At 71.6% G+C, this 55418-nt stretch carries 62 protein-coding genes, 3 pseudogenes and 1 riboswitch (1 of these 66 running past the window's edge); of the genes and pseudogenes, 31 read left to right on the top strand and 34 right to left on the bottom strand.

Going from position 1 to position 55418, the window contains the following annotated elements; genetic code table 11:
* From AB0M56_RS03725 to AB0M56_RS03735, 3 genes are all read right to left on the bottom strand, one after another.
* A partial coding sequence (locus tag AB0M56_RS03725) for a WXG100 family type VII secretion target (RefSeq protein ID WP_364170763.1) occupies window positions 1–988 on the bottom strand: 988 nt, incomplete at its 3' end.
* Entirely contained in the window at window positions 989–1411 is a 423-nt protein-coding gene (locus AB0M56_RS03730; protein ID WP_364170765.1) for a DUF3558 family protein, read from the bottom strand.
* A 196-nt stretch (window positions 1412–1607) separates the two neighbouring features.
* On the bottom strand, window positions 1608–1997 hold the full coding sequence (locus AB0M56_RS03735; RefSeq protein ID WP_364170767.1) for a hypothetical protein: 390 nt from the start codon (window positions 1995–1997) through the stop codon (window positions 1608–1610).
* A gap of 184 nt (window positions 1998–2181) precedes the next feature.
* Here AB0M56_RS03735 and AB0M56_RS03740 point away from each other — a divergent pair, with 184 nt between their 5' ends.
* From AB0M56_RS03740 to AB0M56_RS03765, 6 genes are all read left to right on the top strand, one after another.
* Complete coding sequence (locus AB0M56_RS03740; RefSeq protein ID WP_364170769.1) at window positions 2182–2769, top strand: helix-turn-helix domain-containing protein; 588 nt, start codon at window positions 2182–2184, stop codon at window positions 2767–2769.
* Window positions 2770–2797: 28 nt separating this feature from the next.
* Complete coding sequence (locus AB0M56_RS03745) at window positions 2798–3379, top strand: TIGR03086 family metal-binding protein (protein WP_364170771.1); 582 nt, start codon at window positions 2798–2800, stop codon at window positions 3377–3379.
* A gap of 208 nt (window positions 3380–3587) precedes the next feature.
* Entirely contained in the window at window positions 3588–4991 is a 1404-nt protein-coding gene (locus tag AB0M56_RS03750) for a hemolysin family protein (protein WP_364170772.1), read from the top strand.
* Window positions 4988–6031, top strand: coding sequence for a hemolysin family protein (locus AB0M56_RS03755; protein WP_364170774.1), 1044 nt, complete (start codon window positions 4988–4990; stop codon window positions 6029–6031). Before AB0M56_RS03750 ends, AB0M56_RS03755 begins: the two co-directional genes overlap by 4 nt.
* Window positions 6028–6909 (top strand): 3-methyladenine DNA glycosylase, encoded by an 882-nt coding sequence (locus tag AB0M56_RS03760; RefSeq protein ID WP_364170775.1) that lies wholly within the window; start codon window positions 6028–6030, stop codon window positions 6907–6909. Before AB0M56_RS03755 ends, AB0M56_RS03760 begins: the two co-directional genes overlap by 4 nt.
* 118 nt (window positions 6910–7027) lie before the next feature.
* Complete coding sequence (locus AB0M56_RS03765) at window positions 7028–7729, top strand: hypothetical protein (RefSeq protein ID WP_364170777.1); 702 nt, start codon at window positions 7028–7030, stop codon at window positions 7727–7729.
* An 80-nt stretch (window positions 7730–7809) separates the two neighbouring features.
* On the opposite strand, the gene AB0M56_RS03770 is transcribed toward AB0M56_RS03765, so the two are convergent.
* The gene (locus tag AB0M56_RS03770; RefSeq protein WP_364170779.1) at window positions 7810–8634 is read right to left on the bottom strand and encodes an aldo/keto reductase; all 825 of its coding nucleotides are present in this window, start codon (window positions 8632–8634) and stop codon (window positions 7810–7812) included.
* A gap of 102 nt (window positions 8635–8736) precedes the next feature.
* A complete protein-coding gene (locus AB0M56_RS03775) occupies window positions 8737–9546 on the bottom strand; it encodes a helix-turn-helix transcriptional regulator (RefSeq protein ID WP_364170781.1) in 810 nt (269 codons plus the stop codon).
* A 180-nt stretch (window positions 9547–9726) separates the two neighbouring features.
* Between AB0M56_RS03775 and AB0M56_RS03780 the strand changes: the two genes are divergently transcribed.
* On the top strand, window positions 9727–10089 hold the full coding sequence (locus AB0M56_RS03780) for a nuclear transport factor 2 family protein (RefSeq protein ID WP_220240878.1): 363 nt from the start codon (window positions 9727–9729) through the stop codon (window positions 10087–10089).
* Window positions 10090–10434: 345 nt separating this feature from the next.
* Window positions 10435–10535: riboswitch (glycine riboswitch) on the bottom strand.
* Between the two features lie 41 nt (window positions 10536–10576).
* On the opposite strand, the gene AB0M56_RS03785 is transcribed toward AB0M56_RS03780, so the two are convergent.
* Window positions 10577–11158, bottom strand: a complete 582-nt coding sequence (locus AB0M56_RS03785; RefSeq protein WP_364170783.1) for a MerR family transcriptional regulator — start codon at window positions 11156–11158, stop codon at window positions 10577–10579.
* A 257-nt stretch (window positions 11159–11415) separates the two neighbouring features.
* On the opposite strand from AB0M56_RS03785, the gene AB0M56_RS03790 reads away from it, so the two are divergent.
* Entirely contained in the window at window positions 11416–12051 is a 636-nt protein-coding gene (locus tag AB0M56_RS03790; protein WP_364170784.1) for a TetR/AcrR family transcriptional regulator, read from the top strand.
* 61 nt (window positions 12052–12112) lie between these two features.
* Here the strand turns inward: AB0M56_RS03790 and AB0M56_RS03795 are convergent, their stop codons facing one another.
* The 6 genes from AB0M56_RS03795 to AB0M56_RS03820 all read right to left on the bottom strand — a co-directional run bounded on the left by AB0M56_RS03795 (window position 12113) and on the right by AB0M56_RS03820 (window position 15627).
* Entirely contained in the window at window positions 12113–12586 is a 474-nt protein-coding gene (locus AB0M56_RS03795) for a bifunctional nuclease family protein (RefSeq protein ID WP_009078856.1), read from the bottom strand.
* 216 nt (window positions 12587–12802) lie between these two features.
* Window positions 12803–13561 carry a MerR family transcriptional regulator gene (locus AB0M56_RS03800; RefSeq protein ID WP_364170786.1) on the bottom strand — a complete coding sequence of 253 codons (759 nt, stop codon included), beginning with the start codon at window positions 13559–13561 and terminating at the stop codon, window positions 12803–12805.
* The gene (garA, locus tag AB0M56_RS03805; protein WP_033287853.1) at window positions 13558–14025 is read right to left on the bottom strand and encodes a glycogen accumulation regulator GarA; all 468 of its coding nucleotides are present in this window, start codon (window positions 14023–14025) and stop codon (window positions 13558–13560) included. The genes AB0M56_RS03800 and garA overlap by 4 nt, the downstream gene beginning before the upstream one ends.
* A gap of 133 nt (window positions 14026–14158) precedes the next feature.
* Window positions 14159–14542 (bottom strand): glycine cleavage system protein GcvH, encoded by a 384-nt coding sequence (gcvH, locus tag AB0M56_RS03810; protein ID WP_364170788.1) that lies wholly within the window; start codon window positions 14540–14542, stop codon window positions 14159–14161.
* 46 nt (window positions 14543–14588) lie between these two features.
* Window positions 14589–15182 (bottom strand): CDP-alcohol phosphatidyltransferase family protein, encoded by a 594-nt coding sequence (locus AB0M56_RS03815; protein ID WP_364170790.1) that lies wholly within the window; start codon window positions 15180–15182, stop codon window positions 14589–14591.
* 193 nt (window positions 15183–15375) lie between these two features.
* Window positions 15376–15627, bottom strand: coding sequence for a hypothetical protein (locus AB0M56_RS03820; protein ID WP_220240887.1), 252 nt, complete (start codon window positions 15625–15627; stop codon window positions 15376–15378).
* A 323-nt stretch (window positions 15628–15950) separates the two neighbouring features.
* Here AB0M56_RS03820 and AB0M56_RS03825 point away from each other — a divergent pair, with 323 nt between their 5' ends.
* The gene (locus AB0M56_RS03825; protein ID WP_364170792.1) at window positions 15951–16457 is read left to right on the top strand and encodes a hypothetical protein; all 507 of its coding nucleotides are present in this window, start codon (window positions 15951–15953) and stop codon (window positions 16455–16457) included.
* 27 nt (window positions 16458–16484) lie between these two features.
* On the opposite strand, the gene AB0M56_RS03830 is transcribed toward AB0M56_RS03825, so the two are convergent.
* Window positions 16485–18203, bottom strand: coding sequence for an AMP-binding protein (locus AB0M56_RS03830; protein WP_364170794.1), 1719 nt, complete (start codon window positions 18201–18203; stop codon window positions 16485–16487).
* 34 nt (window positions 18204–18237) lie between these two features.
* Window positions 18238–19080 (bottom strand): crotonase/enoyl-CoA hydratase family protein, encoded by an 843-nt coding sequence (locus tag AB0M56_RS03835; RefSeq protein ID WP_364170796.1) that lies wholly within the window; start codon window positions 19078–19080, stop codon window positions 18238–18240.
* A gap of 113 nt (window positions 19081–19193) precedes the next feature.
* Here AB0M56_RS03835 and AB0M56_RS03840 point away from each other — a divergent pair, with 113 nt between their 5' ends.
* Window positions 19194–20069, top strand: coding sequence for an alpha/beta fold hydrolase (locus tag AB0M56_RS03840; RefSeq protein WP_364170799.1), 876 nt, complete (start codon window positions 19194–19196; stop codon window positions 20067–20069).
* Between the two features lie 10 nt (window positions 20070–20079).
* On the opposite strand, the gene cobA is transcribed toward AB0M56_RS03840, so the two are convergent.
* From cobA to rpmB, 6 genes and pseudogenes are all read right to left on the bottom strand, one after another.
* Window positions 20080–21306 (bottom strand): uroporphyrinogen-III C-methyltransferase, encoded by a 1227-nt coding sequence (gene cobA, locus AB0M56_RS03845; RefSeq protein ID WP_364170801.1) that lies wholly within the window; start codon window positions 21304–21306, stop codon window positions 20080–20082.
* Window positions 21307–21334: 28 nt separating this feature from the next.
* Window positions 21335–21726 (bottom strand): annotated as a pseudogene (locus AB0M56_RS03850) (ankyrin repeat domain-containing protein).
* A 40-nt stretch (window positions 21727–21766) separates the two neighbouring features.
* Entirely contained in the window at window positions 21767–22003 is a 237-nt protein-coding gene (rpsR, locus tag AB0M56_RS03855; RefSeq protein WP_364170803.1) for a 30S ribosomal protein S18, read from the bottom strand.
* A 5-nt stretch (window positions 22004–22008) separates the two neighbouring features.
* Window positions 22009–22314 (bottom strand): 30S ribosomal protein S14, encoded by a 306-nt coding sequence (gene rpsN / locus AB0M56_RS03860; protein ID WP_364170805.1) that lies wholly within the window; start codon window positions 22312–22314, stop codon window positions 22009–22011.
* Entirely contained in the window at window positions 22314–22481 is a 168-nt protein-coding gene (gene rpmG, locus AB0M56_RS03865; RefSeq protein WP_220240903.1) for a 50S ribosomal protein L33, read from the bottom strand. Before rpmG ends, rpsN begins: the two co-directional genes overlap by 1 nt.
* Window positions 22482–22718 carry a 50S ribosomal protein L28 gene (rpmB, locus tag AB0M56_RS03870; protein ID WP_364170808.1) on the bottom strand — a complete coding sequence of 79 codons (237 nt, stop codon included), beginning with the start codon at window positions 22716–22718 and terminating at the stop codon, window positions 22482–22484. It abuts the gene before it with no gap.
* Window positions 22719–22796: 78 nt separating this feature from the next.
* On the opposite strand from rpmB, the gene AB0M56_RS03875 reads away from it, so the two are divergent.
* From AB0M56_RS03875 to AB0M56_RS03915, 9 genes are all read left to right on the top strand, one after another.
* Window positions 22797–24056, top strand: coding sequence for a GTP-binding protein (locus AB0M56_RS03875; protein WP_364170810.1), 1260 nt, complete (start codon window positions 22797–22799; stop codon window positions 24054–24056).
* Window positions 24053–24316 carry a type B 50S ribosomal protein L31 gene (locus AB0M56_RS03880; RefSeq protein WP_364170812.1) on the top strand — a complete coding sequence of 88 codons (264 nt, stop codon included), beginning with the start codon at window positions 24053–24055 and terminating at the stop codon, window positions 24314–24316. The genes AB0M56_RS03875 and AB0M56_RS03880 overlap by 4 nt, the downstream gene beginning before the upstream one ends.
* The gene (gene rpmF, locus AB0M56_RS03885) at window positions 24316–24474 is read left to right on the top strand and encodes a 50S ribosomal protein L32 (protein ID WP_364170814.1); all 159 of its coding nucleotides are present in this window, start codon (window positions 24316–24318) and stop codon (window positions 24472–24474) included. The genes AB0M56_RS03880 and rpmF overlap by 1 nt, the downstream gene beginning before the upstream one ends.
* The gene (locus tag AB0M56_RS03890) at window positions 24471–25565 is read left to right on the top strand and encodes a GTP-binding protein (RefSeq protein ID WP_364170816.1); all 1095 of its coding nucleotides are present in this window, start codon (window positions 24471–24473) and stop codon (window positions 25563–25565) included. The genes rpmF and AB0M56_RS03890 overlap by 4 nt, the downstream gene beginning before the upstream one ends.
* A 214-nt stretch (window positions 25566–25779) precedes the next feature.
* Window positions 25780–25971 (top strand): hypothetical protein, encoded by a 192-nt coding sequence (locus tag AB0M56_RS03895; protein ID WP_364170818.1) that lies wholly within the window; start codon window positions 25780–25782, stop codon window positions 25969–25971.
* Window positions 25968–26222, top strand: a complete 255-nt coding sequence (locus AB0M56_RS03900) for a MarR family winged helix-turn-helix transcriptional regulator (protein ID WP_364170820.1) — start codon at window positions 25968–25970, stop codon at window positions 26220–26222. The genes AB0M56_RS03895 and AB0M56_RS03900 overlap by 4 nt, the downstream gene beginning before the upstream one ends.
* Window positions 26219–27946 carry an MFS transporter gene (locus tag AB0M56_RS03905; protein ID WP_364170822.1) on the top strand — a complete coding sequence of 576 codons (1728 nt, stop codon included), beginning with the start codon at window positions 26219–26221 and terminating at the stop codon, window positions 27944–27946. Before AB0M56_RS03900 ends, AB0M56_RS03905 begins: the two co-directional genes overlap by 4 nt.
* On the top strand, window positions 27943–28686 hold the full coding sequence (locus AB0M56_RS03910; RefSeq protein WP_364170824.1) for a dienelactone hydrolase family protein: 744 nt from the start codon (window positions 27943–27945) through the stop codon (window positions 28684–28686). Before AB0M56_RS03905 ends, AB0M56_RS03910 begins: the two co-directional genes overlap by 4 nt.
* Window positions 28687–28713: 27 nt before the next feature.
* Window positions 28714–28986: a DUF6295 family protein gene (locus AB0M56_RS03915; RefSeq protein WP_220240918.1), complete on the top strand. Its 273-nt coding sequence runs from the start codon at window positions 28714–28716 to the stop codon at window positions 28984–28986.
* Window positions 28987–29026: 40 nt separating this feature from the next.
* On the opposite strand, the gene AB0M56_RS03920 is transcribed toward AB0M56_RS03915, so the two are convergent.
* From AB0M56_RS03920 to AB0M56_RS03935, 4 genes are all read right to left on the bottom strand, one after another.
* Window positions 29027–30445 carry an aspartate aminotransferase family protein gene (locus AB0M56_RS03920; RefSeq protein ID WP_364170826.1) on the bottom strand — a complete coding sequence of 473 codons (1419 nt, stop codon included), beginning with the start codon at window positions 30443–30445 and terminating at the stop codon, window positions 29027–29029.
* Window positions 30442–31761, bottom strand: a complete 1320-nt coding sequence (locus AB0M56_RS03925) for an MFS transporter (protein WP_364170828.1) — start codon at window positions 31759–31761, stop codon at window positions 30442–30444. The genes AB0M56_RS03920 and AB0M56_RS03925 overlap by 4 nt, the downstream gene beginning before the upstream one ends.
* 134 nt (window positions 31762–31895) lie before the next feature.
* A complete protein-coding gene (locus AB0M56_RS03930) occupies window positions 31896–32921 on the bottom strand; it encodes an LLM class F420-dependent oxidoreductase (protein ID WP_364170830.1) in 1026 nt (341 codons plus the stop codon).
* Between the two features lie 15 nt (window positions 32922–32936).
* Window positions 32937–33863, bottom strand: a complete 927-nt coding sequence (locus AB0M56_RS03935) for an oxygenase MpaB family protein (protein ID WP_364171366.1) — start codon at window positions 33861–33863, stop codon at window positions 32937–32939.
* A 91-nt stretch (window positions 33864–33954) separates the two neighbouring features.
* Here AB0M56_RS03935 and AB0M56_RS03940 point away from each other — a divergent pair, with 91 nt between their 5' ends.
* Window positions 33955–34551, top strand: a complete 597-nt coding sequence (locus AB0M56_RS03940) for a TetR family transcriptional regulator (RefSeq protein WP_364170831.1) — start codon at window positions 33955–33957, stop codon at window positions 34549–34551.
* A 2-nt stretch (window positions 34552–34553) separates the two neighbouring features.
* Here AB0M56_RS03940 and dmpG read toward each other — a convergent pair.
* A pseudogene (gene dmpG / locus AB0M56_RS03945) lies at window positions 34554–35523 on the bottom strand (4-hydroxy-2-oxovalerate aldolase).
* A gap of 79 nt (window positions 35524–35602) precedes the next feature.
* A pseudogene (locus AB0M56_RS03950) lies at window positions 35603–36376 on the bottom strand (acetylating acetaldehyde dehydrogenase).
* A 41-nt stretch (window positions 36377–36417) separates the two neighbouring features.
* Between AB0M56_RS03950 and AB0M56_RS03955 the strand changes: the two are divergent.
* The 4 genes from AB0M56_RS03955 (at window position 36418) to AB0M56_RS03970 (ending at window position 40622) form a co-directional block, all read left to right on the top strand.
* The gene (locus AB0M56_RS03955; protein ID WP_364170833.1) at window positions 36418–37176 is read left to right on the top strand and encodes an IclR family transcriptional regulator; all 759 of its coding nucleotides are present in this window, start codon (window positions 36418–36420) and stop codon (window positions 37174–37176) included.
* A gap of 111 nt (window positions 37177–37287) precedes the next feature.
* Window positions 37288–39132 (top strand): phospholipid carrier-dependent glycosyltransferase, encoded by a 1845-nt coding sequence (locus AB0M56_RS03960; protein ID WP_364170835.1) that lies wholly within the window; start codon window positions 37288–37290, stop codon window positions 39130–39132.
* A 22-nt stretch (window positions 39133–39154) separates the two neighbouring features.
* Window positions 39155–40021 (top strand): DUF4397 domain-containing protein, encoded by an 867-nt coding sequence (locus tag AB0M56_RS03965; RefSeq protein WP_364170837.1) that lies wholly within the window; start codon window positions 39155–39157, stop codon window positions 40019–40021.
* Window positions 40011–40622, top strand: a complete 612-nt coding sequence (locus AB0M56_RS03970) for a class F sortase (protein ID WP_364170839.1) — start codon at window positions 40011–40013, stop codon at window positions 40620–40622. Before AB0M56_RS03965 ends, AB0M56_RS03970 begins: the two co-directional genes overlap by 11 nt.
* A gap of 1 nt (window position 40623) precedes the next feature.
* Here AB0M56_RS03970 and AB0M56_RS03975 read toward each other — a convergent pair whose 3' ends face one another.
* From AB0M56_RS03975 to AB0M56_RS04000, 6 genes are all read right to left on the bottom strand, one after another.
* Complete coding sequence (locus tag AB0M56_RS03975; RefSeq protein WP_364170841.1) at window positions 40624–41784, bottom strand: LLM class flavin-dependent oxidoreductase; 1161 nt, start codon at window positions 41782–41784, stop codon at window positions 40624–40626.
* Window positions 41781–42809, bottom strand: a complete 1029-nt coding sequence (locus AB0M56_RS03980) for an ABC transporter substrate-binding protein (protein ID WP_364171367.1) — start codon at window positions 42807–42809, stop codon at window positions 41781–41783. Before AB0M56_RS03980 ends, AB0M56_RS03975 begins: the two co-directional genes overlap by 4 nt.
* Complete coding sequence (locus AB0M56_RS03985; RefSeq protein WP_364170843.1) at window positions 42802–43530, bottom strand: ABC transporter ATP-binding protein; 729 nt, start codon at window positions 43528–43530, stop codon at window positions 42802–42804. The genes AB0M56_RS03980 and AB0M56_RS03985 overlap by 8 nt, the downstream gene beginning before the upstream one ends.
* Window positions 43515–44348, bottom strand: a complete 834-nt coding sequence (locus AB0M56_RS03990) for an ABC transporter permease (protein ID WP_364170845.1) — start codon at window positions 44346–44348, stop codon at window positions 43515–43517. Before AB0M56_RS03990 ends, AB0M56_RS03985 begins: the two co-directional genes overlap by 16 nt.
* A gap of 261 nt (window positions 44349–44609) precedes the next feature.
* The gene (locus AB0M56_RS03995) at window positions 44610–45320 is read right to left on the bottom strand and encodes an MBL fold metallo-hydrolase (protein ID WP_364170847.1); all 711 of its coding nucleotides are present in this window, start codon (window positions 45318–45320) and stop codon (window positions 44610–44612) included.
* A gap of 17 nt (window positions 45321–45337) precedes the next feature.
* The gene (locus AB0M56_RS04000; protein WP_364171369.1) at window positions 45338–45838 is read right to left on the bottom strand and encodes a DUF664 domain-containing protein; all 501 of its coding nucleotides are present in this window, start codon (window positions 45836–45838) and stop codon (window positions 45338–45340) included.
* A gap of 191 nt (window positions 45839–46029) precedes the next feature.
* Here AB0M56_RS04000 and AB0M56_RS04005 point away from each other — a divergent pair, with 191 nt between their 5' ends.
* The 4 genes from AB0M56_RS04005 (at window position 46030) to AB0M56_RS04020 (ending at window position 49566) form a co-directional block, all read left to right on the top strand.
* Window positions 46030–46401: a hypothetical protein gene (locus tag AB0M56_RS04005; protein ID WP_364170849.1), complete on the top strand. Its 372-nt coding sequence runs from the start codon at window positions 46030–46032 to the stop codon at window positions 46399–46401.
* 516 nt (window positions 46402–46917) lie between these two features.
* Window positions 46918–48093, top strand: coding sequence for a serine hydrolase domain-containing protein (locus tag AB0M56_RS04010; protein ID WP_364170851.1), 1176 nt, complete (start codon window positions 46918–46920; stop codon window positions 48091–48093).
* Between the two features lie 269 nt (window positions 48094–48362).
* On the top strand, window positions 48363–48644 hold the full coding sequence (locus tag AB0M56_RS04015) for a barnase inhibitor (RefSeq protein ID WP_364170852.1): 282 nt from the start codon (window positions 48363–48365) through the stop codon (window positions 48642–48644).
* An 82-nt stretch (window positions 48645–48726) separates the two neighbouring features.
* A complete protein-coding gene (locus AB0M56_RS04020) occupies window positions 48727–49566 on the top strand; it encodes a DMT family transporter (RefSeq protein ID WP_364170854.1) in 840 nt (279 codons plus the stop codon).
* Between the two features lie 3 nt (window positions 49567–49569).
* Here the strand turns inward: AB0M56_RS04020 and AB0M56_RS04025 are convergent, their stop codons facing one another.
* Window positions 49570–50610 (bottom strand): iron chelate uptake ABC transporter family permease subunit, encoded by a 1041-nt coding sequence (locus AB0M56_RS04025; RefSeq protein ID WP_364170856.1) that lies wholly within the window; start codon window positions 50608–50610, stop codon window positions 49570–49572.
* Window positions 50607–51659 (bottom strand): iron chelate uptake ABC transporter family permease subunit, encoded by a 1053-nt coding sequence (locus tag AB0M56_RS04030; protein ID WP_364170858.1) that lies wholly within the window; start codon window positions 51657–51659, stop codon window positions 50607–50609. Before AB0M56_RS04030 ends, AB0M56_RS04025 begins: the two co-directional genes overlap by 4 nt.
* A gap of 114 nt (window positions 51660–51773) precedes the next feature.
* On the opposite strand from AB0M56_RS04030, the gene AB0M56_RS04035 reads away from it, so the two are divergent.
* The 3 genes from AB0M56_RS04035 to AB0M56_RS04045 form a co-directional block, all read left to right on the top strand.
* Window positions 51774–53465, top strand: a complete 1692-nt coding sequence (locus AB0M56_RS04035) for an ABC transporter ATP-binding protein (protein ID WP_364170860.1) — start codon at window positions 51774–51776, stop codon at window positions 53463–53465.
* Entirely contained in the window at window positions 53462–55237 is a 1776-nt protein-coding gene (locus tag AB0M56_RS04040) for an ABC transporter ATP-binding protein (protein ID WP_364170861.1), read from the top strand. The genes AB0M56_RS04035 and AB0M56_RS04040 overlap by 4 nt, the downstream gene beginning before the upstream one ends.
* Before the next feature lie 82 nt (window positions 55238–55319).
* Window positions 55320–55418 carry the 5' end (the start) of an iron-siderophore ABC transporter substrate-binding protein gene (locus AB0M56_RS04045; RefSeq protein WP_364170863.1) on the top strand. Its footprint extends 978 nt past the window's final position, so the window shows 99 of its 1077 coding nt (coding positions 1–99); its start codon is at window positions 55320–55322; its stop codon lies beyond the right edge, outside the window.

The following is a 55418-nucleotide window of genomic DNA, read 5'->3' on the forward strand; positions in this document are numbered from 1 at the left end:
GCACAGCCCTGGGGCCGCACGTGCAGTTGTTGCGGCCGGATCCGAACCAGATCGACTCGTGGTTCCTCGCCGGGTTTCTCAGGCCGGCCGTCGGGGTCTGGCCGGGGTAGTCCGGGACGAACGCCGTGCCGCCCCGGCTCGAGGTCGGGTCCGGCAAGGTCGACGTGGCCGGCGGGACCGCCGTGTTCGTGCCGCCCGTGCTGCTCTGCGTGGTGGTCGTGTCCGTCGGGTGGTGCGTACCACCCGTCCCGCCGGTCCCCCCGGTGCCGCCCGTCCCGCCGGTGTGGCCGGTGCCGGTGTGGCCGCCCGTGATCACCTGCTCGCCGGTGCCGTGGAACCCGGTGGCCGGGGTCTGCCCGGCCGTCCCGGTCCCCGTCGTCCCGCCCGGCGTGGTGCTCCCGAGCGACCCCGGAATGCTCACGTGCCCCGGCGGCGGCGGCGTGGACAGCCGGATCGCCGCGCCGTCGGACTCCAGCGTGCCGTACTGCGTCGGCAGCACCGACTTCGTGCTCGTGGTGACTCCGTTGTATTGGTCCATCACGCGCACGTTGGTGTCGTTGGCGGCGTTGTACTTGTTCAGCTTGTCCTGGTACGAGTTCTGGTCGTGGGCCGCCATGAACGGCCCCGCGATCGGGATCGCCGCCTTCAGCCCCGTCGTCCACGGGCTCGGCTTGTCCGGCTTCGGCGGCACCTCGACCACGGCGTGGCTCGAGTCCTCGAAACTGCTCGCCTGCATCTCCACCGACGCGTTGGTCATGTCGAGCGGGTCGGCCGTGTCCGCGAACGCCTTCTCCAGCGGCCCCGCTCCCGCGTTGGCGGCGTCGGCGCCGTTGCCCGTCCACGACTTCGCCATGCGGTCCTGCAGGTCCTTGATGCTCTGCGCCCGCTCCAGGTATGCCGACGACAGCTCCTGCACCTGCGTGGCCGCGGTCCGCAGCCCCGAGGTGTTGCCGTTTCTGAAGTTCTCGTAGATCTGCTTGCCGTCCACCTAAGCCCCCTTGAGTGTGCCGACGACGGCGCCGGCCACGGTTTCCGCGACCTGGCACGAATCCTGCTCGCCCTGATAGCCCTGGGCCGCCGTGGCGAAGGCGAGGTCGTCCGAGAGACCCACCCAGAGGTTGCAGTTGCCGCGAGCCCTGCGGTCGCTGAGATCGCTGAACACCGCGGGGTGACCGGCCACCGAGGGAGCGGGGTCCACGAAGCCCAGTTGCCCCGCGTCCTTCGCGCGGTAGATACCGGCGAGGCCGCCCATCCCCTGGTCGCGGTTCCCCGTGCCGATGATGATCTGGACGCTGAGCCCTTCGGCACCGATCTGCCAGCCACAGCCCGGCCCCGCCTCGGCGAACGGCCCGCTCACCGTTGCTTCGCCTTGCGCCGGATAGCGCAGCGGGGCCAGCACGCTCTCCGGCACGAGCGCGCAAGGTTTGCCCGGTACGCAGCCGGATCGAGGGGATCGGTCACCTTCGGCGCACGGGAATCGGGGGCGGTGCCGGAGGCACTGTTCGGAGCCGGTCTTGCGACGCCCGCGGTGGGTGCCGAACACCCGCCCGCCACCAGGGCGGCCACGACCACGAGGGCGGCGCACCCCGCCCTCGCGCTGGTTCCGCTCATCGTGCCCGGCCGAGCTCGGCGTTCGCCTGGTCGGTCGCCACGGTCTTGTCCTTCGCCGCCTTCAGCTTCGCGACGTAGCCCTGCACGTACTGGCGCATCGAGTCGTTCTGCTCCTGCAGCGCGCGCAACGAGTCGCCACCGGTCGTGGCGTAACCACTGCTGGCGGGGTCCGTCCCGGGAGCTTTCAACGCCGTGACGATGTCCACGATCTTGCGGCCGTCCGCGGTGATCTTCGTCAGCTGGTCTTCCCACAGGCCGATCACGGCGTCGAGCTCCGCGGGCTCCATCTCGAAAGTGCCACCGCCCCCACCGCCGTACACGGGGCCACGGCCGGAGACGTCGCCGAAGACGGATTGGGCCGCGCGGCCCGCTTCGCCGATGATCAAGGCGTGTTCCTCTCCCCAGTCTCACTCACCGTGTTGGCGCACAGCGTAGTCATCGCCCACGTCCGTGTCAGCATTACGTGGCGGCGGTGAGACGAAGAAGGAAGCGGGCCGGTTCCGGCGACTCGCGGTCACAGTACGTACGTACGGATTGCGAGAACCCCGTCCCAGCTGTCAGGATTCCAGGATGCCACGGGTCAGCCAGGATCACCTCGACGCACGCCGGCGCCAGATCCTCGACGGTTCGCGCGTGTGCTTCGCCCGGTACGGATACGAGGGTGCCACAGTCCGCCGCCTCGAGGAGGCCACGGGTCTGTCCCGCGGGGCCATCTTCCACCATTTCCGCGACAAGGAATCGCTGTTTCTCGCACTCGCCGAGGACGACGCGGTGCGGATGGCCGACGTTGTCGCCGAACAAGGCCTCGTGCAGGTCATGCGCGAGCTGCTCTCCGGCGACAGCGAGCACCCCGCCGACTGGCTGGGCACGCGGCTCGAGGTGTCGCGGCGGCTGCGCACCGACCCGGAGTTCCGCGGCCGCTGGGCCGAGCGCTCCGAGCAGCTGACCACCGCGACGCGCGAACGGCTCATGCGCCAGCGCGAGGCCGGCAACCTGCGCGACGACGTGGACGTGGACGTGCTCACCGCGTTCCTCGAGCTGGTGCTCGAAGGGCTGGTCTCCCACCTCGCGATGGGACTACCCGGCGACGACCTCGGCCCCGTGCTCGACCTGGTCGAGGAGACCGTCCGGCGCCACCGGCCCGGGACCATCCGCTAGGTGTTCACACTGCGGCGCGGTCACTTTCGTGTTGAATGTGCCCGTGGAGTTCCTCGACGCGCACGGACAGTCCCTCGCCCTCTTCGACCGGGCCGTGCACGAGATCGGACCCGGTGACTGGGGCCGCGACACCCCGTGCGCCGACTGGTCCGTGCGCGACCTCGTGAACCACCTCGTCGTCGAACAGCTGTGGGTCCCACCGCTGCTCGACGGCGCCACCCTCGACGACGTCGGCGACCGCTTCGACGGCGACCGGCTCGGCGACGATCCCGTCGCCGCCTGGGAGACCTCGGCGGCCACGGCGCGCGAGGCGTGGCTGGTGCCGGGCGTGCCGCAGCGCACCGTCCACGTCTCCTTCGGGCTGATCCCGGCCGAGGAGTACGGCTGGCAGATGTCCATCGACTTCGCCGTGCACGCCTGGGACCTCGCGATGGCACTGGGCAAGCCGAACCCCATCCCGGCGGACCTGGCCGCCCGCCTGCTCGAGGTCGTGCGTCCATGGGTCGACGACTGGCAGGGCATCGGCCTGTTCGAGCCGCCGGTCGCGGTCGGTCGCTCCGCGGACGACGCGACGCGGCTCGTGGCGCTCCTGGGCCGGCAGCCGCGCTGAGCCACACCGCTTCACCCGGCTGTCACCCGTCCGGCGTTCGGAGCACGTTAAGATTGTCGGCATCGTCGCAGTACAAGCCGATTCCCTTGCTAGGAGTGACTCCACACGTGCGCGCCGCGCAATCGCCCGGTGACAGTACCGGGCCGGGTCGACAACCCGGCTGCCCGCTAGCCTCCACCGCTCCCTCTCGCGTCCCGGACGGTGCGGCATGACCCACGTCCTGCTCTCCGTGGCCGGTGTGCTGGTCTTCATCCTCCTCACGATCGGCACCGGCCTCGCCGTCGCCGCCGAGTTCTCGCTGACCGCCCTCGAGCGCAGCACCGTCGACGCCGACGTGCGCCAGGTGGGCGACCGCCGCTCGCTCGCGGTGCAGAAGGCGCACCGCACGTTGAGCTTCCAGCTCTCGGGTGCCCAGGTCGCGATCACCCTCACCACGCTGATCACCGGTTATCTCGCCGAGCCGCTCATCGGCGAGCTCGTCCGGCCGGTCTTCGACGCGTTCGGCCTGTCCGAGGCCGTCGCGACCGGCGCTTCGATCGCCGTCGCGCTGGTGCTGGCCACGTTCCTGTCGATGATCCTCGGCGAGATGGTGCCGAAGAACATCGCGATCGCGCGCCCGCTGCGGACCGCCCGCGCGGTGAGCGGCTACCACTCGCGGTTCTCCGCGCTGTTCCGCTGGCTCATCACGCTCATGAACAACAGCGCCAACTTCGTGGTGCGCAAGTTCGGCGTCGAGCCGCAGGAAGAGCTGCGGTCCGCGCGCTCGCCGCAGGAGCTCGGCTCGATCGTGCGCTCCAGCGCCGAGAGCGGGAAGCTCGACACGTCCACGGCCGAGCTGCTGGACCGTTCGCTGCGCTTCGGCGAGCGCACCGCCGACGAGCTCATGACCCCGCGCGTGCAGGTCGAGTCGCTGACCGTGGACGACACGATCAACGACCTCATCGAGATCTCGCGCCGCACCGGCTTCTCGCGGTTTCCCGTCTACCGCGAAGACCTCGACGACGTGCAGGGCGCTGTGCACGTGAAGCAGGCCTTCGCCGTGCCCGGCGACGAGCGCGCCACCGTGCGCATCGGCTCGGTCATGCGCCCGGTGCCGACGTTGCCCGAGTCGCTCTCGGGCGACGATCTGCTCAACCGCCTGCGCGACTCCCGCTACCAGCTCGCCATCGTCGTCGACGAGTACGGCGGCACGGCCGGGCTGGTGACGCTGGAGGACGTGGTCGAGGAGATCATCGGCGACGTCCGCGACGAGCACGACGACCGCGAAGCCCCGGCGTCGCAGCAGGTCGGCTCGGACAGCTGGCTCGTGTCGGGCCAGCTGCGCTCCGACGAGGTCAGCGAGGTCACCGGCTTCCGCATGCCCGACGGTGACTACGAGACGATCGCCGGCCTGATCCTCGAACGCCTCGGCCGCATCCCCGCCGAGGGCGACGCCGCCGTCGTCGACGGCTGGCGCCTCACCGTCACGAGCATGGACCGCCACCGCATCGCCGAGGTCGAGGTGCGGCCCGTGGAACCCGGGCCGGGCCGGAACACCGACCAGGACCCGGCCGCCGCACCGAAGCCCAACGCCGCGCCGCAGCCGGTCACCGAACGCGAGGTGGTCGCGTGAACGACTGGCTGAACATCGCCCTGGTCGTGGTGCTGCTGCTCGCCAACGCGTTTTTCGTCGGCGCCGAGTTCACCCTGATCTCCTCGCGGCGCGACCGCCTGGAAGCGTTGCTGGAGCAGGGAAAGACGCGCGCGCAGATCGTGATCAACGCGAGCAGGCACGTCTCGCGGATGCTCGCGGGCGCGCAGCTGGGCATCACCATCTGCTCGCTGCTGCTCGGCCGGCTGGGCGAACCCGCTGTGGCGCACCGGCTTTCGGGGTTCTTCGACCTGCTCAACCTGCCCGAACAGCTGCTGCACCCGATCTCGTTCGCGATCGCGCTGGCGTTCATCACGATGCTCCACGTGCTGATCGGCGAGATGGTGCCGAAGAACCTCGCCATCGCCGAGCCCGAACGGCTGGCGCTGTGGCTGGTGCCCGCGCACGTGGCGTGGGTGAAGCTCGCGAACCCCGTGATCTGGTTCCTCAACCTCGTGGCGAACTCGTTCCTGCGCGTGGTGAAGGTGGAGCCGAAGGACGAGCTGGAAACGGCCTACACCTCCGACGAGCTGGCAGAGCTGCTCAGTGAGTCGCGGCGCGAGGGACTGCTCGAACAGTCGGAGCACCAACGGCTTTCGCAGACGTTGTCGTCGGTCGCGAAGACCGTGTCCGACGTGCTCGTGCCCACCGCGCAGCTGACCACCCTCCCTTGTGGACCGACGCTCGGTGACGTGGAACGCGCGGTGTCCTCGACCGGGTTCTCGCGGTTCCCGGTCTGCACCGACGACGGCACGCTCACCGGCTACATCCACGTGAAGGACGTGCTCGACCTCGTCGGCCAGAGCCCGGACACCAGCGTGCCGGACTCGAAGACCCGGCCGCTCACGGAGCTGCGCGCCGACGCACGCCTCGACGTCGCGCTTTCGGCCATGCGCAAGGAAGGCAGCCACCTCGCACGGGCGCTCGACGCCGCCGGCAAGGCCGTGGGTGTCGTCGCGCTGGAGGACCTCGTCGAGGAGTACGTGGGCACTGTGCGCGACGGCACGCACGTGACGGCATGACCGGGCCGCTCGTCCTCGCGGAACCGGAATGGCAGGCACGTCAGGCCCGGCACGTCGAGCGCATGCGCGCGTGGACCGTGCCGCACCAGGAACGCCGGGCGCGGGATGAGAAGCACCCCGTGCTCGACTTCCTGTTCACGTACTACTCGTACCGGCCCGGGCACCTCGAACGCTGGCAGCCGGGCCCGGGCGTGGTGCTCGCCGGACCGGCCGCGCGGCGCTTCCTCGACCGGCCGGCCTTCGTCGAGACGGCCGCCGGCGTGGCGCTCGACCCGGCCGCCTTCACCGAACGCCGGGTCCGGACGGCGGAGTTCGTGCTGCGGCTGCTGGAAGCCACGGCGAGCCGTTCCCCGCGGTTGAGCTGCTTCGGCCTGCACGAGTGGGCCATGGTGTACCGCGAGCCGGCCGACTCCGTGCGGCACTCGCAGGTGCCGCTGCGGCTCGGCTCGGCCGGCACGGACACGGTGGTCGAATCGCTCGAGATCCGCTGCGGGCACTACGACGCGTTCCGGTTCTTCACCGACCCGGCACGGCCGCGCAACACCCTCGAGCCGGTCCGCGAGAACCAGGTCGAGCTTGAGCAGCCGGGGTGCCTGCACGCGAACATGGACCTCTTCAAATGGGCGTACAAGCTCGACCCGTTCGTCCCGGCGGAGCTGGTGGCCGACTGCTTCGAACTCGCGGCCGACGTCCGCGAGCTCGACATGCGGGCCAGCCCGTACGACCTCTTGGTCTACGGCTACTCTCCTGTGCGCATCGAGACGCCCGAAGGGCGGGCCGAGTACGCCCGCGCGCAAGGCGGCTTCGCGCGCCGGGCGGCGCCGCTGCGGGCTCGGCTCATCGCGCTCTGCCGTCACCTGCTCGGCGGCACTTGGTGAATTGTGTACAGACCGTGCAACTCTGAGTCACAATATTCACCGAGGGTCGCTAACCTGTTAGAGTGATAACGGTTTGATTGCATAGCAGCGCGTGTGCGCACATCTCGAAAGGACAACGATGGGGCGACACACACTGGCCGAAGAGCCGGTGCCGCACCCTCTCGATCCGCCGAAGCGCCAGCAAGGCCACAGCGAGACGACGGGCTCACACCGGATCGTCGCCGCGAAGGCCCCGCGCCGCCGGATCGCCAAGTGGCCCATCGCGTGTGCCGGGCTCGTCGTCCTGGTCGCACTCGGCGTCTTCGGCTGGAACTGGGCCGACAGCGTGCTCAACAACCGCGCCGAGGCCCAGGCCGCCAGCTGCGGCGGGAACCGGACCACCATCAAGCTCGTCGTCACCCCGCAGATCGCGAAGCCCGTCGAGGCCGCCGCGAGCCGCTGGGACGCCGATCTGACCCCGGTGCACGGCGCCTGCTTCCAGGTCAACGTCACGACCAAGTCGTCGTCGCAGGTGCTCGACGCGCTGACGGGCAAAACCGACCTCTCGACCATCGGCGGCCTGCCCGACGGCTGGGTCCCCGAGTCGTCGTACTGGGTCACGCAGCTGACCGACGCCAAGCCCGAGCTCATCGGCTCGCCGGCGATGCCGATCGGCTCGGGTCCGCCGGCCGATTATCCGTTCGTGGGCCTCGCGGGGTCGTCCGTCGGCGGCACCACCACCGACGAGAACCAGCAGCGCGCCACGCAGAGCTTCCGCGCGTACCTCAAGGAGCCCGCCCAGCTGGCCGACTTCGCGGCCGCCGCCATCCGGGCGTCCTGAGCCGCGTCAGCCGAAAGCGCCGAAACGGCCGGTCCCGGAACTCCGGGGGCCGACCGTTTCCGTTCGCCGGGCGGCGTGACTCAGCCGAAGGTGTCGGGGTCGGCGCCCGTACGGGTGCCGTTGTCGAGCTCGGCCAGGGCCGCGAGGTCGTCGTCGGCGAGCTCGAAGTCGAACACGGCGAAGTTCTCCCGGATCCGCGCCGTCGTCGCCGACTTCGGGATGGCGATCGTGCCCATCTGGAGGTGCCAGCGCAGCACGAGCTGGGCGGGCGTCTTGCCGTACTTGGCCGCGAGCGCCGTGACCACGCGGTCGCCCAGCAGCCGGCCCCGCGCGAGCGGGCTCCAGGCCTCCGTGGCGATGCCGTGCTCGGCGTGGAACGTGCGCAGCGGCAGCTGCTGCAGCCACGGGTGCAGCTCGACTTGATTCACGGCCGGGACCACGTCGGTCTCGTCGAGCAGCCGGCGCAGATGCGTGATGCCGAAGTTCGACACACCGATCGCTCGCACCCGCCCGCCCTGGTAGAGCTGCTCCAGCGCCCGCCAGGTCTCCACGTAGCGGTCGCGGCGCGGCTGCGGCCAATGGATGAGGAACAGGTCGATCTGCTCCAGTCCGAGCGCGGCGGCGCTGTGGTCGAAGGCGCGCAACGCGTTGTCGTACCCGTGCTGGTCGTTCCACAGCTTCGTGGTCACGAAGAATTCGTCCCGGGGCAGGCCCGAAGCGCGGATCGCTTCGCCGACCTCGGTTTCGTTGCCGTACATCGCGGCGGTGTCGATGCTGCGGTAACCCGCTTCGATCGCGGCGCCGATCACCTTCCCGGCCTGCGCGGCGCGGACCTGGTAGACGCCGAAGCCGAGCTGCGGGATGGTGACGGAGTTGTTCAGGGTGAGCAGGGGCGGCTTGGCCATGAAGGCGGATCCTCACTGCGGTGTCCTGGGGTGACCTCTTCGATCCTTCCACTCCCCCGGCTCAAGGGCTCGTCACCCCGCCCCACGATCGAGCGGGTCAGCTCAGGCGCTCGCCTGGGCGCGCAGGTACTCGGCCGTCTCCGGGTTCGCCGGGTAGAAGGACTCGATGACCAGCTCGGCGACCGTCACGTCGAGCGGGGTGCCGAAGGTCGCGACCGTGCTGAAGAACGTGAGCTCCGTGCCGCGGTGGCGATAGCGCAGCGGGACGAAGATGTCGCCCGGCCCAGGGACCTCGACCTCGGGTACCGGCTGGTCGCACGGATACGCCCGCAGCTCCGCCAGCAGCTCGGCGAGCCCCGCGTCGGCCGTCTGCTCGACCTGGCGGCGCAGGCGGCCCAGCAGGTGGGCCCGCCACTCCCCCAGGTTCAGTACGTTCGGGGCCATGCCGTCGGGGTGCAGGGTCGCGCGCAGGACGTTCACCGGCGGTGCCAGCAGCTGTGGCGCCACGCCCTCGATGAGCACGCCGAGGCTCGTGTTGGCGTCGACGAGGTTCCAGCCGCGGTCGACCACGGCCGCGGGATACGGTTCGTGGCCGGTGAGCAGCAGCCGGACGGCGTCGCGCACAGCCGTCAGCTCCGGCGCACCCAGCTCGGTCTCGCCGTACGCGGGGGCGTAGCCGGCGGCCAGCAGCAGGCGGTTGCGTTCGCGCAGCGGCACTTCGAGGTGCTCGCCGAGGTGCAGCACCATCTCCCGGCTCGGCTTAGAGCGGCCGGTCTCGACGAAGCTCAGGTGCCGCGTGGAGATGTCCGCGGCGATCGCGAGGTCGAGCTGGCTGATGCGGCGCCGGTCGCGCCACTCCCGCAGGAGCTCGCCGACCGCGCGTCGTGCGGGGGCCTTCACCGAAGTCGTCACGCCCAAGACGCTACGGGTCCGCCCACGCTCAGGCCATTACCTCGCGGGTAATCGCCGGGGGCACGCGTGAACGGGTGCGGCCGTTACCTCCGGCGTAATCGACGAACCGCGCCGGGCCCAGCAGTGTTGGTGGCATCAGGACGGCGAACCCGTTGTCCGCCAAGCAAAGGGAGTTTCCCCGTGTCCGACGTGACGAGCACTGTCGAGCAGTACATCGCGATCTGGAACGAGACCGACGCCGAGCGCCGGCGTGCTCTCGTCGCCGAGGTTTTCACCCCCGACGCGTCCATGACCGATCCCCTGGGCTCGGTGACCGGCCACGACGGCATCGACGGGTTCATCGGCGGCGCGCAGGCGCAGTTCGCCGGGCTGACCTTCAGCCTTCCGAAGGCCCCCGACGCCCACCACGACCTCGCGCGGTTCCAGTGGTACCTCACGGCGCCGGGTGCCGACGAGCCGATCGCCATCGGGTTCGACGTCGTCGAGCTGGCCGACGGCCGGATCGCCAAGGTGCATGGGTTTCTGGACAAGATCCCGGGCTGAGGTCGTGGGGCACGAGCGCGGCGGACTCGCGATCGGGCGGGTCCGCCGTTGCTCCACAGTGGACGGCCGATGAAACGTTTACACAAGACCGCGTGCCGGCGGCGCGAAATCCGGCGGCCACACGAGGCTCGGACCCCAGCGAAGCCCTGCCCGGCAATGGTGTGGAGGTCTGAACCATCCGGCCCGGACCCGATGAACACCGGGGATGAACACCGGGTCCGAGGCCCTCCCCACTCTGTCCGTACCCCGTGGGGCGCCTGAGAGTTTCACCCGCGTGGATACCCGGGCTTGCACCGTCGGCGGAACTGGCTGGTGGTGTCCAGCGGGCCCACTTTCCAGAGGCGTCTCGTCCGCGCGGTCCAGGGTGCCTGAGAGGTTCCGGGGAGGACTTGCTCCTTCGGCGCCGAGCTCGTGGATGCCGGCTCGGTCTCTCCCGCGCGGGTTCGTCGACCGCGCCCTCAGTTTACCTTGCCCTCGCGGGCAATGATCACCCGGTGCGGCGGGAGTTGCGGCGCTGGGTGAGTTCGTCCGGGACGACCGATTCGATCACGCCGCCGTCGGCACGTTCGGCGGGGAACTCGTGGATCGTGCCGCTGATCTCCTGCATCGCGCCGCTCACGGCGATACCGAACACGCCCTGCCCGCCCTGGAGCAGATCCACGATCTCTTCGGGCGAGGTGCACTCGTACACCGTGGTGCCGTCGGAGAACAGGGTGACCTTCGCGAGGTCGCGCACGCCGCGCACGCGCAGGTGCTCCACCGCGACCCGGATGTTCTGCAGCGAGACCCCGGTGTCCAGCAGCCGCTTCACGACCTTCAGGACGAGGATGTCCTTGAACGAGTACAGCCGCTGCGAGCCCGAACCGTGCGCGGTGCGGATGCTCGGCGCGACCAGCTTCGTCCGTGCCCAATAGTCGAGTTGGCGGTACGTGATCCCCGCGATCTGGCACGCGGCGGGACCGCGGTACCCCACGAGCTCGTCCGGAAGGGAGGAGTCGGGGAACAGCTCACCCTGCTCGCCATCGGCGGCACGAACGGGCGGCCTCTCCGGACTACCAGCCTCGACCACGCAAGCCTCCCCTCGCCCGACCTGGCGGCCGGCGAATGACAGCCGGTCGAGCCCAGGAGCGGGATCGGCCGGGGAGAACCGCCACGATCGTGCTCCGGTCGGAGAATCACATCGTGGCGATTTACCGCCTTCGACGGTAAGGCCGCGCCGCGGGCCGGTCAACGCGACGCGCGGCGCACCTCAAGCTCGTCTTGAGCCTTTGGTCCGTTCGTCGTACGGGTTTGACACTTATTACTCAGTTGAGTAACTTATTACTCATGCGAGTAAACTTCGACACGCAAGCAGAGCTCGGGCTGAGCGTCACGGAGGCGACGACCCGGGCGCAGATCATCGCGGCGACCATCGCCACGATCGCCGACCACGGCTACGCGCGCACCACCTTCGCCAAGATCAAGGAACGCGCGGGGCTGAGCAGCACGCGCATGATCTCCTACCACTTCACGAACAAGGCCGGGCTCATGCAGGCCGTGCTGAGCACGGTGTCCGAGACGAAGGCGATGTTCCTGCAGGAGCGCAGCAAGGACCTCGACCCCGGCGACCGGCCGGGCAACCTGCGGGCCCACATCGAGACGTCGGTGGCGTTCCTGCGCGACTACCCGGAATGCGTCCGGGTGCTCGCGGAGCTCTCGGCGAACGCCGACGACGCGGACGGCTGGGCGATGACCTCGGTGCTCGTGGGCCAGCTGCGGGTGGGCGGCGTGCAGCGCCAGCTCAAGCAGGGTCAGGACGAGGGGGTGTTCGGAGAGTTCTCGCCGGAGGTGATGGCGATGTCGATCGCACAGGCCATCGACGGGGTGGCAACAGCCTATGCGGCCGATCCGTCGACCGACCTTGACCGCTACGGGCGGGAAATCGCCGACCTCTTCGAGCGGGCGACCGCTCCGAAGCGGTGACAGCGCCACCCGAAAGCAAGGCGGGAACGCGGTGTGCGACCGAGTTCCCGCCGCCGGCGGCTCAGGTGTCGGCGCCGCGGAAGTCTTCGGGGGACACGGAGTCGAGGAACTCGCGGAACTTCTCGACCTCGTCCTCCTGCTCGTCCGGGATGATCAGGCCCGCCTCTTCCAGCACCGCGTCCACGGCGTGGATGGGGACCCCGATCCGCAGCGCCAGCGCGACCGAGTCGCTGGGGCGCGCGGACACCCGGATGTCGCCGTCGAAGACGAGCTCGGCGAAGAAGGTGCCTTCCTTCAGGTCCGTGATCACGACCTGCTCCAGCTCGCGGCCGAGTGCCCCGATGACCTCTTTGAGGAGGTCGTGGGTCAGTGGCCGGGCGGGTCGTACTCCCTGCTGCTCCAAGGCGATGGCGGTGGCCTCGACCGAGCCGATCCAGATCGGCAGGTAGCGCTCGCCCTCGGTTTCCCGCAGCAACAAGATCGGCTGATTGGCGGGCAGCTCCACCCGCACACCGACGACGCGCATCTCGCTCATCGGGTTTCGCCTCCCTCTCGTGCACACGGGCTGCAGCGCTCGACGTACTCGCGCCGTTGGGTCCGACGCTACCCGTCATTCGGGCGCTGTGCTCGCTAGTGGCGGACATTCTCGGTTCACTGCACCGCAAACCGTCTCTCACGGTACGGCATACGGTCCCGAACATTCAGTCATTGACATGTGACGCACACCGGTGTTCGGCCCGTTACGTCCGGTTCAACCCCCGGTGACTCCCCGGATCCCCGCTTTCACGAGGAGCGTGTGGAGCGTGACGGACAGCGCGGCGAGCTCGCGGACCACCTCGTCGGCCCTCGCTTTCGCGTCCTCGTCACGGTGGCGATACACGGGGGTCACGATCTGCTCCAGCAAGCCGACTTCGCGGTCGGCCGCGGCGCGGAAGGCACGCAGATGTCTCGGCTCGATACCGAATTCGGTCATCGCCTTCACCGTGCGCGCGATCAGCACCGCGTCGGGGCCGAAGAACCCCGCCGCGCCCGGCCGCACGAGCCCGTACTGCTGCAGCTCGGTGAGCGTCGCGGCGGTGATGCCGGCTTGCGCCAGCAGCTCCTCCTGCGTCAGCCGGATCTCGGGACCGGTCTCGAAGTCGTCGGCGTCGGGCAGCCCGCCGGCGTCGGCCGGGTCGAGCGACACCAGCCTGCGGGGCAGACGCGGAGCGGCCGCGGCGGGCTCCGCTCCGGAGTCCGCCGCGTCCAGCTGTTCCTTGATGACCTTGAGCGGGAGGTAGTGGTCCCGCTGCGCGGACAGCACAAAGCGAAGCCGCTCCACGTCCGCCGGGGCGAACTGCCGGTACCCCGAGGGCGTGCGGCCCGGCCGGACCAGGCCTTCCGCCTCGAGGAACCGGATCTTGGAGATGGTGACATCGGGGAAGTCGCCGCGCAGCTGCGCCAGGACCGCCCCGATGCTCAACCCGTCGCGCCGGGCCTCCGAACGACCGGGCTGCCCGGCCGCCGTCACTGTGCCCCCTGGCCCCCGTGCCCCGGGCCCGTCAGGAAGACGAGGCGGAACTTCCCGATCTGCACCTCGTCGCCGCCCGCCAGCACGGCCTGATCGACCGGCTCGCGGTTGACGTAGGTGCCGTTCAGGCTGCCGACGTCGATCACCACGAACTCCCCGCCTTCACGCCGGAACTCGGCGTGCCGGCGGGAAACGGTGACGTCGTCGAGAAAGATGTCGCTGTCGGGGTGCCGGCCCGCGCTGGTGGTGTCGCGGTCCAGCAGGAAGCGCGACCCCGCGTTGGGGCCCCGCTTCACGACCAGGAGGGCGGAACCCGGCGGCAGGGCGTCGACGCCCTGCACCGGTGCCTCGGCGGCCGGTGCGGACTCCTGGCCTTCGACGTCGGCCAGGAAGTCGGCCCGGAAGACAGAGGTCCGCTCCGGAGACTGCTCCGGGGGAACGCCGGGCCCGTCGTTCGTGCTCACCTGAGCTCTCCTCTACACACAATGTTGCCTATGACCAAGAACGTGTAGCTGCCAACGTACCGTGCCTGATCGGTTCGGAACCCCGGGGCTCCCCCTTGGGCGGGCGGAACCCCCGGGCCAGGCCGAACCCGACTCAGCCGGTGATGAGCGCCTGGTACGCCTCGGCTTCGAGCAGGGCGTCGAGCCCCGCGGGGTCGGTGAGGCGGATCTCCACGAGCCAGCCCTCGCCGTACGGGTCGGAGTTGATCAACTCGGGCGAATCGGAGACCGCGGCGTTCACCGCGACGATCTCGCCGTCGACCGGCGCGAACAGCTCCGAGACGCTCTTGGTGGACTCCACCTCGCCGAAGACGTCGCCCGCGTCGACGTGCTTGCCGACCTCGGGCAGGTCGACGAACACCACGTCGCCGAGCTGGTCCTGGGCGTACTCCGTGATGCCCACGCGGACCAGCGCACCCTCACGCGTGGCCACCCACTCGTGTTCTTCGGTGTAACGCAGCTCTTCTGGAGTGGTCAACGCCCCTCCCCTTCCTCGAACCGACTTCGTCGCGGGCAGTCTTCCATCACCGGCTGCGAAGCGCGCGCACTGCCTGCGCGACATAGAGCGCGCCGGACCAGACGTAGAGCACCCCGCCCCAGACCATGAAGGCGTAGGCGATCGGCCGGGCCACCACGGCCACGGTCGAGCCGCCCTGCGTGAGCAGCAGGAACGGGAAGGCGTACATGAGCACGAAGGTCGCGCCCTTGCCGATGTAGGTCACCTCGGGCGGCGCGAATCCGCTGCGGCGGAGCACGAGCACGCAGACCGCGAGCACTGCCTCGCGCAGCACGAGCGGCACGACGACCCACCACGGGATGATGTCGCGGATGAGGAACGCGACGAGGGTCGCGAGGATGTAGAGCCGGTCCGCGGCGGGGTCGAGAAGCTGGCCCAGCCGCGACATCTGGTCGAGCCAGCGGGCGAGCTTGCCGTCGAGCCAGTCGGTCAGCGCCGAGAAGACGAGCAGCGCGAGCGCCCAGCCGTCCTCCTTCGGGCCGAGCAGCAGCCAGAGGAACACGGGCACGCCCGCGAGCCGCAGCAGCGACAGGAGGTTGGGGACGTTGAACGCCTGCCGCAGCAGGGAAGGCTCCGTCTTGGGCTCGGGGACCGTGGTCACTCGCTCAGCCTAGAGGTGAGGACCGGCGCCGACGCCGGTGGTCACGCGGTCGGGTCGCGGGTTCGTGGCGCGCGACCCGACCGCGGGGCTGTGGGTGGAAAAGCCGTCGGGCATCGAAGCCGTGGGCCCTCAAGCTGTCGGCTCTCCGGCAGTGGGGCTTCGAGGTGGTCGGCCGGGAAAGCCGCGGCGGTGCTCAGCCGGCGCGGCGGTGGCTCCAGCCGCGGCGCTGCAGCTCCGCGCTGCTGAGGCGCTCGGGGCGGCCGCGGTCGTCGTTGCCGACCCAGCGGGCTCGGCCGGCTCGGCCTTCGAGGACGTACGGGCGGCCGCAGCACCACACCACGCTGCAGGGCGCGGTGGGCGGAGTGGTCTCAGTGGGCCGCTCGGACGGGTCGGTGAGGGCGGACGCTGACGGGATGGCGGGCTCGCTGGCCGTTTCGGTGGTCATGCTGTGCGGTGCTCTTGTCTCTCGGGGTCGGCGGGTGATCGGGGACGGGAACGCGCCGGGGCGCTCCTCACCTATTTCGGTCCGAGAGCGCCAGACGTTAACGTCCGCGCCGGAGATTCGTCCGATCGGTGAGCGAGCGGTTCCCGGTGTCTCACTTCGTGAACGCGATGTTAACCGTCCACAATAGACAGACTTTCGCGGGAGCCCGGCGAGGCGGAAGCCCCGGTTCCGGTAACCTCCGCCCGCCGCGCCGGGTGTCGGTGCGGGTCACGGCGCCGGCGGCGGGCCAGAATGCCGGGAAGACCTCTGGCGAAAGGACCCCGGTGCCCCCGTCGAAGCCCGCGTGGCGGCCGCTGCTCGCGGCCTGGCTCGTGCTGCCGGCGCTCGCCGCCTGTTCGGGGGAACCCGAGCCCCGGGCGGCGGTACCGCCGCCACCGTCCGCGACCACGCCCCCACCGACGACCTCGTCGGCGCACTCGGTTCCTCCCCCGCCGCCTGAAACGACACAGGCGCCGCCGAGCACGCACACTCGGGCCCCGAGCACCACGCCGGCCGTCCCGGGGTCCTGCGGCACCGTGACGGCCGCGAGCGGGCTGACCCTGTACGTGTTCGACAGCCGGGCGGGCGGGGTGCCGTGCGCCGAGGCCATGGCGCTCGTGCGCGACTTCCACGCGAAGATCGCCGGCCGGCAGGACACGGGGTCCAACGACGCCGTCAACGACACCGTGTCGGGCTGGCTGTGCACCTCCGGCCCGCCGGCGGCGCAGGGCGGCACGACGTGCAGCAAGGGCGAGCAGACGGTGTTCGCGGCCGTCGTCCCCTCGGAGTGAAGCCGAGGGGAACGACGGCCGCACGGCTCAGGCCTTGAGGTCCGGGAAGTCGTCCTCGCGGTACTCGCCCTCGGGGCGGGTGTTCTCGCGCCCGCGCAGCTCGACGCGGCGGATCTTGCCGGAGATCGTCTTCGGCAGCTCGGCGAACTCCAGGCGCCGGATCCGCTTGTACGGGGCGAGGTGCTCCCGCGCGTAGGCCAGGATCGCACGCGCGGTGTCCGCGGTGGCCTCGTGGCCCGCGGCCAGCACGACGTAGGCCTTCGGCACGGCGAGCCGGATCGGGTCCGGCGCGGGCACCACGGCGGCCTCGGCGACGGCTTCGTGCTCCAGCAGCACGCTCTCCAGCTCGAACGGCGAGATCCGGTAGTCCGACGCCTTGAACACGTCGTCGGTGCGCCCGACATAGGTGATGTAGCCGCGTTCGTCGACCGAACCGACGTCACCCGTGTGGTAGTAGCCGTCGCGGAAGGCTTCCGAGGTGCGCTCGTCGTCGTCCGCGTAGCCCGTCATCAGGCCGACCGGCCGGTGCGCGAGGTCGAGGCAGATCTCGCCTTCCGCGGCGCGCTCGCCGGTGACCGGGTCGACCAGCGCGACCACGAAGCCCGGCAGCGGCCGGCCCATCGAGCCGGGAACCACATCCTGGCCGGGAGTGTTGGCGATCTGCACGCTGCTCTCGGTCTGGCCGAACCCGTCGCGGATGGTGACGCCCCAGGCCTTCTCGATCTGCTCGATCACCTCGGGGTTGAGCGGCTCGCCGGCGCCGACCACCTTCTGCGGCGGGGTTTTCAGCGCCGTGAGGTCGGCCTGGATGAGCATGCGCCACACCGTGGGCGGCGCGCAGAAGCTCGTGACCCCGCAGCGATCCATCTGCGCCATGAGCGCCGTGGCGTCGAAGCGCGTGTAGTTGTACAGGAACACCGTGGCCTCGGCGTTCCACGGCGCGAACACGTTGCTCCACGCGTGTTTCGCCCAGCCGGGCGAGGAGATGTTCAGGTGCACGTCGCCCGGTTCGAGACCGATCCAGTACATTGTGGACAGATGCCCGACCGGGTACGACACGTGCGTGTGCTGCACGAGCTTCGGCTTCGCCGTGGTGCCCGAGGTGAAGTAGAGCAGCAGCGGGTCGCCCGCGGCCGTCACGCCTTCGGGGGTGAAACCGGCCGGCTCGGCGTACGCGGTGGCATAGGCGTGCCAGCCCTCGACCGGCTCGCCGACGGCGATGCGCGTGTAGTCGCCCGCCACGTCGGCGAACTTCGGCGCGTCGGCCGAGCGCACCACCACGTGCTTGGCCTTGCCGCGCTCCACGCGGTCGACGAGGTCGGCCGGGCCGAGCAGCGTCGAGGCCGGGATGATCACGGCGCCGAGCTTGATCGCGGCGAGGATCGTCTCCCACAACTCGCCCTGGTTGCCCAGCATGAGAATCAGCCGGTCGCCGCGCGAGACGCCGAGGCGGCGCAGCCACGTGGCGACCTGGTCCGAGCGGGCGGCCATCTCCGGGTAGGTCCAGCGGTTCTCGGTACCGTCCTCCTCGACGATCCAGAGCGCGTACCGCTGCGCGTTCGCCGGGTCGCGGGCCACCACGTCGAACCAGTCGAGGGCCCAGTTGAACTCCGCGGGCTGCGGCCACGCGAACCCCCGGACGGCGGTGTCGTAGTCCTCGCGGTGGGACTGGAGGTAGTCCCGCGCCTCCCGAAAGACCTGGTGGGCCTCGCCGGCCCGCTGGTTCCCCGAAGCGCCATTGCTCACGTCGTGCTCCCTCGTGCTCGCGTACGTGCCTGTTCTACTCGCCCTTGAACTCGGGCGCGCGGCGCTCCATGAACGCCTGCACGGCCTCGGCGAGGTCCTTGCTCGGGAGGAACGCGGAGTTCCACGCCGCGACGTACCGCAGGCCCTCGGCGACCTGGCGCTCGGTGTTGGCGGCGAGCACCTGCTTGGTGCCCTGCACGACCAGCGGCGGGTTCGCCGCGATCTCGGCGGCGAGCTTGCGGGCCTCGGCCAGCAGTGTGTCGGAGTCGGGGTAGACGTCGTTGACCAGGCCGATCTTCTCGGCGCGCGCAGCGTCGACGTCCTTGCCTGTCAGGGCGAGCTCGCGCACGTGGCCCTCGCCGACGATCGTGGCCAGCCGTTGCAGGCTGCCGAGGTCGGCGACGATCGCGACCTTCACCTCGCGCACGCTGAACTTCGCGTCGGCGCTGGCCAGGCGCACGTCGGCGGCGCTGATCACGTCGACGCCGCCGCCGATGCACCAGCCGGACACGGCGGCGATCACGGGCTTGCGGCACTCGGCGATCGAGCTCACGGACTCCTGCAGGCGGCGGACCTCGCGGTGGAAGTCCGTGCGCGGGCCGGCCAGCGCGTCGCCGGCGAGCATCGGGGCCCAGCCGCCCATCATCGCAGGCAGGTCGAGGCCGTAGGAGAAGTTCGTGCCGCTGCCGGTGAGCACGATCGCGCGCACGCGCGGGTCGGCGTCGAGGGCGGCGAAGACCAGCGGCAGCTCGCGCCAGAAGTCGGGGCCCATGGCGTTGCCCTTCGCCGGGCCGAGCAGGGTGACTTCGGCGACGTGGCCGTCGAGGTCGACCTTCAGCGAGACGAGCTCGGGCAGGGAGTCGGCAGGTGCGGTCATGCCTGTCATCTTGAACCATCCGGTTGACGCTGTGCCAATTCGGTCGCGGGATGCTTTCCTGGGAGGGGCACGAGAGATCGAAGCGGCCCTCGACCACGAGAGGAAGGTGGCGCATGGCCCCGGCCCCTGTTCTTGCCGTCGACGACCTGCCGGCGGATCCCCCGCCGGCGCGCCGCTCGCGTCCGATCGAGCTGTCCGGCTCGTTCACCTGCGACGGCCACCGCCTGGCCTATACCGAGTACGGCTCGGGCGAGCGCGTGGTGGTCCTGATGCACGGCATCATGTTCACCCGCCGCATGCACGCGCCCCTGGCCCGCCGGCTCGCCCGCTCGGGCTTCCGCGTGATCACCCTCGACCTGCTGGGCCACGGCGAGTCCGACCGGCCGACCGAGTCGTGGCGCTACTCGATGCCGGCGTTCGGGGAGCAGGCCGTGGCGCTGCTCGACCACCTCGGCCTGGACGAAGCCGTGCTCGGCGGGACGTCGCTCGGCGCGAACGTGGCGCTCGAGGTGGCGGTCGCGCAGCCGTCCCGCGCCCGCGGGCTGGTCGTGGAGATGCCAGTGCTGGACAACGCGATCGTCGCCGGGCTGCTCACGTTCGCCCCGCTGCTGTTCGCCGCGCGCTTCCTGCCCGTGACCGTGCGCGGAGTCGCGCTGGCCGCCAACCTCGTGCCCCACGGCAGCCAGTGGGTCGACGTCGTCACCGACACCCTGACCCAGCAGCCCGAGCCGATGGCCGCGCTCCTGCACGGCGTGCTGTTCGGCCGCATCGCGCCGCCGAAGTCGGTGCGCCGGGCCATCACCACGCCCGCGCTGGTGATCGGCCACGAAGGCGACCCGATCCACCCCTTCGGCGACGCCGACACCCTGGCCGCCGACATGCCCGGTGCGGAGTTCGTCCAGGCGCGCAGCCCGGTCGAGCTCCGCTCCGACCCGAAGCGCCTGACCTCGGCGATCACCGACTTCGCCGAGCGCTGCTACGAAAGCTGACCCGGCCTGGTCACTTCGCGAGGCCGGCCACCGGGCCGAACACGATCACCGCCGGCGGGCGGACACCCGCGGCGGCCGCTTCGCCGGCCACCTTCCCCAGCGTGGAGCGCAGAGTGCGCTGCGTGCGCATGGTGCCGTCTTCGACGATGGCGACCGGCGTGTCGGCCGGGCGGCCGCCGTCCAGCAGCGCCGACGCGAACTGGGGCAGGCGTTCGACGCCCATCATCAGCACGATCGTGCCGCGCAGGCCGGCCAGCAGGGACCAGTCGACCAGCGAGCGCGGGTCGCCGGGGGCGACGTGGCCCGAGACGACCACGACCTCGTGGGCGACGCCGCGGTGGGTGACCGGCACGTCGGCCACGGCGGGGACCGCGAACGCACTCGTGATACCCGGGACCATGGTCACCGGCACGCCCGCCTCGGCGCAGGCCAGGACCTCCTCGAACCCGCGACCGAACAGGTAGGGGTCGCCACCCTTGAGCCGGACGACGAACTTCCCCTCCTTGGCCTTCTCGATCAGCGTGCTGTTGATCACGTCTTGGCTCGCGGCGCGGCCGTACGGGATCTTCGCCGCGTCGACGACCTCGACCTCGGGCGCGAGCTCGTCCAGCAGCTCGCGCGGCGCGAGCCGGTCGACGACCACCACGTCGGCGCGCGAGAGCAGCCGGCGGCCGCGGACGGTGATCAGGTCCGGGTCGCCCGGACCGCCGCCGACCAGGGCGACGCCCGGCAGCTCGGTATCGGTGTCTCGCGGCGCGCGGCCGCCGGCAGCATCCTTGACGGTGCCGGCGTGCAGGGCGTCGAGGATGCTGTCGCGCACGGCGGCCGAGCGCAGCGGCTCACCGCCGGACAGGACGCCGAACAGCAGCCCGCCGTGGCGGCCCGAAGCCGGGGTCACGGCGCTGCCGGACTCCCCCTCGTCGGCACGCACGCAGAACACGCGCTCGCGTTCGGCCTCGGCGCACACCGCGGCATTGACCTCGGGGTCGTCGGTGCAGGCGAGCGCGTACCAGGCGTCGGCGAGGTCGCCCTCGGCGTAGCGGCGCTCGTGCCAGACCAGCTCGCCCGCGTCGGCCATCGCGCTGACCGACGGCGTGGTGTGGGGCGAGACCAGCTCCACCCGCGCGCCCGCGCGGATGAGCCGCGGGAGGCGGCGCTGGGCGACCGAGCCGCCCCCGACCATCACGACGCGGCGGCCGGCGAGCTGGAGTCCGGAGAGGTAGTGCGGGTCGTCCATAGCCCGAAAGTCTGCCTGCCCGGCCCGCTCAGCTCTGCAGCAGGGCCAGCAGCCCGGTGTTGCCGAACATCGTCGCCGCCTCGACCGCGGACGGCGTGCCCGCCCGCGGGTCGGCACCACCCGCCACAGCGCCTTCACGACCTCGAGCTCGTCCTTGAACACGGCGCCGGCGAGCGGGCTCTGGCCCCGGTCGTTGACCCGGTTCGGATCCGCGCCGCGCGCGAGCAGCGCGGCCACCGTCTCCGCGTGCCCGTGGTAGGCGGCGAGCATCACCAGGGTGTCGCCGCGGTCGTTGGTGAGGTTCGCGGGAATGCCGGCCTCGACGTAGGCGGCGAGGCGCTCCGTGTCGCCCTCACGCGCCATGGTGAACACGCGGGCCCACAGGTCGAGCTCCTCGTCCGACGGCGTCCCGGAAGCCATGCGCCGAGTCTGGCACGCCGGCTCCCGGGACGCCGGGCGGTCAACCCCGGGCGGAGTTCGGGTAGGGCAGCAGAGCCATCTCCCGCGCGTTCTTGATGGCCGAGGCCACCTGCTTCTGCTGCTTAGGCGTCAGCCCCGTCACGCGGCGGGCGCGGATCTTGCCGCGGTCGGAGATGAAGGTCCGCAGCAGGTCGATGTCCTTCCAGTCGACGGCCGTGATCCCGCGCGCGTGCAACGGGTTCGCCCGCTTGCGCGGCACGCGTTCGTGCTTCGGCATGCGGCTCACCAGCTCGACTTCGAGACGCCGGGCAGCTCGCCGTTGTGCGCCATCTGCCGCATCCGCACGCGCGACAGGCCGAACTTGCGCAGGTACCCGCGCGGGCGGCCGTCGGCGGTGTCGCGGTTGCGGATGCGCGTGGCGCTCGCGTCGCGCGGCATGCGCTGCAACGCCACCACCGCGTCGGCCTTGTCCTGCGCCGACGAGCGCGGCGAGGCGATCACGGCCTTGAGCGCCCGGCGCTTCTCGACGTAGCGGGCGGCGATCACCTTCCGCTGCTCGTTCTTCGCGATCTTCGACTTCTTCGCCATCAGCGCTCTTCCTTGAACTCGACGTGCTTGCGCACCACCGGGTCGTACTTGCGCAGGACCATCCGGTCGGGGTCGTTGCGCCGGTTCTTCTTCGTGACGTACGTGTAGCCGGTGCCCGCGGTGGAGCGCAGCTTGATGATCGGCCGGACGTCGGTGCTCTTCGCCATCTAGATCTTCACCCCCTTCGCGGCCAGTTCCGCGACGACCGCGTCGATCCCGCGCTTGTCGATCGTCTTCATGCCCTTCGCCGACACCTTGAGCCGCACGGTCCGGCCGAGGCTCGGCACGAAGTAGCGGCGGGACTGCAGGTTCGGCTCCCAGCGCCGTGACGTGCGGCGGTGCGAGTGCGAGACCTGCTTGCCGTAGCCCGGCTTGCGGCCGGTGACCTGGCACACGGCTGACACGGACCCTCCCGAGTTGATAGTGATATTCGTTTTCAATTACGCTGGCCACCGTACCCCGTCCCGTCGACTGGAGCTTCAGTGACCCCACACCCGCGTGTCCCGCTCGTGCTCGTCAGCGGGCTCGCCGCCGAAGGCAACGACGAGCTCGCCGAACTGCTGCGCCGCGCCGGCCCCGGCGTCGCCGTGGTCCACCACGACCTGCGGCAGATCGGCAGCGGTGTCGTCCGCAGGCGGATCCGCCTCGGCCCCCGCGACCAGCTCACCGCACTGGAACTGGCCCACGGCTGTGTGAACTGCACGCTGCGCGAAGACCTCCTGCCGCTGCTGCGCCGGCTCGCCCGGTTGCCGGAGGTGGACCGGATCGTGCTGCGCCTCGACGAGGCCATGGAACCCGAGCCCGTGAGCTGGGCGATCGCCAACGTGCTGGTCGGCGACCGGCCCGTGAGCGACGACGTCGAGATCGAGGCCGTGTTCACCACCGTCGACCGCGCCGCCTGGCTCGCCGACGCCTCCGGCGACGAACTGCTCCTGGAACGCGGCCTGCTGGGCAGCCCCGAGGACGACCGGAGCGTCGCGCAGGTCGCGCTCGCGCAGGTGGAGTTCGCCGACGTGCTGGTGCTCGCGGGCGAAGTGCCCGACGCGTGGTGCGCCGCGAAGACCGCGGCCGTGCTCGACCGCGTCGCACCGTCGGTCCCGCGGGTCGTCCTGAAGGGCGCGAACGCCGGGCTGCTGTTCGCCGCCGTGCCCGCGCAATCGCGGCGCGGCGAGGTGGTCGACCTGCACGGCGCGCTCCTGCGGGGCCAGCCGCCGCTGCACGCCGACTGCGGGATCGAGGTGCTCACCTTCACCTCGCAGCGGCCGTTCCACCCCGAGCGCCTGCACGAGGCGATCGACACGCTGCTGGGCGGCGTGATCCGCACCCGCGGCCGCGCGTGGGTCGCGAGCCAGCCCGACATCGCGTTCTGGCTCGAGTCGGCGGGCGGCGGCCTCGCGATCGGGCACGCCGGGCCGTGGCTGGCCTCGCCCGACGGCCCGGACTGGGCCGAGGTCTCCCCCGAACGCCGCACGCTCGCGTCGCTGCGCTGGCACCCGGTGCACGGCGACCGCGCGCAGGAGCTCGTGGTCGTCACGGATCTGGTGCCGCCGAAGGAAATCGAGGACGCGCTGCACGCCGCGCTGCTGACCGACGCCGAGCTGGCCGAGGGGGAAGCTGCCTGGCGCAGCTACCCCGACCCGTTCGGCGAGTGGCACGAAGACCCGTGCGAGGCCACCGAAACCGACGACGAAGACGAAGAGCGGCACGTCAACGCCGCGAACCGAAAGGAAGAACCGCAGTGAAACCCGGCATCCACCCCGACTACCACCCGGTGGTGTTTCGCGACTCGTCCACGGGCGACGCGTTCCTCACCCGCTCCACCGCCACGTCCGAGCGGACGATCGAGTGGAGGGACGGCAACACTTACCCGCTCGTGGTCGTGGACATCAGCTCGTGGTCGCACCCGTTCTGGACCGGCAACCAGCGGATCGTCGACTCCGCGGGCCAGGTCGAGAAGTTCCACCGCCGTTACGGCCGTCGCGAGAAGGGCGGTGCGCGCTGATGGCCGCGCCGAAGCGGAAGAAGTCACGCAGCAACACCCGCGCCCGCCGTGCGCAATGGAAGGCCGCGGTGCCCGACCTGGTGCCGATCACGGTCGACGGCGAGCGCAAGCTCGTGCCGCGCCGCCTGATCAAGCACTTCCAGCGGCTCGACCGGTGAGCGTACCCGTCACCGTCCTGTCGGGGTTCCTCGGCGCGGGCAAGACGACGCTGCTCAACCACATCCTCGCCAACCGCGAAGGCCTGCGGGTGGCGGTGATCGTGAACGACATGAGCGAGGTCAACATCGATGCGGCCCTCGTGCGCGACAGCGTCTCCCGCACCGAGGAGCGCCTGGTCGAGCTGACCAACGGGTGCATCTGCTGCACCCTGCGCGAGGACCTGCTCGACGAGGTCACGCGCCTGACGGCGGAAGGACGGTTCGACCACCTGCTCATCGAGTCGAGCGGGATCTCCGAGCCGATGCCGGTCGCCGCCACGTTCTCCTTCCCCGGCGACGTCGGCACACCGGCGCTCTCCGGGGCCCGGCTGGACACGATGGTGACCGTGGTCGACGCCGTGAACTTCGGCCGTGAGCTGGCCGGTGGCGACTCGCTGGCCGAACGCCGCCTCGACCAGTACGAGGGCGACGAGCGCACGGTCAGCGACCTGCTCGTGGACCAGGTCGAGTTCGCCGACGTGCTGCTGCTGAACAAAACCGACCTCGTCTCCCCCGCCGAGGCCGACCGGCTGGTGGCGGCGCTGCGCCGGCTCAACCCGGGCGCCGACGTGGTGACGGCGCAGTTCGGCCGGGTGCCGCTCGGGCGGGTGGTCGGCACCGGCCGCCACGACCCGCTGCGGGCGCAGCAGGCCCCGGGCTGGGTCGCGGAGCTCAACGGCGACCACGTGCCGGAGACCGAGGAGTACGGCATCTCCAGCGTCGTGTTCCGCGCCACCCGGGCGTTCGACCCGGCGCCGCTGTGGGACTTCGTCACGACCCGCCTCGACTCGGGCGAGTTCGGCACGGTGTTGCGCTCCAAGGGGTTCTTCACGCTCGCGTCGCGACCGGGCGTGCTCGGCCTGTGGTCGCAGGCGGGCTCGGTGGCGCGGTTCGAACCGCAGGGCGTGACCGACGCGCCGCGGCAGGAGCTGGTCTTCATCGGCGTCGGGCTCGCCGGCGGCCCGCTGCTGGCCGCGCTCGAGGCGTGCCTGACCAACGAGCCGGTGACGGCTGATCCCTTCCCCGGATGGGAGCCCGTGCACGTCCACTGAGGACAGACGCACCGAAGGCCGCGCGACCTGGATCACAACGGTCGCGCGGCCTTCGTGTTCCCGGGAGTTCCTTGATCGTTCACCGCCCGCGTCATCATGCGGATCACGCTCGGTCCACGCCGGACACACCACGTCTGAACTGGGCGATTCGGTGGGGTTAGGGGTGTTTCGCGAAGGTTGATCAATCCAGGTTTATCAGTCTAGGTTGACTAATGTGCCGGATCGGATCACCAAAGATCTCGTGGAGGCCGCCGCCGACCTGAGGGTCGCGCTCGGGCGGCTGGTGCGGCGGATGCGGCAGGGCTACGTGGCGGGCGAGGCCACGCTCTCGGAAAGCTCCGTGCTCTCACGGCTCGACCGCGACGGGCCCTCGACGCCCGGCTACCTGGCGAGCAGGAGCGGGTGAAGCCGCAGGCCATGGGCGCGACCCTGGCCGGGCTCGTCGAACGCGGGCTCGTGAGCCGAAGCCCCGACGCCGCCGACGGCCGCCGCGTCCTGATGGCCGTGACCGCGACCGGCCGGAAGCTCCTGACCGACCGGCGCTCCCTGAGCACCCAGCGCGTCGCCCAAGCCCTCGCCGGCGGCTTCAGCGCCGAGGAACGCCGCCGACTACTCGAGGTGATCCCGTTGCTCGAACGCCTGGCAGACCAACTGTGACAACCACAACCACCAGCCGCGGAGACCGCTACAAGTGGGTCGCGCTCTCCAACACCACCCTCGGCGTGCTCATGTCGGCGCTCGACGGGTCGATCGTGATCATCTCGCTGCCCGCGATCTTCCGCGGCATCGGGCTCGACCCGCTCGCGCCGGGCAACATCGGCTACCTGCTCTGGATGATCCTGGGCTACCTGCTGGTGTCGGCGGTGCTCGTGGTCACGCTCGGGCGCCTCGGCGACATGTTCGGCCGCGTGAAGATGTACAACGTCGGGTTCGTGATCTTCAGTGTCGCCTCGGTGGCGCTGTCGTTCGACCCGTTCCACGGCGGGCGGGGCGCGCTGTGGCTGATCGGCTGGCGCATCGTCCAAGCCGTCGGCGGGTCCATGCTCACGGCCAACTCCGCGGCGATCCTCACCGACGCGTTCCCACGCGAGCAACGCGGTATGGCGCTCGGCATCAACCAGATCACGGCGCTGGCCGGGCAGTTCCTCGGTCTCGTCGCGGGCGGCCTGCTCGCGGAGATCGACTGGCGCGCGGTGTTCTGGGTGAGCGTGCCGTTCGGCATCCTCGGCACGGTGTGGTCGATCCGCAGCCTGCGCGAGATCGGCAAGCCGCGCCGGGCGCGCGTCGACTGGGGCGGCAACGTCACTTTCGCCCTCGGCACCGGTGTGCTGCTCGCCGCGATCACCTACGGCATCCAGCCCTACGGCGGGGCGGCCACCGGCTGGGGCAGCCCGTGGGTGCTGGGCGGCATCGGCACCGGAGTGCTGCTGCTCATCGCGTTCGGCGTGATCGAGACACGCGTGAAGGAACCGATGTTCCAGCTCTCGCTGTTCCGGATCCGGGCCTTCACCGCGGGCAACCTCGCGGTGCTGCTCACGTCGATCGCGCGCGGCGGGCTGCAGTTCATGCTGATCATCTGGCTGCAGGGCATCTGGCTGCCGCTGCACGGGTACGAGTACGAGAAAACCCCGCTGTGGGCCGGGATCTACTTGCTGCCGCTCACGGTCGGGTTCCTCATCGCCGGCCCGATGTCGGGCTACCTGTCCGACCGGTTCGGCGCGCGGCTGTTCTCCACCGGCGGGCTCGTGCTCGTCGCCGGGTCGTTCCTCGGCCTGCTGGCGCTGCCGGTCGACTTCTCCTACCCCGTGTTCGCGCTGCTGCTCGTGATCAGCGGGATCGGGCAGGGGATGTTCTCGGCGCCCAACACCTCGGCGATCATGAGCAGCGTCGCCGACCACCAGCGCGGCGTCGCGTCGGGCATGCGCTCGACGTTCCAGAACTCCGGCACCGCGCTGTCGATCGGCGTGTTCTTCTCGCTGATGATCGCGGGCCTGGCCGGCTCGCTGCCCGCCACACTCACCAGCGGGCTGCAGGCCCACGGCGTGCCCGCCGACGTGGCGGCGAACGTCGCCCAGCTGCCGCCCGTGAGCACACTGTTCGCGGCGTTCCTCGGCAGCAACCCGGTGGCGCACCTGCTCGGTCCGGGTGTCCTTTCCGGACTGTCGCCGAGCGACTCGGCGGCGCTGACCGGCAAGGAGTTCTTCCCGCAGCTCATCTCCGGCCCGTTCCACAACGGACTGGTCACGGTCTTCACGGCGGCCGCCGTGATGGCGCTCGTCGCGGGCCTCGCCTCGGTGTCGCGCGGCAAGCGCTACTTCCACCCCGACCTCGCCCCGCGCGCGGGCGAGCAACGAAGCACCCCGGACAAGGAGAACGGATGAACGACACGCTCACCGCCGGCACCGTCACGATCACCGGCCACGGCGGTGACGAGATCGAGGCGTACCTGGCGCGCCCGCTCGACCCCGCTCCGCGCGGCGGCGTCGTGGTGATCCACCACATGCCCGGCTACGACCCGGCGACCAAGGAGATGGTGCGCCGCTTCGCCGCCGAGGGTTTCGCGGCGCTGTGCCCGAACCTGTACTCGCGCGAGGCGCCGGGCGCGAGCCCGGACGACGCCGCCGCGACCGTCCGCGCCAACGGCGGCGTGCCCGACGAGCGCCTCGTCGGCGACGTCGAAGGTGCGGCCGCGTACCTCAAGGCGCTGGACGGCGCCAACGGCAAGATCGGCGTGATCGGCCACTGCTCCGGCGGCCGCCAGACATTCCTCGTCGCGTGCTCGACCCAGGTCGACGCGGCGGTGGACTGCTACGGCGCGTTCGTGGTGAACGAGCCGCCGGCCGGCATGCCCGCGTCGATGAAGCCGCTGCTGGGCCTCGCGCCGCAGCTGTCGGCCCCGCTGCTCGGCATCTTCGGCGCCGACGACCAGTACCCCGCCCCCGAGGAGACCGCGAAGCTCGCCGCCGAGCTCGACCGCCTCGGCAAGGAGCACGAGTTCCACACCTACACCGGCGCCGGCCACGCGTTCTTCGCCGTCGACCGCCCGAGCTACCGACCGGAGGCCGCCGTGGACGGCTGGGCCAAGATCCTCGACTTCTACGGCCGGCACCTCGCGGCCTGATTCCGCTTCGCAGGAAGGACGTTTCCCATGTGCACCTACCTCACCGAGAAGTTCGCCGTGGAGGGCAGCGGCAAGAGCGCGACCGGCTGGCACAGCGTCAACGAAGCCACCGTCTACGTCGACCACCCGACGCACGCCCGCTTCGCCCACACCGTGAACATCGACTTCCGGAACCCGGCAATGGGCCCGGCCGCGCGCGTCGCGCTGGAACTGACCGAAGAAGACGCGCTCGCCCTCGCCGACGCGATCCACACCGCGCTGGCCTCCGCGCCGGCCGGGCTGGCCTCGCGCAACCAATGAGCCGCACCGGCTGTCCCGGGTTCAGGCCCGGGCCAGCCGGTCAGGGCGTGTAGAGCGCGCCGAGGAACTCCAGCAGCAGCCGTTCCCGCAGCGGTTCCGCCGCCGTCGCCAGCAGTGCGTTGATCGGTGCCATGCGCTCGGGCAGGCCGGCGTCGCCGACGAGGCCGGCCGCGGCGAGCAGGCCCGCGAACTGCTCCGCCGTCAAGGTTTCCGGGTCCAGTGCGGCCACGAACGCGGCCACGTCCGGGTCCACTGACGTCGGACCGGCTTCGCGGGCCGAGGCGACCGAGGCGGTCAGGTCCGCGAGGAACTCCGCCTCGCTGCCGTGGTTCGCGGCCGTGATCGTGAGGTGCAGGTTCAGCGGCGAGCCGCCGTGCGCGAACTGCGGCTGCACGTACCAGCCACGCACCTTCATCTCGTCCGCGACCGTGAACAGATCGAACCCGTCGTCGGCGGTGCCGGTCGTGGCGAAGGCGATCAGCGTCGAGTCCGGGTCACCCAGGATCCGCAGGCCCGGCAGGGTCTCGACCCCCACACGGATCCGGGTCACGGCCTCGCGCGTCACCTCCGCGAGGCGCAAGTAGCCGTCCTCGCCGAGGTGGTTCACCACGGCCCACGCGGCCGCGAGCGGGCCGCCCGAGCGAGTGCTCTGCAGCGTCGGGTTCAGCATCGTGTAGCCCGGCCAGGCCGCGCTGGCGAAGTAGTGCGTGCGCCGCAGCTCGGCGTTCGCGTGCAGCAGTACCGAGACGCCCTTCGCACAGTAGGCGTACTTGTGCAGGTCCACCGAGATGCTCGTGACGCCCGGCACGCGGAAGTCGAACGGCGGCACGTCCGCGCCCAGCTTCGCGAAATACGGCAGCACCCAGCCGCCGATGCACGCGTCCACGTGCATCCGCACACCGCGAGCGGCCGCGGCGGCCGCGATCTCCGGGATCGGGTCGACCACGCCGTGGGCGTAGGAAGGCGCGCTCGCCACGACGAGCACGGTGGACTCGTCGATTGCCGCCGCCATGGCGTCCGGCACCGCACGGAAGGTCTTCGCGTCGGCCGGCACCATGATCTTGCGCAGCCCGAACAGGTGCGCCGCCTTGTGGAACGCCACGTGCGCGGTGTCGGGCAGCACGATGCTCGGCGCGGTGATGTCCGGCCGGGCGTCCCGCGCGGCCAGCACCGCGAGCAGGCACGACTCGGTGCCGCCGGACGTCACCGTGCCGACCGTTCCCGCGGTTCCGCCCAGGAGCCCCGCCGCGCGCCCGACGAGGTCGTTCTCCAGGCGCAGCAGGCTCGGGAACGCCGTGGGGTCCAGCCCGTTGGCCGACGACGCGAGCGCGTGCGCGGCCGCTGCGATCTCGTCCACTTCGGACAGGCCGCTGTCGTAGACGTAGGCGAGCGTGTGCCCGCCGTGCGTCGGCAGGTCGCCCGCACGCAGCTCCCGCAACTCGGCCAGGACGTCGGTCACCGCTGCGGCTCCACCGGCCGCGGCTCCAGCACCTTGCGCCGCAGCAGCGGGATCGCCAGCGCGATGAGCACCGCGGGCAGCACCGAGGAGCCCACGGTGATGGCCGTGATCGCCGAGGACGGCTGCGCGGTCGTCGCGTCGGTGCTCGACACGTAGCCGCCGGCCTGCAGCACCAGCCCGAACAGACCCGGGCCGAGCGCCAGACCCAGCGTCTCCGACGCCGTCCACACGCCCGCCGTGATGCCCGCGCGGGTCTCGCCGGTGCGTTCCTCTTCGGCGCTGATGAGGTCGGGCAGGATCGCCAGCGGGAACACGGAGATCGCGGCGTACCCGATGCCCGACAGCGCGACGAACACCATCGTCACCGCGAACGGGATGTCCTTGGCGAACAGCATCCCGAGCAGGCCGACGGTGAACGAGACCGTCGCGATGCGGAAGCCCACGAGCTTGCCCCAACGGTGCCCCAGCCGCGGCCACAGCGGCATCGTGATCAGCGCCGGGCCGACGAAGCCCACGAACAGCACCGTGCGGTAGCTCGGGTCGCCCAGCACGTGCTCGGCGAAATACGGGATCGCGGCGAGCACCGTGCCGATGCCCAGCGCCTGGATGAAGTACGAGCCCATCAGCCAGCAGAACGGGCGCCACTGCGCGATCGTGCGGATCAGCTGCTTGAAGCTCACGGCGTTGGGCCGCAGCGAACCGACGGGCGCGCCGCGCAGACCGAAGTAGACACCCAGGGTGGCGAGCAGGATGATCACGGCCATCACGAGGCCCATCACCCGGTAGCCGGCCACGCCTTCGAGGATGTCGGTGATCGCCGGGGCGGCGCCGCCGGACACGAGGATCGCCACGGCCAGCACGCCGATGCGCACGCTGGTGAGTTTCGTGCGTTCCTCGGCCGAGTCCGTGAGCTCGGCCGGCAGCGCGTTGAACGGCACCTGGAAGAACGCGTACGCGGTGGCACACAGGAAGAACACGATCACCACGTAGGTCGCGTCGATCGCGGGCTTGCCGAACCCGGGGTGCGCGAACAACGCGAAGAACAAGATCGCGACGCCGATGCCGCCGCCCAGCAGGAACCGCCGCCGGCTGCCGCTGCGCACCAGGTCGGCGTCGGACAGGCGGCCCGCCACCGGGTTGAAGATCACGTCCCACGCCTTCGGCACGAACACGATCACGCCGGCCGCCGCGGCGGGCACCGCCATCGTGTCGGTGAGGTAGGGCAGCAGGAGCAGTCCCGGCACCGTGCCGAAAGATCCGGTGACGAACGAGCCGAGCGAGTAGCGAAAACGCGTCCGGCGGGGCAGCGGCGCCAAGGGTCCTCCTCGAAGGCGGTCCGACGAACGCAATACCTAGTGGATCTTCGCCGTTCCCCGGTAGTGGTCGGGAGGAATCGTGCCACCGTCGTAATGCACCGCGCGTACCGGGCCGACCTCGCCCCGTGCCCTGCTCACGACAGGGCTTCGGCCACCTTCGCCAGCGATCCCGCGTCGCCGCGCAGCAGCAGCGTCGTGACCACAGTGTCCTCCCAGGCAGCGAGCTCCTCGCGGATCTTCGCGGCCGGGCCGACGAGCGAGGTGTCCTCCACGAGCGACGTCGGGATCGCGGCGACGGCCTCGTCCTTGCGCCCGGCGAGGTAGAGCTCCTGTACCTTGTCGGCCACCTCCTCGTAACCCAGGCGCGCGAACACGTCGTGGTGGAAGTTCACAGCCTTGGCGCCCATGCCGCCGATGTACAACGCGAGCGCCGGCTTGATCCAGCTCGCCGCCTCCTCCACGTCGTCGTGGACGATCACCGGTACCGAAGCGGGCACCTCGAAGTCCTCGGGCTTGCGCCGGGCGCCCGGCCGGGCGAACCCCTCGGCGAGCGCGGCCCGGTAGAACGCGTCGGCCTTGGGCGAGAAGAACAGCGGCAGCCAGCCGTCGCAGATCTCCGCCGACAGCGCGACGTTCTTGGGTCCTTCGGCCGCGAGGTAGATCGGGAGGTCTGCGCGCAGCGGGTGCACGGTCGGCTTGAGCGCTTTGCCCAGCCCCGCTCCTCCTTGCAGTGGCAACTGGTAGAACTGCCCGTCGAACGTCACGGGTGCCTCGCGCGCCAGCACCTGGCGGATGATCGCCACGTACTCGCGCGTGCGGGCCAACGGCTTCGGGTACGGCTGGCCGTACCAGCCCTCCACCACCTGCGGGCCCGACGCACCGAGCCCGAGCACGAACCGGCCGCCGGAGAGGTGGTCGAGCGTCAGCGCCGTCATCGCGGTGGCGGTGGGCGTGCGCGCGGACATCTGCACGATGTTCGTGCCGAGCTTCACGCGGCTGGTCGACGCACCGGCCCAGGCGAGCGGGGTGAACGCGTCGGAGCCGTAGGCCTCCGCCGACCACACCGAGTCGAACCCGAGGCGCTCGGCCTCGAGCACGGCCTCCAGCGCGCCCGGCGTCGGGCCGCTCCCCCAGTACCCGAGGTGGTAACCCAGCTTCATGCGGCCCTCCGTGCTTCAGATGTTCGGCGAGTAGTGCTCCGGCTTGCCGCGTTCCCCCACGGGCGGCAGGTTCCTCCGTGGAGTCTCGACCACGGGCGCGCCCGCGGCCACCTCACCCCTCGCCCGGCGCCGGCCGGCGCGCGCCCGCGGGTGGTAGCGGCGGTCGTGCGGGACGAGAGAGAACACGGCGTTGATCGCGCGGCCGGCGAAGCGGTGCCGGCGTTCGTCGCGCGCAGTCCAGGTGAAGCCGAGCAGGTCGCGGATCTCCGGGTCGTAGAGCCCGACCGTGAGCCAGACGAACTGCCGCGCGATCACCCCCGAGACCGGCCGCCACAGCAGGTCGGGCAGCCAGGGCAGGAACGGCGGTTTCGTGATGCCGCGCAGATCCAGGACGTCGCGCGTGGCCTTGTTGTCCTCCAGGACCTCGGCGCACATGTGCTTCCAGTACCGCCGGAAGTCCTCCCAGGACTCGGGCACCGGCCGCATCGTCATGTCGTACATCCGCCACCAGCGCACGTGTTCGTCGAACAGCTCGCGCTTCTCCTCTTCGCCGATGCCGCGCATGAAGTGGTCGGCGATGAGGATCGTGCTGACGAAGAACGTGGAGTGGGCCCAGTAGAACGTGTCCGGGTCGAGCGCGTGGTAGCGGCGGCCTTTCGCGTCGACACCCTTGATGCGGTCGTGGTACCCGCGCACCTCGAGCGCGGTCCGGCGGGCGAGCGGCCCGTCGTAGACCACGCCGCCGATCGGGTAGAGCGAGCGGAACAGCCGCTGCCAGCGTTCCTCGAAGAACCGCGAGTGCTGCTCGACGCCGGCGCCGAGACCCGGATGCATGTTCTGCATCGACCCGGCCCACAAGGCGATCAGCAGCCCCCGCCAGTCGCCGAAGTAGCGCCACGTGAGCGAGTCCGGTCCCAGCGGTTCGGGTTCCTCCCCCGGAATGGCGCCCCTCCCCTGGTTGTGTCGATGAACTGACTACGCCTGTTGTCAGGTTAGGATGTGACAACGGGCGTGGTCAACTACGGGAGTGGATATGCCGGGCCGCACGTGGGCGGGCACGACGCTGGACGATCGGAAGGCGGCGCGGCGGGACCAGCTGGTCGCCGCGGGCCTCGACCTGCTCGGCACCGAGGGCTCCGCGGCGGTCAGCGTGCGCGCGGTCTGCCGCCAGGCCCACCTGACCGAACGCTACTTCTACGAGAGCTTCACCGACCGTGAGGAGCTCGTCGCGGCCGTGTACGAGCACGTCGGCGAGCGGGCGCGCCAGGCTTTGGTCGACGCGATCCGCGACGCAGCCGATCCGCGGCGGCGGGCGGAACGCGCCGTGCGGGCGTTCGTGGCCCTCCTGGTCGACGACCCGCGCCAGGGCCGGGTGCTGTTGCTGGCGCCGCTGACCGATCCCGCGCTGACGCGCCGCGGCCTGCACCTGTTGCCGGCGTTCGCGGGCCTCGTCGGCGAACAGCTCTCGCGCGGCGACGAGACCGACCGGCAGCTGGTGTCGATCGGACTGGTCGGCGCGCTGAGCAACGTGTTCATCGCCTACCTCGACGGCACGCTGCGGGTGAGCCGGGAACGGCTCGTCGCGCACTGCGTCCGGCTGGTGCTCGGGGCGGACGAGTTCGATCACTGAGCTCATCGTGCCGGGGCTCGTTCTGCCCGCAGCCGCAACGCGATGTCGATGATCATGTCCTCCTGACCGCCGACGTACCGCTCCGCGCCGACGCGGTAGAGGATCTCGTGCGCCGGCACGCCGTAGCGTTCCGCCGCACGCTCGGCGTGCAGCAGGAAACTCGAGTACACGCCGGCGAAGCCCTGCACGATCGACGAGCGGTCCATCACCGGCAGCCGGGTCAGGTACTTCTTCACGACGTTCTCGGCCGCGGCCATCAGCACGTCCTTGTCGACGCCGGTCGGAATGCCGAGGCGTTCGAACATCGCCGCGAGCACCTCGGTCGGCGAGTTCCCCGCGCCCGCGCCGAGGACAGCGAGGGAACCGTCGATCTGCCGCGCCCCGGCGCGGTGGGCGAGCACGGAGTTGGCGACGCCGAAGCTGAGGTTCTGGTGACCGTGGTAGCCGACCTGCGCGTCGTCGCCCAGCTCCGCGACGAGCGCGGCGACGCGATCGGCGGCTTCTTCGAGGATGAGCGCGCCGGCGGAATCGACCACGTAGACGCACTGGCAGGCGACGTCAGCCATGATCCGCGCCTGCTTCGCGAGGTCCTCGGGCGCCGCCATGTGCGCCAGCATCAGGAATCCCACCGTTTCCAGACCGACGTCGCGGGCCGCGCCGAAGTGCTGCACGGAAACGTCGGCTTCGGTGCAGTGGGTGGCGATGCGGGCGGCGCCGGCGCCGAGGTCCGCGGCGGCGCGCAGGTCGGTGACGGTGCCGAGCCCGGGCAGCAGGAGCACGGCGATCTTGGCGCGGTTCGCCTCGTCGACGGCGGCGGCGATCAGCTCGCGTTCGTCGGTGAGGGAGAAGCCGTAGGTGAAGGTCGAACCACCGAGCCCGTCGCCGTGGCTCACCTTGATGAGCGAGATCCCGGCGTCGTCCAGCGCGCAGGCAGTGTCTGCGCACCTGGCGTTCGGTGAAACGGTGGGCCATGGCGTGGCTGCCGTCGCGCAGGGTGGTGTCGACCAGTCGCACCGACGCGTTCTCCGCCGGCTGGTTCGGAGGGGCGCGCTCATGCCGACACCAGCTCAGCGGCCACCAGGTCGCCGACGCGGGCCGCCGCGGCCGTCATGATGTCGAGGTTGCCGGCGTAGGTGAGCAGGTAGTCGCCGTTGCCCGCGACTTCGAGGAACACGCCGACGCGCGCGACGCCGTTCCACTCGGGACGCGGCGGATCGAACTGCGGATCGGCTTTGAGCGTGCAACGGGTACGTACCGGCGGACCTCGGCGACCATGCGGTGGATCGAGTCGGTGATCGCCGCGAAGTCCGCGTCGGCGGCGACCGCGCAGAACACGGTGTCCCGCATGATCATGGGCGGGTCCATCGGGTTGATGATGATGATCGCTTTGCCCTTCGCTGCGCCGCCCACCTCTTCGAGGCCCCGCGCGGTGGTTTCGGTGAACTCGTCGATGTTCGCGCGCGTGCCCGCGCCGGCCGAGCGCGAGGACACGGACGCGACGATCTCCGCGTACGGCACCGGAGTCACGTCAGGTCGATCGAGCGGATGCCCGCTTCGGCGTAGTGCGGCGCGTGCGCGAGGTGCGTTTTCGCCGACGTCGCCTCGAAAACGAGCTGCGGAAGTTCGGCTTGGCGCAGGAGCCAGTCGACGCCGTCCGCCGAAGTCTCCAGGCCGAGTCGCGCCGCGCGGGCGAGCTCGTCGGACACCGGGTCGACCCGACCAGGTACCGCACGTCGATCTTCTCGCTGCGCCGCAGCTTCGCGAGCAGGTCCGTGCCGATGTTGCCGGGGCCGACGATCGCGGCCGTCACCTTGCGTTCCGCCATGTTTTCCGACGGTCCTCGCCGCGGCGGTGCACACTCAACCCGTGCGTACCACTGGACGGAACGGCGGCGAAGGCCTGGTCGCCTCGCGCGTCGCGGCGATCCTGGGCGCCTTCCGACCGGGCGACGACACGGTCGGTGTGTCGGAGCTGGCGCGGCGGACGGGGCTGGCGAAGACGACCGTGCACCGCCTGACCCGCCACCTCTGCGACACCGGCCTGCTCGAACCCGACGGCACCGCGCTGCGGCTCGGGCTGCGGCTGTTCGAGATCGGCCAGCTCGCGATCCGGCGCCGTGGTCTGGTCGAGGCCGCGCGCCCGTCGCTGGCCGACCTGCGCGAGGCCACGCGCAACACCGTGCACCTCGCCGTGTTGGAGGGCACCGAGGTGGTCTACCTCGACGTGCTGCGTGGCCCGGACGCCCCCGATGTGCCGTGCCGCATCGGCGGCCGCTTCCCGGCCCACGCCACCGGCGTCGGGAAGGCCATCCTCGCGTTCTCGCCGGAACCGCTGGTGGCGCGGGTGATCGACGCCGGTCTCCCCCTCATCAGCCGGCGCACCATCACCGCGCCGGGGTTGCTGCGCCGCCAGCTCACGCGCATCCACGCCGAGGGCGTGGCGTTCGAACGAGAGGAGTCCGGCGTCGGAGTGGTCTGTGCCGTGAGTCCCCTGCTCGACGCGGCGGGCACGGCGGTCGCGGCGATCTCCATCACCGGCTGGGCGACCCGGATGCGCACGGAGCGTGTCGCCCCGGCGGTGCGCACGGTCGCGCTCGCGTTGTCGCGTTCGTTTGTCCAGACCTGAGCAGTCGGAAAAATTCGTGCCACACAACGGGTTACGCGAGGGTTAGGCCGTTCGGATGACGTCGGGGGCGCAGGTCTGGTCCCGTGATTCTCCGTAACTACGATCGTCCGGATGGCCCAGCAGAGCTGGGGGATCACGTTCCCGGGCCGGTCTCCCACGCCGATCTCCAGGGTCCGCCGCGATCCCGTCGTGGCGGCCCGAGCCCGGCTGCTGTCGCTCGATCTCGTGCTCGGCCTGCTCGCCCTCGCCGGCGGTCTGCGCGTGGTCTACCTCTCGGCCACCACGCCCGCTCTGCCCGGAGAAGCCACGACCGTCGCCCGCGCCTACGCGCTCGGCCACCTCACGGCGTACGGCGGTACGACCACGGCCGGCGCCAGCCCGTTCGGACAGCTGCAGCTCGCCGGGTACACGATGTTGTCCCACGCCTTCGACCGCGCGGCGACGCCGGTCGCCGCCGTGCGCGAGGCGATGATCGTTGCCACGGTGGTGACGACGGTGCTGGTGTGGCTGCTCGCCCGCCGGCTCGGCCTTCCGCGCTGGGCGGGACTGGTCGCCGCGGTGCTGCTCGCCGTGTCGCCGCTGGCGATCGGGCTACAGCACGTGGTGGTCGTCGAGCACCTCGCGGTGATGTGGGCACTGGCCGGGCTGTGCCTCGTCGCCACGCCTCTCCGTTCCTCCGACGCCACCGGCGACCACAGTGGACCTGCGCGCCACGGCCTTGCCCAGGACCTGCTGGGCGCGGGCTGCCTGCTGGCCGCCGTGCTGACCTCACCACTCACGCTGCTGTTCCTGCCCGCCGCGGGCTGGCTGCTGCTGCGCCGTTCTCCGGCGCGGGCCGGGCTCGTCGCCGTGGTGGTGAACCTCGGCCTGGGCCTCGCCTTCGGGCCGCTGGCGGCGTGGTTACGCCCCGCTCTCGCCACCGGCGGCGAGCCGGCCCTGCCCAGGTGGCTGGTTTTCGATCCGGCCCTCACGGCGGTATCGGCGCTCGCGTTGATCGCCGGCCTGTTCGTCGCGACGGTGCGCCCGCTCGCGGTGTCCGGCATTCTCGTGGCCGGTCTGCTCGCGGTCCCCGGGTTGCCGGCCACTGCGGTGCTGGCCCTGCTGCTGCCCCTCACGCCGCTGGTCGCGGCCGGGGTGGCGCACGCCGTGCTTTCCGCGCACCACGAACCGGAGCACCGGCGCGCGCCCGCCCGGCCCGGGGCCGGCGTCGCCGTGGGCACGGTGGTCCTGACCGCGGCGTTCGCGCTGAGCTGGACGTACGGGTTCACCTCACTGCGCCCCAGGCCAGCGGGCCCCGACCCGGCCGTCGAGGCCCGCACCTGGTTGCAGGCCAACGCGGTGGGCTCCCGTGTACTCGTCGACGACGCCACCTGGACCACGCTCGCGGCGGGCGGGTGGCCGAGTGGGCTGCTCGTCACGACGGCCGACGCGAACCCGCCACCGGACTGGGCCGCGCTCACCCCACCGGCACTGGCCCAGTCCTCCACAGTGGACTCCCCCGACGCGGCCGCGGTGTTCGGCAGCGGCGCGGGACAAATCACCGTCGCCCGGCTCGGGCCGCCCGTGCTCGTGCCGGACGAAAACGGCGAGAAGACCGCGCGGGCCCACGCGGGTGCCGCGCTCACCAGGTCCGGACGCGTGAACTGCGTGCCGGAAACGCGTGCCGTGCTCGGCCGGGGCGATCTCGATCCCCGGCTGATCTCGACGCTGGCGGCGTTCGCGTCGCAGCAGCCGGTGCGCGTCGCGGCGTTCCCGCCCGTGCCCGGCGAGGACGCGGCGGGGCAGCCGCGCCGGCAGGTGCTCGTCACCGGCGCCGACGACGCGGCCACCCGGTTCTACGCCGGGCAGCGCGCCGTGTTCCGCCCGGCCTCGGTCGTGCGGACGGCCGGCGGCGTGCTCGTCACCTACCCGCCGTTCGCGCCGCCCGGCCTGCTCACCTCCTTCACCGCACCCTGATCCCTCCGAAAGGTCCCCTCCGATGCGCCTTCGAACCCTTTTGAGACCCACCGGTCTCCTCGCGGCCGCCGGGCTGCTGCTGCTCACGACCATTCCCGCCGCGGAAGCGTCCACCGGCCCCGGCCCCGGCCCCGGCGTCGGCTGGATCCGCGTCGGGCACCTGTCGCCGGGTGTGCCGCCGGTCGACATCTACTTCGCGCCGTTCGGGCAGCCGGAGAAGGTGGTGATCCGCAAGGCGGGCTACGGCGCCGTCACGCCGTACTCGTCGCTGGACCCGGGCCAGTACACGCTCTCGATGCGGCCCGCCGACGCCGCACCGACGACCGCACCCGCGCTCAGCGCGACGATCTCCGTGGCACAGCAGACCGCCTACTCGCTGCTGGTCTTCGAGAACGGTCCGGACGGGACGCTGCACGGCGCCCTCGTGACCGACGACCTCACCGCCCCGGGCGCGGGCAAGGGCCGCGTGCGCGTGGTCGAGGGGTCGGCGACACCCGCGCCGGTGAGCGTCGGCGGGCCGGACGGCATGGCGCTCGCCACGAACGCGGCCTACGGCGACACCACGCCGTACGCCGAAGTGCCGGAGGGCACCGTGCCCCTGCAGCTGACGAGCGGCAGCGTCAAGGCGAACGCCGACGTTCCCGTGGCGGCGGGCTCGTCGACCACGTTGCTCGTGACGCAGGACAACGGCGCGCTGAAGGCGACCCCGATCTCCGATGGCGCCGACCTGCCGAACCCGCCGAAGCTCGGCGTCGAGACCGGGGGCGGCGCCACGGCGTCCGGCGGCGACCACTCCGAAGGGTGGTTCGCGATCGGCGTCGGGGTGTTCCTGCTCGTGCTGGTGCTCACGCCGCTGGTCCGGCGGATTCGGGAAGGCCGTGCGCGCTGACCTGATCCGGGTGTGCTGCGCGGTCGCGCTGGCCTGCGCCGCATGCACGCCCGCACCGTCCACAGTGGTCTCCGCGACGACGTCCGGCTCCGCTCCCACGGCAACAGCCACCGAACCGGCCGGCAGCATCGGGCCGCTGCCTCCCGCGGCGAGCGTGAGCCCGGTCCGCCTGATGATCCCGGCGATCGGGGTCGACGTGCGCGGGCTGGTCCCGCTCGCCCTCGGCCCGGCGCACGAGCTGCGGGCGCCGGAGAGCTTCGCCGACGTCGGCTGGTACGCCGCCGGCCCGGCACCGGGTGACCCCGGGCCGGGGGTCATCGCCGCCCACGTGGACTCCCGGTCCGGCCCGGCGCCGTTCTTCCGCCTGCGCGAGCTTCAGCCCGGAGACGAGGTCCGCGTCGAACGCTCCGACGGCGGCGGCGCCCGCTTCGTCGTCGACGCCGTGCAGCGATACCCGAAGGACGCCTTCCCGACCGACGCCGTGTACGGCCCCGCCCCGGGCGCCGCGCTGCGCCTGATCACCTGTGGCGGCGCCTTCGACGCCGCCGCCCGGTCCTATCGCGACAACGTGGTGGTCTACGCCTCGACCCGCTGGACCTGACCTACTGGGCCCCCACACTCCGTTGCGCGAGCTCCTCTTCGAACCGCAGCACAGGCTCGTCGGCCAGCAGACCGCGGCGGGCCAGCGCCGGCCGCACACCCTCGCCGAACCAGTACGCCTCCTCCAGGTGCGGGTAGCCGGACAGCACGAACTCCGAGACGCCCACCGCGTGGTACTCCTCGATGAGGTCGGCGATCTCCTCGTGGCTGCCGACCAGCGCCGTGCCCGCGCCGCCGCGCACGAGGCCGATGCCGGCCCACAGGTGCGGGTGGATCTCGAGCCCGCGCGCACCCGCGTCGAGGCGGCCGCCGTGCAGCGCGACCATGCGGCGCTGGCCCTCCGACTCGCTGGCGGCGAGCTGGGCCTGTGCCTGCGCGATCTGCGCGGGGTCGAGCGCGTCGAGCAGGCGCTGCGCTTCGGCCCACGCCTCCGCCGACGTGTCGCGCGCGATCGTGTGCACGCGCACGCCGAACCGGACGATCCGGCCCTCGGCCGCGGCCAGCGCGCGCACCTTTCCGATCTTCTCCGCGACCTGCGCGGGCGGCTCACCCCACGTCAGGTAGACGTCGGCGTGGCGCGCGGCCACCGGCAGCGCGGCGGGCGACGAGCCGCCGAAGTACAGCGGTGGCACCGGATCGGGCGCGGCGAGGGTGGTCGCGCCCGCGACTTCCAGGTGCTCGCCGGAGAAGTCGAACGGGCGGCCCGACCACACGCCACGCACGATCGTGAGGAACTCGTCGGTTCGGGCGTAGCGGGCGTCGTGGTCGTGCCAGTCGCCGAAGCGGCGCTGCTCCACCGCGTCGCCGCCGGTCACGATGTTGAGCAGCACCCGGCCCGACGACAAGCGCTGGAAGGTACCGGCCATCTGCGCCGCCAGCGTCGGTGAGATGACGCCGGGCCGGAACGCGACGAGGAACTTCAGCCGGCGCGTCTCGCGGATCAGCGCGGCCGTGGTGAGCCACGCGTCCTCGCACCACGTGCCGGTGGGTGTGAGCACACCCTCGAACCCGAGCTGCTCGGCCGCCCGGGCGATCTGGGCGAGGTAGTCGACATCCGCCGGTCGCTGCGCGACCCGGCCCAGGGACTTGTTGGCGTGGAAGCGTTCCACGATCGTGCGGCCGTCGCCGCTCGTCGGCAGGAACCAGTGCAGTTTCAGGCTCATCCGTTGCTCCTCACGGCTTCGATGGCAGGCCCGTAGCGGCGGTCGGCGAACGCCGCGAAATCGACCTTCCCGGGTAAGGTGCCGTCTTCGGTGAACGCGTCGGCGAGCTGCTGCTCCGACGCGACGACCGAGTCGTCGAGCGGGATCGGCTCGTCGCGCCCGGCGGACACGGCCTTCTGCGCCACGGCGGGCTCCAGGCCCGTCTCGGCAGCCCACGCCTTCGCCCACGCGTCGCGGTGGGTGTTCGCCCACAGCTGCGCCTTGACCACGCGCTTCACGAAGTCCTGGATGGCGGAGTTGCGTCCCGGATCGGCGAGTGCGGCGGTGCTCGCGGTCTCGAACGCGAGGCCGTTGGAGCTGCCGCGCCCATCGGAGAGCACGCGGGCGTGCGCGTCGAGCTGCGCCTGGGCCGTGTACGGGTCCCAGATCGCCCACGCGTCCACCTGGTGCTGGGTGAACGCTGCGTACGCCTCCGACGGCTGAAGGAACGACAGCTTCACGTCCTTCGTGGACATTCCCGCGCGCTTGAGCGTGTTCAGCAGCTGCCCGTGGGCGGAGCTGCCCTTCGACACCGCGATCGTCTTGCCCCGCAAGGACGCCACGTCCTTCAGCGGCGAGTCCGGCGGCACCAGGATGGCCTCGCGCTCGACGTTGCTCTTCGCGACGCTGACCACCGAGATCTTCGCCTTCGCTGCGGCCGCGAAGAGGGGCGGGGTGTTGCCGACGCGGCCGACGTCGATCGCGCCGGCCGAGGCCGCCTCCAGCAGCGGCGGGCCGGAGGTGAACGTGGACCACTCGATGCGGTAAGGCACGCCGGACAGCAGGTTCGCCGCCGTGAGCAGCGACTTCACGCCGCCCTTCTGATCGCCGACGCGCAGCGTCACCTTCGCCAGGTCGGCCGCCGAGACGGGGGCGGGCACGGGCGCGGGTCCGGTCGCCGCTCCGGAGGACGAGCAGGCGGTGAGCCCGCCGAGCGCTACGGCCGCGGCCAGCGCGAGTGCGGTTTTGCGGGCAGCGTTACGCAGGTGCACCTTCGGTCACTCCCAGGTCGGCCAGCACGCGTGAGCGCACGTCGGCGTGATCGGTGGCCGTCCGCGGGCGCGGGTGGCCGAAGACGTGTTCGGAGACGATGCGGCCCTCGTCGAGGACCAGCACGCGGTCGGCGAGCAGCAGGGCCTCGTCGACGTCGTGGGTCACGAGCAGCACCGCGGGTTCGTGCGTGCGCCACAGCCGTTCGACGAGCCGGTGCATCGCGAGGCGGGTCAGCGCGTCGAGCGCGCCGAACGGTTCGTCGAGCAGCAGCAGGTCCGGTTCGCGCACGAGCGCGCGAGCGAGCGAAACCCGTTGTGCCTCACCGCCGGACAGCGTCAGCGGCCAGTCGTCCTCGTGCCCGGACAGCCGCACTTCTTCCAGTGCCAGCTCGGCGACGCGGCGGTCGCGCGAGCGGTTCTCGCCGTCGCGGCGCAGGCCGAGCACGACGTTGCGCCAGACCTTGCGCCATGGCAGCAGGCGCGGCTGCTGGAACGCGACCGACACGGTGCCCTCGACGCGCGCGGTGCCGTCGATCTCCGTGTCGAGCCCGGCAAGGACGCGCAGCAGCGTCGACTTGCCCGAGCCGCTGCGGCCGAGCAGCGCGACGAACTCGCCGCGGCCGATCTCGAGTTCGAGTCCGTCGAGGACAGTGCGCTCGCCGAACCGTTTCGTCAGGTCCCGCACCGCGACCACCGGTGTCACGGGGCCAGCCATCGCAGCGCCCTCCGTTCCAGAACCCGCACCAGCGCGTCGGTCGCGAGGCCGAGGATCGCGTAGACGATCAGGCCGACCACCACCACGTCCGTGCGCAGGAACTCACGGGCGTTGTTGATCAGGTAGCCCAGGCCGGCGTCGGCGTTCACGGTCTCGCCGACGATCAGCGCCAGCCACGCGAGCCCGAGCGACTGCCGCAGTCCGACCAGCGCCTGCGGCAGCGCGCCGGGCAGGATCACGTGCCACAGCCGTTCGCCCCGCGTGAATCCCAGTGCCCGCGCGGCTTCGACCAGCCGGGCGTCGGCCGTGCGGATTCCCGAGTGGACATTGAGGTAGAGCGGGAACGCGACCCCGAGGGCCACGAGCACGATCTTCGTCTCCTCGCCGATCCCGAACCACAGGATGAACAACGGGATCAGCCCGAGGAACGGCAGCGTCCGCAGCATCTGCACGGGCGGGTCGACCAGCGCCTCGCCCCACCGCGACAGCCCGGCGACGATCCCGAGCAGCACGCCGGCGACGGCGCCGATCGCGAACCCCGCCCCGACCCGGCCGAGCGAAACGACGAACGCGTTGCCCAGCTCACCGGTGCGGGCGAGGTCGAACGCGCTGGTCAGCACCGTCCACGGGGCGCTGAGCTTCTCGGGTGGCAGCACGCCGGTGAAGCTCGCGAGCTGCCACGCGGCCACGAGCACGACCGGGCTGATCCAGCGGCGGAGGGAAACTCGCCGCCGGGACGGCCGTTGCGCGGGCTTCGGCGGCCCGTTGGCTTCGGATTTTCGGGCGCGCGTCAGCACACCCGTGGTGGAAATCGACACGGATTTCTCCCGGGTACAGGTTTTGCCACAGGGAAAGGGGAACTGCTCAGCGCGGACGGCAGATCGCGCTCGCCTGCTGCCGGAGGTCGACGTGCAGGCGGCTCACGAGCAGCGCGCCGAGGTTCATGCCCCGAGCTTCACCCGATCCGGCGGACCGCGTCAACAAAGCCCGGGCCGGCTCCCAGGCACTGGAACCGGCGCGGCGCTTGTTCCGCTTGTGCCCGCTCAGAAGGCGCGCGAGATCCGAGGAGTGGGACGGCGTCAGGCGCCGAACATCCGGTGCCACTCGTCGAGGGAACGCGGCCGGAACACGAAGTTCGTGTCCTTCACGTGCGACAGCGCGGCCGACGGCTCGGCCGAGTACTGGTGCCCCGGGTAGACGACCGGGTCGCCGGGCAGCGTCGCGAGCCACTGGAGGCTGCGGTAGATCGCGTCGGCGTCGCCGCCGGGGAAGTCGGTGCGGCCGCAGCCCTCGAGGAACAGCGTGTCGCCCGAGACGAGCCGGTCGCCGACGAGGAAGCACTGGCTGCCCGGCGTGTGGCCGGGTGTGTGCAGGAGCCGGATGTCGACCGCGCCGACGCTGAGCACGTCGTCGTGGTCGTGCGCGCGCAGGTCGGTGCCGGACACGCCGGTGACGCGGCGGACCCACTCGGTCTCTTCGGTGTTGACGTGGATCGGGACCTGCTGGATCGCGAGCAGCTCGGCGATGCCGGGCAGCGAGAAGCCCATCATGTCGCCGCCGACGTGGTCGGGGTGGTGGTGCGTGGCGAGGACGCCGACCAGGCGCATGCCGTCGTCGTGGAGCACCTGCACCAGGTCGCCCACCGCGTAGGCCGGATCGACCATCACGGCCTCACCCGACTCACGGTCGCCGATCAGGTAGGCGAAGTTGACCATCTGCGTCGCGACCGGGTCCCCGACCGCGAAATCCCGGCCGGCGAGCAGTTGGCGGAAGTACAGCTGGTCTGCCATGCGGGCAGCCTATCGGCTCACTCCCCCACGTCTCCGTCCGCCGGCTCGCGCAGCGCGTCGAGGTGGCCGACGTGGCGGGCGGTCTCCCGCACGACGTGGGCCGGCACCCACCGCACGGTGAACTCCCCGCCGCGGCGCGTCCGGTCCTCGGGCCTCAGCCCTGCCGGTGCGGCAGCCGACCGCTCCCACTCCGCACGGCAGGCGGCGACCATCGACACCGGGTCGTCGCCGGCGGCCGGGTCCCAGCGCGGGTCCGGCGAATCCGGCCACAACGACGGCGCGTCGGAGCCACCGGCCTCGATCGAGAGCCACCACCGTTCGACGGCCGTCAGGTGCTTCACCGCCCCGAGCGCACTCGTCCGCGGCGAGCTCGGCAACGGCGGCTCTGCCGCCTGCTCCCGGGTGAGGCCCACGCCCTTGTTCACCGCGGTCGCCCGCGGGAACTCGAGGAAACGCAGCTGGACGGCCGGCTGTGACCGTGGACGGTACTCGTCACCGACGAACGCGCACGACGTCAGTGTTTCGTCGCAGCTGTGAGCGCTTGTTGTCACCGATTTGCGCGGTGGTTCTCACCCGCGCCGACCCCCGTCGGTGACATGGAGAGCGCTGCCGACCTTTGCCGGTTGAGGTCGGACCCCGCGGTGGTGAGGAGCTTATTCACCCCTGGTTTTTCAACGGTGCGCAGTCGAGCGACCTCGTCCCCGAGAACGTGCCCGTACGGTTCCCGCTGCCGCGTGCGCGGGCGGGCTTCGGGTTCGCCGAGGTCGCCCGGCGCCACGGCGACTTCGCGCTCGCCGGCGTCGCCATCCTGGTCCGAGTGTCCGGTGAGCAGGTGGAGGAGGCCGTGCTGAGGGCCTTCGGTGTGTCCGGCCGGGCGGTCACTCGCGATGTCACCGCGATGGTGCGCGAAGCCGGAGGCGACGCGGACGCCCTCGCTGAACCGGCGGCGCTCGCCGGCGAGCTCGTCGACACCGCCGGGGACCCGCACGGCTCGCCCGCCTGCCGGCGCCGGCTGCTGTCCGCACTGGGTGCGCGGGAGCCGGCGCGCGCGTACCGTTTCGCCACGAGGGGAAAGCGGTGATGACGCTTCCTCGCTCGGTCCTGGCGCGGAACTCACCAAGCACCTCGGCGACGACCGCAACCGCGGCCGGGTGCGGGTGGCCGTCGGCCCGATCCGGCTCTCGTTCGCCCGGCCCGAGCACACGGCCGAACGCGACGCCGGCGCACACCGGCTCCGCGTCGTTGGCCCAGGGCGAGGACGCCGGTGGCGGCCGGACGCAGGCCGGCATCGTGCTGGTCGCCCAGGCCCAGCCGGGCGGGGCGCGGCTGCGGGCCACCACTGCCTTTACCTCACCGGGCGGATCGCCCAGTTCGGCCGGGCACTCGCCGGCGACGTCAGCCGGCGGAAGTTCGAGCAGTTCGCGGGTGGCGGTGGAGAAGACCACGGTTCCCCGGGGCACCCGCCGCCCCGCGGAACCCCGAGCGCCATCGTCCTGGTGGCAGGCACGCTCCGTTCGCGAGCGCGCAATTGGTGGCGGCGCATCCGTGGCCGTCGTTCCGGCAGGGACCCACAACACGTGATGAGGAGAACTCAACGGTGAGCTCGACTTCGACGATCGACACCTCGGCTATCGACCGAGTGCTACGAGACGCGGTCGGCGCTGGGCACGCGCCCAACGTCGTCGCCGTCGCGGCGGACCGTGACGGCATCATCTACGAAGGCGCGGCCGGACCTCGTGCCGTGGGGGCGCCGGAGCCGGTCTCGGCCGACTCGCACTTCCGGATCATGTCCATGACCAAGATGGTGGGCACCGTGGCCGCGCTGCAGCTGCGCGACCGCGGCGAGCTCGAGTTCGACGCCCCCATCGACACCTACCGGCCCGAGTTCGCCGATGTCCAGGTGCTGGAGGGCTTCGACGGCGAAAACCCGGTGCTGCGCCCGCCCGCGAGCCGTGCGACTGTCGCGCAGCTGGTGACGCACACGACCGGCCTGAGCTACTGGTTCTGGAACGACGACATCGTCAAGTGGGAGCAGGCCACCGGCACGCCGAACGTGCTGGCCGGCAAAACCGTGATCTTCCAGGCGCCGATGGTGGCCGACCCGGGTACGACGTTCGAGTACGGCATCAACACCGACTGGCTCGGCCGGGTCGTCGAGGCCGCGTCCGGCAAGTCGCTGGACGTCTACTTCAAGGAGAACATCACCGGACCGCTCGGCATGGCGGAGACCACGTTCGTCGCGAGCGCCGAGCAGCGGGCCAACCTGGTGCCCGTCCACGTGCAGGGTGAGGACGGCACGTGGGCGGTCACGGAGATCGACCTGCCCACCGAGCCCGAGTACTACACTGCCGGCCACGGGCTCTACTCCACACCGCGCGACTACCTGAAGTTCCAGCGCATGCTGCTCGGCGGCGGCACGCTCGACGGGGTCGAGGTGCTTCGGAAGTCCACAGTGGACGAGGCGTTCACCAATCAGGTGGGCGAGATCGAGTTCCCGGCGCACATCCCCACCGCGGACCCGGCCTCGACGCACGACCTCGACCTCGGCCCGGGCCTCAAGTGGGGCTGGGGCCTGGTGCTCACCACGGCGCAGGTGCCGGGCATGCGCGCGCCCGGCAGCGGTGCGTGGGCGGGGTTGTGCAACTCGCACTTCTGGGTCGACCCGGCCAGCGGCGTCACCGGCGCGATCTACTCGCAGTCGCTGCCGTTCGTCCCGCCGGGGCAGCTCCAGATGTACGCAGATTTCGAGCGGGCGCTCTACGCCTCGCTCTGAACCTGGCGAGAACCGTGAAGGGCGCTCTTCCCGTTTCAGGGGAGCGCCCTTCACGGCGGTTCACGCCTTCTCGGCCCGAGACCGGTCGCGGCGCGGACGCGCCGCTCGGTGAACTCATTTCGATCCCGCCGGGTTTCCTCGGCTGTGTCCTCGGCCCGAAGCTGAGACCCGGCTCGACCTTCGAACCCGTGTTCGATATGACGGGAACCCTGCCACGCGGGTCATGCCATTGCCACCGCCGGAGTGGGAGCCTGGACGCCCTCAACGGCATGCTCCGGGGAGGCTACGTCTCCGTCGGCGGCGCCTGGGTCCTGCGCCGGCTCGACTCGGAGTTGTCTCGCCGCGCGCTCGGGTACGAGGCGACAGCGCACTGGCCGGAAGAGAATCTCCGGTACTGCCACCCGGACAACCGCTGCGCCGTCGCCGCCATGATCGCCGCCGCCCTACGCGGCGAGGGCCCGACCCTGTTCGACAAGATCGTCGACATCATCCGCATCCACGGCCCCGGCGGCCGCGAATCCGAGGACGGCATCCTGCCGGAACTGGCCTGACCGGCGCTGTCCGAACCGGACCGCACACCCGCCGGGTGAACAGCCTGACCTCCGCTCGAGCGCCCGGAATAGGGTGACGGTCATGGTGTGGGGACTGCTGTGTGCGCTGCTCTCGGCCGTGGCGTACGGCGTCGCTTCGGTGATGCAGGCCGTGGCGGCGAAGGCGACGCCCGACGCGGGCGCAGGGGTCGACCCGCGGTTGCTGCTGCGGGTGCTGCGGCAGTGGAAGTACGTGGCTGGCCTGGGGTTGGACGTGCTCGGGTTCGTCGCGCAGATCGCCGCCCTGCACGTGTTGCCGTTGTTCGTCGTGCAGGCCACGCAGGCGGCGAGCCTGGCGGTGACGGCCGTGGCCGCTCGGGTGTTCGGCGTGCGGCTCGGGGCGCGCGAGTGGGCGGCCGTGGTCGTGGTCTGCGCGGGACTCGCGTTGCTGGGTTCGTCGGCGCAGAGCGAAGGTTCGGATCAGGTGGGTTTGGGCTTCCGGCTGGCGCTCGCAGGCGCCGTGGTCGTGCTCGGGCTGGCCGGGATCGCGGCGGGCAAGGCCGGGCGCCGCGTCCGGACGCCGGCGCTGGGCCTGGTCGCGGGCCTGTGCTTCGGGCTCGTCGCCGTGGCCGGCCGGATCATCCCGAGCCTCGCCCCGCTCGACCTGCTGACCGACCCGGCGCTCTACCTCGTCGCCGTCTCCGGTGGCATGGCGATGTTGTTCTACGCCACGGCGTTGCAGCGCGGCAGCGTGACCACGTCGACCGCGATGATGGTGCTCGGCGAGACCGTGCTGCCCTCGCTCGTCGGCGTCGTGCTGCTCGGCGACCGCACGCGGCCCGGCTTCGTGATCGTGGCCGTCACCGGGTTCGTGCTCGCGGTCACCGCGGCGCTCGCGCTCGCCCGGTTCGGCGAGCCGGCGCCGATCGAGCAGCCCGTCTGAGGATCAGCCGCGGTTGCGCCGCCACTGGTTCGACAGCAGCCACATCAGGTAGAGACCGCCGATCGCACCGGTCGCGATGCCGACCGGCAGCCCTTCCTCACCGAACACCAGGCGCGTCAGCAGGTCGCTGGCCACGAGCAGCAGCGCGCCCATCAGCGCCGAGGACACCAGCGCCGGTTTCGCCGAGCGCGCCAGCCGTTTCGCCAGCTGAGGCGCGGCGAGGGCGACGAACGCGATGGGTCCCGTCGCTGCGGTGGCGATCGCGCACAGCGTCACGGCCACCGCGAGCAGCACCGCCCGGCTGCGCTCGACCGGCACACCGAGCCCCTTGGCCGAGTCGTCGCCCATCTCCAGCAGCGCGAGCCGGCGGCCGTAGCCGAACGCGAGCGGCAGCAGCACCACCACGGCGATCGCGACCGGCCAGATCTCGTCCCAGCCGCGGCCGTTCAGACCACCGACCAGCCACGCCTGCGCGGCATACGCGTCCTGCAGCGAAGCCCGCGTGATCAGGTACGAGTTCACGGCCGTCAGCATGGCCGCGACGCCGATGCCGACCAGGATCATCCGGAAGCCCTGCAGCCCGCGCCGGTAGGCGAGCAGCCCGACGGCCAGCGCCGTGAGGATCCCGCCGACGAGCGCGCCGAGCGCCACCGCACCGGAACCGCCGTGCGCCAGCACGATCACGAGCAACGCGCCGGTCGCCGAGCCTTCGGTGAAGCCGATGACGTCCGGGCTGCCCAGCGGGTTGGCGGACAGGCTCTGCAGCACGCCGCCGCTCACCGCGAGCGCCGCGCCGACCAGGACCGCGAGCAGCAGCCGCGGCAGCCGCAGCGTGGTCACGATGAACTCCGTGCCCGCATCGCCGAAGCCGAAGAGCGTCTTCACGACGTCGAGGACCGACAGCGGGTAGTCGCCCGTCGTCATGCTGACGGCGCTGAGCACGAAAAGCACCACGGCGAGCACGATGCCCACCACCAACGCGCGCGGTGTCACGCGCAGCGAAACCCGCCGCACCCGGACGGGACGTTCCTCGATCGCGGTCACAGGCGCGCCAGCTTCCGGCGCCGGCACAGCGCGATGAACACGGGCGCGCCGAGGAACGCCGTCACGATGCCCACCTGCAGCTCCTCCGGCGGGTTGAGGATGCGGCCGATCACGTCGGACCCGATCAGCAGCACCGGCGAAAGGATCATCGAGTACGGCAGCACCCACCGCTGGTCCGGACCCACCAGGATCCGCACCGCCTGCGGCACCGCCAGGCCGATGAACGCGATCGGCCCGATGGCCGCCGTCGAAGCGCCGCACAGCAGAGTGACCGCGATCGCGCCCAGGACCCGCGTCCGGCCGATGTGCGCGCCGAGCGCCTTGCCGGTCTGCTCGCCCAGCGCGAGCACGTTCAGCGGCCGCGCGAGCAGCAGCGCCAGCACGATGCCGATCGCGACGAACGGCGACACCTGCACCAGCACGTCCACGCGCCGGCCGCTGAGCGAGCCGACGTTCCAGAACCGGAACTGGTTGAACGTGTCGGGGTCGATGAGCAGCACCGCACCGATGTAGGCCTGCAGCACAGCGGTGAGCGCCGCGCCCGACATCACGAGCCGGTCGGGCGTCGCGCCGCCGCGCCCGGCCGTGCCGAGCAGGTAGACCACCACCGAAGCGACGGCGGCGCCGAGGAACGCGAACCACACGTAGCCGAGGACAGTCGTGACGCCGGTGAACGCGATGGCCGAGACCACCGCGGCGGCGGCGCCGTTGTTCACCCCGAGCAGGCCCGGGTCGGCGAGCGGGTTGCGCGTGAGCGCCTGCATCACCGCGCCGGCGAGCCCGAGGGCGGCGCCGACGAGGGCGCCGAGCAGCGTCCGGGGCAGCCGCTGGTCGTGGATGATGACCGCGTCCGCGCTGCCGTCGTTGTGCCAGAGGACCGACCAGGTCGAGCCGAACGGGATGCTCTTCGAGCCCACCCAGAGGCTGACAAGCATGATCAGCACGAGCAGCGCGACGGCACACACCAGGCCGCCGCCGCGCAGGGTTCGGGCCCGCCCCCGGTGCGCGGGTGGCCCCGCCGCCACGGGTGGGCTGACGCTGACGACCACCGACACCTCCTGGGGATCGGGCACTCCTTCGCGGGCGGTTCTTAGACTAGCCTTACCTATCAAACTGCGGTGCAGGCGGCACGCTGAGCAGGTGGAGCGAAGGGGAGGGCGCCGGTGACGACGGCTGCAGCGAGGACCGGGCGGGACGTGCTGCGGCGCGCGATCTCCGGACAGCGGGGGGCCGTGACGCTCTCGTCCGTTCTCGCCGCCGCGCACCAAGGGGGTGAAGCCCTGGTGCCCGTGGTGATCGGCGTGGTCATCGACCACGCCGTGGCCGACAGCTCCGTGCTCACGCTGCTCACCTGGCTGGGAGTGCTGGCGGTGGTGTTCCTGGTGCTGTCCTACAGCTACCGCTTCGGTGCGCGGGCCGCGGAACGCGCCGCCGAGCGCGCGGCGCACGACATCCGGCTCTCGATTTCGCGGCGCGTGCTGCATTCGCGGGGCGGCACCGAAACGGGTGCGCTCGCCGGTGAGCTGGCCAGCATCGGGACATCGGACGCGCGCCGCGTCGGGATGATCAACGCGACGCTGCCGTTCGGGATCTCGGCGCTGGCGGGCCTCGTGGTCAGCGCGGTCGCGCTGCTGCGGATGTCGGTGCCGCTCGGCCTGCTGGTCCTGCTCGGCACTCCCCCGTTGCTGTTGCTCGCCCATCTGATCGGCAAGCCGCTGGAGAAGCGCAGCGAGGTGGAGCAGGAGCGCGCGGCGCACGCGTCGGGCGTCGCGGCCGACCTGGTGGCGGGGCTACGGGTGCTCAAGGGCATCGGCGCCGAACCGGCCGCCGTCGACCGGTATCGCCGCACCAGCCGGAATTCGCTGCTGGCCACCGTGCGCGCCGCCCGCGCGCAGGCCTGGCACAACGGCGCGCTGCTCGCGTTGACGGGCATCTTCATCGCGCTGGTCGCGCTCGTCGGCGGGAACCTGGCGGCCGACGGCGACATCAGCGTCGGCGACCTCGTCGCGGCGGTCGGGCTCGCGCAGTTCCTGCAGACCCCGTTCTCGATCTTCGCGTGGGTCAACGGCCAGTTCGCGCAGGGCCGCGCGTCGGCCGGGCGCGTCGCGACCGTGCTGAACTCGCCGCTCGCCGTGCCCGAGGGCAGCGCGTCGCTGCCTGCGCCGGCCGCGGGCGGGATCGAGCTTTCCCGCGTGACGCACGGAAAGCTGCGGGAGCTCGACCTGTCCGTGCCCGCCGGACAGCTGCTGGGGGTCGTCACCGCCGACCCGGCCACGGCCACCGACCTGCTCAACTGCCTCGGCCGCTTCACCGACCCCGGTGCGGGCATGGTCCGCGTCGACGCGGTCGACTTGTCCACTGTGGACCCGGACCGCGTGAGGGAGGTGGTGCTCGTGGCCGCTCACGACGCCGATCTGTTCGAAGGAACCTTGGAGGAGAACGTGCGAGCGGGTGGTCCGGCGGTGCCGGACGGAGTGCTGGCGGCCGCGGCCGCCGACGAGGTGGCGAGCACGCTGCCGTCGGGCACGGCCACGGCCGTCACCGAACGGGGGCGCTCGCTCTCGGGCGGGCAACGACAACGCGTCGCGCTCGCGCGGGCGCTGGCGGCGGACACACCGGTGCTCGTGCTGCACGACCCGACCACGGCCGTCGATACGGTCACCGAAGCCCGGATCGCCGAAGGCATCGCCCGGTTGCGCCGCGGTCGCACCACGATCGTGGTGACGACCAGCCCGGCTCTGCTCGCGGCCACCGACCGCGTGGTGCTGCTCGACGAAGGACGCGTCGTCGCCGAAGGCGAGCACGCCGGCCTCGTGCGCGAGCGCGCCGACTACCGCGCGGCGGTGCTCTCGTGAGCACCCGCGAACTGCTCCCGACCGCGGACGGGCACCGCATCCGCGCTGTACTGGGCGAACTGCTGCGCCGGTCGAAGGCTCGCGCCGCGGGGTCGTTCGCCTTCGTCGTGGCCGCCACGGCCGTCGGCCTGCTCACCGCGCCACTGCTGGGCCGCGTCGTCGACATCGTCGCGCAGCACCGCCCGGCCTCGGACCTCGTGACGCCGGTGGTGGAGCTCGTGCTCGTGGCGGTCGTCTCGGCGATCGCCACGGCCATCGGGACCTCGATGCTCGCGCGCCTCGGCGAGACGATGCTGGCGGATCTGCGTGAGCGGTTCGTGGACCGCGCGCTGGGCCTGCCGCTGGAGCAGGTCGAGAAGGCCGGTTCCGGCGACCTCACCACACGCGTGACCAACGACGTGTCGGTCGTCGCCGAGGCCGTGCGCGAGGCGCTGCCGGAGCTGGGCCGGTCGGTGCTCACGATCGTGCTGACGCTCGTGGCCATGGCCGTGCTCGACTGGCGGTTCCTCCTCGCGGCCCTGCTCGCCGTGCCGATCCAGCTGCACACCGTGCGCTGGTACGTCCGGCAGGCGAAGCCGCTCTACGCGGCGCAGCGGGCTGCCGTCGGTGCGCAGCAACAACAGTTGCTCGACACGATCGGCGGCGCCAAGACCGTGCGCGCGTTCCGGCTGGCCGACGAGCACGTGGAGCGAGTGCGTCAGCGTTCGGACGGCGCGGTCGAGCTGGCGCTGCGCGGGATCCGCCTGGTCACGCGGTTCTTCGGCCGGCTGAACCTCGCGGAGTTCATCGGGCTCTCGGCCGTGCTGGCGGCGGGCTACCTGCTCGTGGGCGCGAACCTCGCGACGGTCGGTGTCGCCACCGCGGCGGCGCTGTACTTCCACAGCCTCTTCGGCCCGATCAACACCGCGCTCGCGCTCGTCGACGACGCGCAGGCGGCCGCGGCGAGCCTCGCGCGGCTGATCGGCGTGGCCGACCTGCCGGCACCGGTCGAGCCGCAGCAGCCGGCCCGGCCGGTCGACTCGTCGGTGAAGGCCGGCGCGTTGCGGCACTCCTATGTGGACGGTCACCCGGTGCTACGGGAAGTGGACCTCGACCTCGCGCCCGGCGAACGCGTCGCGCTGGTCGGCGCGAGCGGCGCGGGCAAGACGACGCTGGCGAAGCTCATCGCCGGCATCCACCAGCCGCACTCGGGTTCGGTGTCGCTCGGCGGCGTGCCGCTCGCCGACCTGGGCCCGGCCCAGACGCGGCGGACTGTGGCGCTGATCAGCCAGGAAGTACACGTCTTCAGCGGCACACTGGCCGACGACCTGCGGCTGGCGCGGCCCGAAGCGTCCGAAGAGGACCTGCGCGCAGCGCTGATCACGGTCGGCGCGCTGGAGTGGGCCCAGGCGCTTCCTGAAGGGCTCGACACGGTCGTCGGCGACGGCGGGCACCAGCTCACCGTCACGCAGGCGCAGCAGCTCGCGCTCGTGCGGCTCGTGCTGGCCGACCCGCCGGTCGCGATCCTCGACGAGGCCACGGCCGAAGCGGGCAGCGCGGGTGCCAAGACACTGGAGGCGGCCGCCGCGGCGGCGCTCGCGGGCCGGACCGGACTCGTGGTGGCCCACCGGCTCACTCAGGCGGCGGCGTCGGACCGGATCGTGGTGCTCGACGCGGGCGCGGTCGTGGAGACGGGCACGCACGACGAACTGGTCGCCGCGGGCGGCCGGTACGCGACGTTGTGGGCCGCGTGGTCGGGGACGCGCCGGGTGGACGACCCGGTAACGGGGTGAGGCTCGCCGCAGTGGACGTGGTTGCATCGACAGGGCGGTCTGACTTAGGTTAGGCAAACCTGATTAATCGAGAGGACCGACGATGGCCCGCTTCTCCCTTCTGTCCGCCGCGCGCGGGCGCGCCCGGACCGCCGGGGCGCTCGCCGCGGCGCTCATGCTCGCCGGCGCGCTCTCCGCGTGC

This window comes from Amycolatopsis sp. NPDC051372 (assembly GCF_040682095.1).
Lineage (GTDB): Bacteria > Actinomycetota > Actinomycetes > Mycobacteriales > Pseudonocardiaceae > Amycolatopsis.

Excerpts from the sequence above, each read along its gene's own strand:
- AB0M56_RS03750 (WP_364170772.1), top strand. The coding sequence starts at position 3,588 with ATGACCCACGTCCTGCTCTCCGTGGCCGGTGTGCTGGTCTTCATCCTC.
- AB0M56_RS03740 (WP_364170769.1), top strand. The coding sequence starts at position 2,182 with ATGCCACGGGTCAGCCAGGATCACCTCGACGCACGCCGGCGCCAGATC.
- AB0M56_RS03965 (WP_364170837.1), top strand. The coding sequence starts at position 39,155 with ATGCGCCTTCGAACCCTTTTGAGACCCACCGGTCTCCTCGCGGCCGCC.
- rpsN (WP_364170805.1), bottom strand. The coding sequence starts at position 22,314 with ATGGCGAAGAAGTCGAAGATCGCGAAGAACGAGCAGCGGAAGGTGATC.
- AB0M56_RS03765 (WP_364170777.1), top strand. The coding sequence starts at position 7,028 with ATGGGGCGACACACACTGGCCGAAGAGCCGGTGCCGCACCCTCTCGAT.
- cobA (WP_364170801.1), bottom strand. The coding sequence starts at position 21,306 with ATGGACGACCCGCACTACCTCTCCGGACTCCAGCTCGCCGGCCGCCGC.
- AB0M56_RS03930 (WP_364170830.1), bottom strand. The coding sequence starts at position 32,921 with ATGAAGCTGGGTTACCACCTCGGGTACTGGGGGAGCGGCCCGACGCCG.
- rpmG (WP_220240903.1), bottom strand. The coding sequence starts at position 22,481 with ATGGCGAAGAGCACCGACGTCCGGCCGATCATCAAGCTGCGCTCCACC.
- rpmF (WP_364170814.1), top strand. The coding sequence starts at position 24,316 with ATGGCCGCGCCGAAGCGGAAGAAGTCACGCAGCAACACCCGCGCCCGC.
- AB0M56_RS03995 (WP_364170847.1), bottom strand. The coding sequence starts at position 45,320 with ATGGCAGACCAGCTGTACTTCCGCCAACTGCTCGCCGGCCGGGATTTC.
- AB0M56_RS04015 (WP_364170852.1), top strand. The coding sequence starts at position 48,363 with ATGCTCCGGGGAGGCTACGTCTCCGTCGGCGGCGCCTGGGTCCTGCGC.
- AB0M56_RS03910 (WP_364170824.1), top strand. The coding sequence starts at position 27,943 with ATGAACGACACGCTCACCGCCGGCACCGTCACGATCACCGGCCACGGC.
- AB0M56_RS03985 (WP_364170843.1), bottom strand. The coding sequence starts at position 43,530 with ATGGCTGGCCCCGTGACACCGGTGGTCGCGGTGCGGGACCTGACGAAA.
- AB0M56_RS04020 (WP_364170854.1), top strand. The coding sequence starts at position 48,727 with ATGGTGTGGGGACTGCTGTGTGCGCTGCTCTCGGCCGTGGCGTACGGC.
- AB0M56_RS03840 (WP_364170799.1), top strand. The coding sequence starts at position 19,194 with ATGGCCCCGGCCCCTGTTCTTGCCGTCGACGACCTGCCGGCGGATCCC.
- AB0M56_RS03820 (WP_220240887.1), bottom strand. The coding sequence starts at position 15,627 with ATGACCACCGAAACGGCCAGCGAGCCCGCCATCCCGTCAGCGTCCGCC.
- AB0M56_RS03795 (WP_009078856.1), bottom strand. The coding sequence starts at position 12,586 with ATGAGCGAGATGCGCGTCGTCGGTGTGCGGGTGGAGCTGCCCGCCAAT.
- AB0M56_RS03975 (WP_364170841.1), bottom strand. The coding sequence starts at position 41,784 with ATGAGCCTGAAACTGCACTGGTTCCTGCCGACGAGCGGCGACGGCCGC.
- AB0M56_RS03835 (WP_364170796.1), bottom strand. The coding sequence starts at position 19,080 with ATGACCGCACCTGCCGACTCCCTGCCCGAGCTCGTCTCGCTGAAGGTC.
- AB0M56_RS03790 (WP_364170784.1), top strand. The coding sequence starts at position 11,416 with ATGCGAGTAAACTTCGACACGCAAGCAGAGCTCGGGCTGAGCGTCACG.
- AB0M56_RS03960 (WP_364170835.1), top strand. The coding sequence starts at position 37,288 with ATGGCCCAGCAGAGCTGGGGGATCACGTTCCCGGGCCGGTCTCCCACG.
- AB0M56_RS03915 (WP_220240918.1), top strand. The coding sequence starts at position 28,714 with ATGTGCACCTACCTCACCGAGAAGTTCGCCGTGGAGGGCAGCGGCAAG.
- AB0M56_RS03770 (WP_364170779.1), bottom strand. The coding sequence starts at position 8,634 with ATGGCCAAGCCGCCCCTGCTCACCCTGAACAACTCCGTCACCATCCCG.
- AB0M56_RS03940 (WP_364170831.1), top strand. The coding sequence starts at position 33,955 with ATGCCGGGCCGCACGTGGGCGGGCACGACGCTGGACGATCGGAAGGCG.
- rpsR (WP_364170803.1), bottom strand. The coding sequence starts at position 22,003 with ATGCCGAAGCACGAACGCGTGCCGCGCAAGCGGGCGAACCCGTTGCAC.
- AB0M56_RS03760 (WP_364170775.1), top strand. The coding sequence starts at position 6,028 with ATGACCGGGCCGCTCGTCCTCGCGGAACCGGAATGGCAGGCACGTCAG.